25 protein-coding genes are annotated in these 48,655 nt (G+C 37.4%); 16 read left to right on the top strand and 9 right to left on the bottom strand.

Features of this window, described 5'->3' with window-relative positions:
• Positions 1 to 831: 831 nt before the first annotated feature.
• The 9 genes from ABYT26_RS09600 to ABYT26_RS09560 all read right to left on the bottom strand — a co-directional run bounded on the left by ABYT26_RS09600 (position 832) and on the right by ABYT26_RS09560 (position 15,791).
• The gene (locus tag ABYT26_RS09600) at positions 832 to 2,298 is read right to left on the bottom strand and encodes an arylsulfatase (protein ID WP_372753265.1); all 1,467 of its coding nucleotides are present in this window, start codon (positions 2,296 to 2,298) and stop codon (positions 832 to 834) included.
• Between the two features lie 203 nt (positions 2,299 to 2,501).
• A complete protein-coding gene (locus ABYT26_RS09595; protein WP_372753263.1) occupies positions 2,502 to 4,040 on the bottom strand; it encodes an arylsulfatase in 1,539 nt (512 codons plus the stop codon).
• 112 nt (positions 4,041 to 4,152) lie between these two features.
• Positions 4,153 to 5,655, bottom strand: coding sequence for a sialate O-acetylesterase (locus tag ABYT26_RS09590; protein WP_372753261.1), 1,503 nt, complete (start codon positions 5,653 to 5,655; stop codon positions 4,153 to 4,155).
• A 34-nt stretch (positions 5,656 to 5,689) separates the two neighbouring features.
• Entirely contained in the window at positions 5,690 to 6,811 is a 1,122-nt protein-coding gene (locus ABYT26_RS09585) for an alpha-L-fucosidase (protein ID WP_372753259.1), read from the bottom strand.
• A 23-nt stretch (positions 6,812 to 6,834) separates the two neighbouring features.
• Positions 6,835 to 7,815, bottom strand: coding sequence for a glycoside hydrolase family protein (locus tag ABYT26_RS09580; RefSeq protein ID WP_372753257.1), 981 nt, complete (start codon positions 7,813 to 7,815; stop codon positions 6,835 to 6,837).
• 100 nt (positions 7,816 to 7,915) lie between these two features.
• Positions 7,916 to 9,484, bottom strand: a complete 1,569-nt coding sequence (locus tag ABYT26_RS09575; protein WP_372753255.1) for a sulfatase-like hydrolase/transferase — start codon at positions 9,482 to 9,484, stop codon at positions 7,916 to 7,918.
• 22 nt (positions 9,485 to 9,506) lie between these two features.
• Positions 9,507 to 10,931, bottom strand: a complete 1,425-nt coding sequence (locus tag ABYT26_RS09570) for a sulfatase-like hydrolase/transferase (protein WP_372753253.1) — start codon at positions 10,929 to 10,931, stop codon at positions 9,507 to 9,509.
• Between the two features lie 129 nt (positions 10,932 to 11,060).
• Positions 11,061 to 12,653, bottom strand: a complete 1,593-nt coding sequence (locus ABYT26_RS09565; protein WP_372753251.1) for a sulfatase — start codon at positions 12,651 to 12,653, stop codon at positions 11,061 to 11,063.
• Positions 12,654 to 12,686: 33 nt separating this feature from the next.
• Positions 12,687 to 15,791, bottom strand: coding sequence for a glycoside hydrolase family 2 TIM barrel-domain containing protein (locus tag ABYT26_RS09560; protein WP_372753249.1), 3,105 nt, complete (start codon positions 15,789 to 15,791; stop codon positions 12,687 to 12,689).
• Between the two features lie 265 nt (positions 15,792 to 16,056).
• Between ABYT26_RS09560 and ABYT26_RS09555 the strand changes: the two genes are divergently transcribed.
• The 16 genes from ABYT26_RS09555 to ABYT26_RS09480 all read left to right on the top strand — a co-directional run bounded on the left by ABYT26_RS09555 (position 16,057) and on the right by ABYT26_RS09480 (position 48,322).
• Positions 16,057 to 20,142 (top strand): two-component regulator propeller domain-containing protein, encoded by a 4,086-nt coding sequence (locus ABYT26_RS09555; RefSeq protein WP_372753247.1) that lies wholly within the window; start codon positions 16,057 to 16,059, stop codon positions 20,140 to 20,142.
• 746 nt (positions 20,143 to 20,888) lie between these two features.
• Positions 20,889 to 24,044 (top strand): SusC/RagA family TonB-linked outer membrane protein, encoded by a 3,156-nt coding sequence (locus ABYT26_RS09550; protein WP_372753245.1) that lies wholly within the window; start codon positions 20,889 to 20,891, stop codon positions 24,042 to 24,044.
• Positions 24,045 to 24,054: 10 nt separating this feature from the next.
• Positions 24,055 to 25,887, top strand: a complete 1,833-nt coding sequence (locus tag ABYT26_RS09545; RefSeq protein ID WP_372753243.1) for a RagB/SusD family nutrient uptake outer membrane protein — start codon at positions 24,055 to 24,057, stop codon at positions 25,885 to 25,887.
• 21 nt (positions 25,888 to 25,908) lie between these two features.
• Positions 25,909 to 28,965: a SusC/RagA family TonB-linked outer membrane protein gene (locus ABYT26_RS09540; RefSeq protein ID WP_372753241.1), complete on the top strand. Its 3,057-nt coding sequence runs from the start codon at positions 25,909 to 25,911 to the stop codon at positions 28,963 to 28,965.
• Positions 28,966 to 28,994: 29 nt separating this feature from the next.
• Positions 28,995 to 30,794, top strand: coding sequence for a RagB/SusD family nutrient uptake outer membrane protein (locus tag ABYT26_RS09535; protein WP_372753239.1), 1,800 nt, complete (start codon positions 28,995 to 28,997; stop codon positions 30,792 to 30,794).
• An 11-nt stretch (positions 30,795 to 30,805) separates the two neighbouring features.
• Positions 30,806 to 31,693: a BT_3987 domain-containing protein gene (locus tag ABYT26_RS09530; RefSeq protein WP_372753237.1), complete on the top strand. Its 888-nt coding sequence runs from the start codon at positions 30,806 to 30,808 to the stop codon at positions 31,691 to 31,693.
• 71 nt (positions 31,694 to 31,764) lie between these two features.
• Positions 31,765 to 33,237 carry an arylsulfatase gene (locus ABYT26_RS09525; RefSeq protein WP_372753235.1) on the top strand — a complete coding sequence of 491 codons (1,473 nt, stop codon included), beginning with the start codon at positions 31,765 to 31,767 and terminating at the stop codon, positions 33,235 to 33,237.
• A gap of 99 nt (positions 33,238 to 33,336) precedes the next feature.
• Positions 33,337 to 34,809: a sulfatase gene (locus tag ABYT26_RS09520; RefSeq protein WP_372753233.1), complete on the top strand. Its 1,473-nt coding sequence runs from the start codon at positions 33,337 to 33,339 to the stop codon at positions 34,807 to 34,809.
• 95 nt (positions 34,810 to 34,904) lie between these two features.
• A complete protein-coding gene (locus tag ABYT26_RS09515; RefSeq protein ID WP_372753231.1) occupies positions 34,905 to 36,869 on the top strand; it encodes a sulfatase-like hydrolase/transferase in 1,965 nt (654 codons plus the stop codon).
• 369 nt (positions 36,870 to 37,238) lie between these two features.
• Complete coding sequence (locus ABYT26_RS09510) at positions 37,239 to 38,252, top strand: GntR family transcriptional regulator (RefSeq protein WP_372753229.1); 1,014 nt, start codon at positions 37,239 to 37,241, stop codon at positions 38,250 to 38,252.
• A gap of 419 nt (positions 38,253 to 38,671) precedes the next feature.
• Positions 38,672 to 39,718, top strand: a complete 1,047-nt coding sequence (locus ABYT26_RS09505; protein ID WP_372753227.1) for a UDP-glucose--hexose-1-phosphate uridylyltransferase — start codon at positions 38,672 to 38,674, stop codon at positions 39,716 to 39,718.
• A gap of 2 nt (positions 39,719 to 39,720) precedes the next feature.
• Positions 39,721 to 40,755 carry a UDP-glucose 4-epimerase GalE gene (gene galE, locus ABYT26_RS09500; protein WP_372753225.1) on the top strand — a complete coding sequence of 345 codons (1,035 nt, stop codon included), beginning with the start codon at positions 39,721 to 39,723 and terminating at the stop codon, positions 40,753 to 40,755.
• Between the two features lie 29 nt (positions 40,756 to 40,784).
• Entirely contained in the window at positions 40,785 to 42,059 is a 1,275-nt protein-coding gene (locus ABYT26_RS09495; RefSeq protein WP_372753223.1) for a galactokinase, read from the top strand.
• Positions 42,060 to 42,118: 59 nt separating this feature from the next.
• Positions 42,119 to 43,321, top strand: coding sequence for an MFS transporter (locus ABYT26_RS09490; RefSeq protein ID WP_372753221.1), 1,203 nt, complete (start codon positions 42,119 to 42,121; stop codon positions 43,319 to 43,321).
• A gap of 38 nt (positions 43,322 to 43,359) precedes the next feature.
• Positions 43,360 to 44,367, top strand: coding sequence for an aldose epimerase family protein (locus tag ABYT26_RS09485; protein WP_372753220.1), 1,008 nt, complete (start codon positions 43,360 to 43,362; stop codon positions 44,365 to 44,367).
• A gap of 736 nt (positions 44,368 to 45,103) precedes the next feature.
• Positions 45,104 to 48,322, top strand: coding sequence for a glycoside hydrolase family 2 TIM barrel-domain containing protein (locus ABYT26_RS09480; protein ID WP_372753218.1), 3,219 nt, complete (start codon positions 45,104 to 45,106; stop codon positions 48,320 to 48,322).
• Positions 48,323 to 48,655: the final 333 nt, after the last annotated feature.

The raw sequence follows: 48,655 nt of genomic DNA, 5'->3' as shown, positions 1-48,655 counted from the left end.
TGAGAGTTGTATTCTTAATTCATCTTTTTTGAATCATTTATTTTCTGCGTAATCTGCGTCAAGCTCGTTTTTAATCTGTGAAAATTTGAGAAATCTGTGGTTCCCTTTTTCTTGCGGTATTGCGTCCAATTATTAATTCTTCATTCTTAATTCCTCATTAATGAATGTCATGCCCTCCAGAGATCTCTCCCGATTAATCGGGGACGTGGCAATCTGCTTCAATCTTGCAGAACTATTTTTTGACGCTTCGACTCTTAGACCTTAGACCTTTAGATTTCTATTTCTTCCTTTTGTCTTAAAGCCAGACGGGCTATTCTTTTGTCATGACCACAAAAGAATCAAAAAGTCTAGACGACGGCACTCGGTGACCCATCACGCTTCAAAGGCTAAAAAAAAGTAATGTTTAAAAAATGATTCATCCTATTCTCCTTTTTCAAATGCTGTTTGCTTTCCAGCTTACTACTTCTATCAAAAATAGAATCCATTTTTAAAACGGATTTTTTTCTTCACACACTTATTTCTGATGCGGGTCCGGCTCATCGATCAGCATCCTGTGGACTTTTTAACCTTTACACTTTAACCTTTCTCTTTCTGCGTAATCTGAGTCTAGCTCGTTTTTAATCTGTGAAAATTTGTGGACTTTTTTTCCCTGCGTTATTGCGTCCAATTATTAATTTCTAATTGTTAATTATTTAAGGATTTGTGTCTATTGTTTTTTTTAATTTGTGACATTTGTGGTTCTTTTTTTTCCCTTTCACCTTTCACCTTGTGTTCCTTTTTTCTGAGTGTTATGTCAAATAGAATCATGAATTAAAATGTGTGTTTGTAGAGCTAGTAAACCCATCTATTATCTCCGGTGTAATGTGAATTGTAATTTTTGGGAGCAAAAAATGGTTTTTTGGGTAGAATCCAGATATCACTTGAATCTCGCATTTCTACCATTTTAGCATTTAGTTTTTCCACCAATTCTGGATGTTTATCAGCAATATTAATTTGTTCGGTTGTGTCTGTTTTGATGTTAAAAAGCTGGGTGTCACCATATTTTCCATATTTTATGGCTTTCATGTTATTTTTAATGTCAAGAACTCCATATCGACAAGCTTCATTTTCTTTGCCTGCCCAACAAACCATGTATTCCCAATAGAAATAATCATGTTCTTTTTGGTTTTCAACATCCCCGTATATTGTTGGTAGTATTGAGTATCCATCGGTGTTTTCGGGTGCATCAACTCCAACAAGTTCGCATAAAGTAGGCATCACATCAAAAAAGCAGGTTGTATGATCTGTTTCTTTAGGTTCTATTTTTCCTTTCCAGTAGGCCCAAAATGGAACATGAACACCACCTTCAAGAATATCTCGTTTAATACCACGGTACTTTCCGTTGCTATTGAAAAACTGAGTCATATCATTTTCGCCTTTACCATAGCTTGATTGTGGTCCATTATCGCTGGTAAAGATTACAAGGGTATTTTCCGCTATTCCCAGTTCATCTAGTTTTTGCAAGATCCTGTTCACATCGTAATCCATTTTGCTTACCATACCCGCATAGCGTTTGTATTTCATAGGCCAATCCTTATCCTTGTAGGGTTCTAAATAAGATTTGGGAGGATTGTAAGGAGAATGGGGAATGGTTATGGCTAAGTACAAGAAAAAGGGATCGTTTTGATTCTCTTCGATAAAATTCAAGGACTCGTGAATGAAAATATCATGAGAATACACTTTTCCATCTTCCATGAATTGAGGATAATCACGCTTTGGGTATATCAAGGTATCGTTGGATCGTAAGGTGTCGGAGTAGTAATTATGAGCCCATTTATGAGTGTCGTAACCAATAAATTTATCAAATCCTTTTTTTGTTGGATATCCTTCGGATGATTGTGGACCGCCCCATTTTCCAAAACAGGCAGTTGTATAACCCGCTTGTTTCATTTTCTGAGATAGAATCACATCATCTTTACCGTAGCTAACCTCTTCACTTCCTGAAGGAGGATTGTTCCTTACTGGAGAATGTCCTTGATGCAATCCTGTCATCAGCGATGCTCTTGAGGGTGAACAAACAGGACCTCCGGCATAGGCATTGGAAAAAACCAAACTCTTCGACGCCATATGATCTAAATTGGGCGTTTTTATTTTTTTCTGCCCATAGTAACCGAGGTCACCAAAGCCCAAATCATCGGTAAGAATAAATATGATGTTTGGTTTAGAGGTTTCCTCCTTTTTTTCTTTTTCTGCATTTTGACAGGAGAAAGTCGTTATGATTAAAAATGCTCCTAAAAGCAGTTGTACAAAAGTTTTCATCTTAATTGTAATTTGATAATTGTGTTTTTTAAAGCTGGGCTAGTGTAAACTATCACCAGATTTAATATAAAAATAATGCGGTCTTATTCCAATACGTGTATATAAAGAATTCCTGTTGGCTTAGAGAATGTCTCAGGCTAGGTTGTATTAAAATTATTTTATTGGCATAATTACTATGCCAAGCTTATTTTTTGATGTGAATTTTATTCATTCATCCATTTTAGCTGATTCCAAAATTCCGGACCATCGTTCTGCTGTATTTTACCTGGGGTACTTCTACCTTCGCGCACATATTTACTTAGTAGCTGACGGTATTCTTCTACGATTTCGGAATTGTCGCTCTGAATATTATGAGTTTCTCTGGCATCTTTTTTAAGATTGTAAACTTGAACCTTTGGTAGGAGTTGTATGCCTTTAGAGTTGGGTTTTGGCGCACTCCATCCTCCGGAACCCGGACAAAAGATAACTTTATAATCACCTTTGTGAATGGCAAATGAGCCGTTGATGGAATGATTTACAATGTCTTCTCTTACTGGTGCTTTTGATTTTATTCCTAGGGCAGGCAAAAAACTGTAGCTATCTTCTGCTCTATTATCTGGTGTTTTTATTTTTAATAAATCGGCTAAGGTGGCATACAAATCAGTGGTACAAAGCAATTGATTCGAACTTGAAGATTTTATTTTGGCTGGCCAATTTACAATGTAAGGAATACGGTGACCTCCCTCATAAATATCGGCTTTTCCTCCTCGCCAGTTCCCATTAGGACTGTGCCCCTTGGTGGCTAACTGCTCGAAATTTGCTTTGGGTGAGCATCCATTATCACTGGTGAAAATGAGTAAGGTATTTTCATCAATCCCCTGTTCTTTTAACGATTTTGTGATTTCACTGACCACCCAATCTACCATCATCACGAAATCGCCGTAAGGATTATCTAAGCCACTTTTTCCTCTAAATTCTTCAGTGGGCAAAATGGGAGTGTGAGGCGCGGGTAGAGGAAGATAGAGGAAAAATGGTTTTTCATTGTTTGCGTGCTGCTCAATATAGCCTACTGCTTTTTCGGTGAGGTGTGGTAGTACTTCTTCGTGCACAAAGTCGTCGGAGGTAAGTCCTTTTCGCCAAATGGATTGTTTCCCCGGATTTGAAGTTATTTTGGTAGGAACCATTGTGGGTTGGTCGTTTTCTACCCAAACATAGGGTCCCATATCCAAGGAGCCGTTGAATCCGTAAAAATAGTCGAAACCGACTGTGCTAGGACCATTTTTAATTTTCTTTGAGTAGTCAACCTGATCTTTACCAGCATCAACATTATTCCATTCCCAGCCCAAATGCCACTTACCAATTCCAGCTGTTTGGTAGCCATTTTCTTTCATTAGAGTGGCAACAGTTGCTCTGCTTTCTGGAATTAGAGCCTTACTGAATCCATTTAATACTCCTTTTTTTAACTCTGAACGCCAGTTATATCTTCCTGTTAATATTCCATATCGTGTTGGAGTGCAAACCGATGAACTGGTATGTGCATCTGTGAATTTTACCCCTGTAGAAGCCAGTTGGTCGATGTTTGGCGTTTGTATCTTTGATTGTTCGTTGTAACAACTTACATCACCATATCCTAGGTCATCGGCCAGAATAAAAATGACATTGGGTTTTTTAGTGTTTTGTCCATGAGTAATTTGAATCATGGAACACATACAAAGTATAAAAATGGCTTTTGTAATATGCTTTTTTGTTTTTAGGCGTATCATTTGTGTTCTTTATTTTTAGTAAAAATGAAGTATTTAGACTGTGTAAATTGCTATTTTAGTGTTGTCTGCTTTAAGCTTTTATCTTTGGCTGATTTTGGGTAATCTGCTTTTCTTACTGATCCTCAATAGCTAGGGGTGGAGAAAAAGTATCGCTTCTAAATGGGCGAGTTGGCAGGTCGACTCTATTCACTAGGTTCACCTTTGGCATTGCTGCAAAAGCGTATCGAACATACAAGGGGCTGCTGATTTCAGCACATTGCAAAATTACAGTCTTCCCTTTAATTTTAGCTTCTGCCTGAACCCAGTTTTGTGACTCATCGGCTAAGAAAAAAGCTTTGGGAGCTTCTCCATCTTTTGTTTTTAAGCCTTGTGCATTGTTAAAATGTACAATGATTCTATTTTTCTTGATAGAGATTTTTTTGAGTGTAGGACCTTCAGCATCAATAGATATTCCTAGTGTATTTTTTTCAGCCAATAGGGCAAGCCTTTGACCAACGGGTAATTTGTCTTTAGGATGGATGTTGTTTTTTTCGCCTAAATCGATGGTAGTTATCATGCTGGTATTGGATAGCTCCAAAGCTTTTAATTGCGATTCACGGATCCAAGCCCAAGAGGGAGCATTCGGATTTTCAAGTATGCGATCTGATTTTGCTTTTTTATGCAATTTATTCCCAAAGGCAGGAAGAGTAACCCCGATAAAGTTAAGCTTTTCATTGTGCCATTCTTTCCTCAGTCTTTTTATCCATAGGGGTAGGCTAGTGCCATACTGAAGCATGCTTTCCATTGTCCGACTATTGGCTTCGCCCTGATACCAAACTATTCCGCGACAAGCGTAGGGAGCCAGAGGTTTCATCATCGCATTATAGAGAATGTTAGGTTGAGTACGCAGAAAAATATCGTCCTTTCTTTTTCTAGTTCCAGATATGGACAAAATGCTATCGATGTGTGCTTTTTTTTCTGTGTCAGCGTCAAATTCTTTCATGATGCTTTTAAAATGGGGTAGTTTTTCTGTCAAGTCTCTGGGCATCCAGCCCTCTATAGAGGAGCTACCCCAGCAGGTAAGGATGATTCCCACAGGAACATCAATTGCTTTGTGAAGATGATAGGCAAAAGAAAAGGCTACAGCACTTGGCGGATTTTTGAGCTGCCAGCTGCCATCCAGATATTTTTGTTCGCTGAAAGCAACGGTATTTTTCACCCTAAACGAACGAATGTTTTGAGCTAGTGAATCCAATGCTTTGAGTTCAGGTATCTGCTGATAGCCCATAAACATATTTGATTGACCAGAACAAATCCAAACTTCCCCAATCATCACATCGTTGAATACATGTGATTCAGAAGCCGAACGTACTGAAAATGTAAAAGGGCCACCTGCTTTTTGTGCCGGTAATGTAGCTTTCCACATTCCTTCGGCATTGCTTGTTACTCGTGTACTATCTGAAGCCAATTGAATAAAAACGGATGCATTGGGTTTGGCTTCTCCCCAAATACTTAACGGCATATCTCGCTGAAGAACCATGTGTTCCTGAAACAATGAGGCAAGATGTAGCTTTCCTGCATATGTATTCGTAAACAGAATTATACAGGTAAACAGAGTAGTAAATAAAGTCTTCATAGGTGACCCTTCGTATGTTATAATTTAATTCTTGTTATGATTTCAATAAACCTTCCCAGCCTTTCGTACGAATGATCTCACCCACTTCGCGAAGTACTTTTACATCTTCGGGATGCATTTCTCCAGATGGAAGAGGACCTGTATTTAGCAATAGGTTAGCTGGATAGCTGTTCGCTTTTTTCAGCATCGCAATAACGGCTTCTTTGTCTTTGTGATTTCCGTCTTCGCTTTTGGTATAGCCCCATCCTTTTTTCTGTAGATGATCGCATATCTCAAGAGGCTTGGTAATGCCATCTTCTGCTTTGTATTTATGCTCTGGAGCAAGGAAATCCTCCGTGCCAAGTAGTCCTTGCTTATAGGAAACCAACATGTGAGGTTGTTTGGCGTGAATCATATCGTATAGTTCCTGACATTTAAAAGCAGAAAAATCACGCGATTTGGGAACCCCAATACCATCGAGCCAAATGCCTCCAATATTTGGAAACATATCGATTAACTCGCTGATTTGGTTCGACATAAATTCAACGTATTTGTTGAGGTCATGTTCAGCTCCATATTTGTAATAGGGTTCAGGAGTTTCAAATTTTGGTCGTGCAGCACCTCCCCAATTATCATTATTTGGTGCATGTGGATGACGCCAATCGCGACCATGAGAATAGTATAAATAGAAGCCTAATCCTTTTTTATTACACTGCTCATATAGTTCGGCTACTAAATCTCTTTTCGCCGGAGAATTGGTGCTCTTAAAATCGGAATATTGGGTATCCCACAAGCAGAAACTATCGTGATGACGTGTGGTGATGTTAATGTATTTCATGCCAGCCTCAAGTGCCAAATCAGTAATAAAGTCGGCATCAAATTTCTCAGCGGTAAACTGATCTTTTAGCTTGGCATATTCGGCAACGTGTATTTTCTCATTAATTTGCACCCATTCGTGTCTTCCTAGTAAGGAATACAGACCATAATGGATAAACATTCCGTACCGTGCATTTCTAAACCATTCTACGGCTGCAGCTCTGGGATCTTTACGATAGAGATCTTTGTATTCGTTTAAAAAAGGAGGAATTTCATTTTTAATCTCCCCGAAACAACTCGGTAAAAACATGACAGCAGCACTTCCAAGTGCTGATAATTCAAGAAATTTTCTTCTATCCATTATAATTATTTTAAAATTTCTAATTAATAATTGTTCTTAATGCAAAATACATGTGAGCAACTCCCAAAGCCTTCATTAGCATTTATTCCTGTTGCCAGATAGATATAGGCAGGTTTGCCATCTACAAAAAGGATTTGAGGGCGTTCCAGGTTTCCATGTATTTTTCCTCTATATAGCTTCGCATTGCTTAGTGTTTCTTTTCCAAGATAGTGTGCCAGATCCTCATAGGAGCGTTGGGTTTCTTTTTCATTAAAAAAGAAACCATCATCTGATTTCCAAAGTAATCCGCCACCATTGGAACCTAAGGAAGCATGGAAATCGCGGGTTACTAAATACACGGAATCATTCATGCTAAAAGCATAGGCATCTTCGAGTTGCATCCTGGGTGCTGTTACGCGCTCCGGATGGTGAATGTATGGACCCTCTAAACGATCCGATACCGAAACACCATACACATAAGCGTAGCCTTTGGGTTCCTTCTTTACGACCGACTTATCGTAGAGTAGATATTTTCCCTTGTGCTTAATTAGTGTGGGATTTGAGACTCCTAGTTTTGCGGTATAGTTCCAATAGGAAGGGTCTGTTGATTTCCGTAGGATGGTTCCATCGGCTTCGGCTCCTGAAGCGGGTCTCCAATTGTCATCCAAATTATCGGCTACATACATCACAATGCGTTGCGTTTTCAGATCATTGTTTTCGTTCACAATAAAACAGAGCACGTAACGTCCATCGATATATTTAATGGTGGGATTGTGTGGTGAATTAAATTTACCATCCTGATCGGCCACAGCAATGCGTACAAATTTGAATGGTCCTTCGGGGGAATTGCCTACATAATGGGCAATCTCACAATCTTTATACCAGCCACTAAAATCGCTTTGTGTTTTCATTGACCACTGTGCTACAAAGAGATGTATCTTCCCATCAGGGCCACAAATAGGAGATGAGCCCCATATGTGCATGCTATCCTGTTGAACTGCTATTCCCACATATTCAAAATCCATTTTGTGGGATTGAGCGTTGCTAAAGAGGGAAAACGCAAATAAGCCAAGAGTCAGAAGAAAAATATTTCGCTTTGTGTTTTTATAAGTTTTGCGCATAATTCTATCTTTTCTTTACGTTTGTGTTTTTTTTGTATTTATCTCTATCTAAATTCATTTGAGTGGCATGTTTGGCTGTTTTCTTCCGTAATGATGTTAGAATTTCAGCACCTTCGTATTCTTCAATTAAATTGTTCATCTCCTCGGGATCAGTCTTCAAATTAAACAGTTGCTCAAAATCAGGTTTACGAGCAGAGAAATCGATGTCTTCTTCCGTATACTTTTTTTTATTAATTTGGTACATGCGAATGTATTTCCAATCACCCATTCTCATGCCTTCACAAATCGGATTTCCCCGTCCGGTGTACATACTTTCTAAAAACAATTCATCTCTCCATTGAACATCTTCTCCTGTCATTAGGGGAACTAAACTTGTTCCTTGCATATTTTGGGGAGGAGTAATGCCGGCATAATCTAAAATAGTGGATGTGATATCGGTACTTGATACCAATTTGTCGTTGTTGATTCCTCTTTTATCTTTTGGCAATCGAGGATCGTAAATGAAACATGGTACTTTTGTTGTTAAATCATATAAAAGCGCTTTGCCACCCATTCCATATTCACCCATGAGGAGTCCGTGGTCGCTGGCAAAAATTATAATTGTGTTTTCGCTTAAGCCTTTTTCATCCAGTGATTTTACCATATCGCCAATAACCTTATCCATGGCTGAAATCATTTGGTAGTAGCGAATATGGTGTTCGTAACAGGAAATGGTATCATAATCGTAACTATAAATCTTGTCGGCTCTTCCCTTATATTGATCCAATACATCAAATGGAATATTTACATAGGGATCGGTAGCTGTTTCCCTAGGAATTTGTATGCCTGCCTTGCGATAAAGAGTATCGTAAAATGGATGTCCTTTTAACTTTTCATATTCATTAGCAGGAATCATGCAGTCGGCAGCAGCTTTATTATTTGGATACATAGATTTGATCTGACTACCATGTGGTACAGAGAAACTTACTGATAAACAAAAAGGCTTCTCACTGGGAACAGTACTTAAAAAATCGTCGATACTTTCGCCCATTACCGGAGTAATAATATCTTCACCAGAATCGAAATAGGCAGAACAGTTCTTCGCTGTTTTCGGCCAGAATTTGGCCCAGCCATCATGAGCTTTCCAGTAATCAAATTTGCTTGCCGCTTTTCCTTTGAAAGTGTAATATTCTATGCCAAATTTCCCAATCATTCCCGTATAGTATCCATTATTTCTCAATAATTCAGGATAGGATTGGCTCCATTGTTCTTCGGTTATTTTATAGGAGGAGGTAAAACCTACACCGCTCATGCGCTCATTCATTCCCGTAAACATAGCGACCCTGCTTGGGGCACAAATAGGTTCGGCTATATAAGTATTTGAGAAGCGAACTCCTTCTCCAATAAGTTGATCTACATTGGGCGATTTTATGTAGGGATGCCCCATAGCTCCAAAAGTATTGTCTTTCTGATCGTCGGAGAGAAGAAAGATAATGTTAGGTTTCTTTTCTTGCTTAGCACAGCTGCTTGCACCAATAAGCAAGAAGATTATCAATAATTGTTGTAGAGAAATGCCAAACTGTTTCTTTAACATGATTTTCAAATTAGTCTAGTTTCTATTGATTTAAAGATCGATTCGTATTTAGAAAGGCTTTTAATTGTTCTGGGTTTTTCACCTTGGGCTCAAGATTCTGGTATAAATCTTTATGAATAAGCCAGGTTATGGTGTCCCATTCCTGTCCTTCAGTCCATAGAGGAGTGCTCATTTCCGACTCCCATTGTTTCAATTCCTTTTTTAGTTGTTTAAACTTTTCAGTCTCAGTTTCTTTCAGATCCTTAGTTTCTCCCAAATCATCCTCAAGTTGATACAATCGATAACCTAAGCGATCTACCTTAATCAGCTTATGGTCGCCTATTCTGCCTGCGGCCATTTTGTCTTTCCGCCAAAATAGCTCAGCGTGGGGTTCTCCCACGCTATCACCTTTGAGAAAGGGGATTAGGTTTACTCCATCGGTATAATTTTCTTTGTTGTATTGAGGGATGCCGGCAACATTTATACAGCTTGCAAAAATATCCAAAGAGGAAGTTAAGCCTTCGAACTTATGAGCTTTAATCTCTGCTGGCCACGACACAACAAAAGGAACACGAATGCCACCTTCAAATTTGTTGCCCTTAAATCCTTTTAAAGGATAATTGCTTGATTGGTTATTATGTGCGCCGCCGTTATCGCTTAAGAAAAAGACTAAGGTGTTGTCTAAAAGATTTTCTTTTTTAAGTTTACTGATTATTTTTCCTACGGCTCTGTCCAGCGCCCAGGTCATGGCTGCTAATTTCTGACGGGGATGACCTTCGAATAGTGCCATATCCTCTGCAGTATATTCCATTGGTGTATGAACCGCATTAGGTGCCCAATAAATAAAGAAGGGTTCATTCTTATGAGTTTCGATAAAGTCAGCCGCTTTTTCGCCCAATTGGTTTGTTAAATATCCATCTAAAGGAGTGAATTGGTCGTTCTCACGAATGCAGTGAGTGTTTTCGGGTGTATCCGTCGATTTATTTGCGAAATAACTTCTTCCACCCGATAAGAATCCCCAAAAATAATCGAAACCTCTATCGTTGGGCTTATATCCCTTTTTGCTTCCTAAATGCCATTTGCCAAAGGCAGCAGTTGCATATCCTGCTGATTTCATGGCATCTGCCAGTGTTTTCTGATTAAGGTCAAGTCCATCAGTATCATCAGGATTACATTCAAAACCAAATCTTTGCTGATATCTTCCAGTTAGAATTCCAGCTCTGGAAGGACCACAAACAGAAGCAGAAACATGTGCATCCGTAAATACGACTCCATTAGAAGCTATATTATCGATATTTGGTGTCTTCAGATCCTTACTACCCGCGAAACCAAAATCGGCATAACCAGCATCATCACAAAGTAAAATAATTACATTTGGACGAGTGTTTTTTTTGATTTTAGTCTGGCTACATGATATCAATATTATGATACATGAAAGCAAGAATGCAAATTTTGTTATATGATTCATATTTAAATTATAATCGCTTTTTTTAATAAATTTTGTAGGTTTAAACCTACTGTTTTTCGGGTTGTGGTCGAATGGACCAGCTTATTCCAAAATTTTACATCTTGCTTTTTTAGCGGGAGTAGTTTGTAATTAATCAGTAGTTAGCATGCTTCCCCACCAATCAGCATTCGGTTGCCAATCTTGTTTCAGAATTTGTAAACGTTTTGTTTCCTGTTCAGGCCATAATTTAAGGGTGATCTTTTCCTGACGTTGTTTTTCCAGCTTAGCATTGTATTCATCATCTACTTGTGGCATGATAGCACCCGTTTCTTTAAGCCATTCTTGTAAGAGAGTGCTTAACTTTTGAGTTGTTTCCGCATTTTGTGTTGATACATCTATGGATTCAGATAAATCATTTTTAATATTATACAGTTCATTATGTCCATCTTCGTGGTAATAAATAAGTTTCCAGTCCCCCAAACGAATAATTGATGAAGGATCGCCACCCTGGTTGCTGTAATGAGGATAATGCCAGAATAAGGGTCTTTCTGCTATCTTATGCTTATTTAATAGGGGAACTAGGCTTACTCCGTCAATCGTATTGTTCGGTTTGAGTGAAACACCTGCTAAATCAAGTAGAGTAGGGTAAAAGTCAATGCCTGATACAGGAACCTGACATGTTTCACCAGCATTTTTTATCCAGGGAACATTAATAAAGTAGGGTTCTCTAATTCCGCCTTCCCATTGGTATCCTTTTCCTCCTCGTAGAGGTAGGTTAGAGGTCGAGAAGTTATCGCCAGAAGCTACACCACCATTGTCTGAAGTGAAAACAACTATGGTATTCTTATCTAAGCCTAGTTTTTTTAAGTTGTTAATTACATACCCAACGGCATCGTCCATATTTTCTATCAGTCCAGCATATACAGGATTGTCTTGTACTTGTCGAATAGGCATTCTGCGTTCCATTTTATAGCCAAACTCTTCGATTCCTTTGGCAGTCGCTTTTTGTTGATATTTACTCCATTTATCCTGCGAGGTCTGAATGCCAGCATGAACGGCATAAAAAGACAAGTAGGCGAAGAATGGCTTTTCCTGGTTGCTGGTCATAAATTGAACGGTTTCTTTTGCCAATCGCATAGACAGATTTTCTCCTTTGGGTCCGTCGGTCATTTTTGGATTTTTATAGGGTGAGAAATATCCACCCTTAGGTCCGCCAGCATGATAGCCACCAATATTTACATCGAAACCGTGATCTTCAGGATAAGAACCTTCACCCCCCAAATGCCATTTTCCTGCAAAGAAAGTTTGGTAACCTGTTTCCTTAAGAGCTTCGGGAAGAGTAACAAACTCTTTTTTTAGCTGATGTGAATAATCTGCCGAAAGAAGTTGGGTATATCGTTTTGCTTTTCTCCAGTCCGCTCCAGATTTTTGTCCAATCCATTCTGTTACACCATGCTTTGTGGTATACATTCCTGTCATGATGCTTGCTCTGGATGGACTGCATACCTGACAGGCAGCATAACCCTGAGAAAAAACCATTCCTTTGGCTGCAATCCCATCTATATTGGGTGTTTCATAAAACGAACTGCCCGTACAACTTAAGTCAGTCCATCCCAAATCATCCGCCAAAATAAAGAGAATGTTGGGCTGTTTTTTCGGCTTATTAGCCTGTGTGTAAAATGCAAATCCGAATGTAAGTAGAGCAAGCAATATGCTCCTGCTTGTACAGTTTATTAGTTTCATGAACTTGTTGATATGAAGTTTATTGTGTTAGATTTAAAAAACGGAAAGGGTATAGCTCCACTGGTATTCCCGACGAAGAAGCTGATAAATTTGGTGAGGAGTTTGTCCCCAGCTTGTATCACCACCAACACCCATTTGACCATAGTCAATGTTTAGTACAATATAATCTCTCTTTTGCATGTCGTATTGGTGTCTTGCTTCTCTTTTGGGCGCATTACCATAATCCTCGTGCTCATAAAATTGTGCTTGCATACAAAATTGTGTTTTTGCATCAATTTTCACTCCATGTTTACCATCGCTGAGCTCCAAAGAATTTACGTCTGTTCTATATCCATTTTCTTGTGGACGAATGTAAGGGTAATACAATTCATCAATTGTAGCCTTGTATTTACCAACGAAGGCTGAGGTGTACCTGTCAGCATAATTTTCCTGAGGACCACGACCAAGCCAACTAACGACCTCAAAATCTTTATTTATTCGTAATTGAGAACCGACTCTGGGAATACTCACACATTTACGATTTGGGTCGAAATTGATATAATTATCAATTTGAATAAGCCCCTCTCCATTGAATGTATAGGTCGAGATAAAGTCACCAAATACCTTTTCTAATCTTTTTGTGACGGTGAAAATAAGTAAGCCATTTTCCTCTTTCAGATTGATGTTGGAAACTTGAGCATCTTTGCCCTGATCTTTCCAAACGCCAAGTTTCTTAACCATGTTATATCCATAGTCATTATCAATTGGAACTCTCCAGAAGTCGGGTTGAGGACCTTCCTGTATAAACTCTTTACCTTTCACTTTTAGCTGGGTAAAGGTTCCTTTTGATTTATCAAAGAATAGGCTTGTATTGGCAGTTTTTATATCCCATCCAGCCTTTGTTTCGGTAAAACTGATTTCCCCTGAAGCTTTTATCGCCGAGGAAGGAGTTTTTTCTTTAAGAAGAATTTGCTCTTTCGCGACTTCATGTCCTTTTTTAAGCAATCCATCATCTTCTTTTAATAGGAAAGAAAGATTGGCATAATATTGCGAGCCATCATTCATTTCAGGAAGTTCCAATGTGATCTCTTTCGATGATTGAGCTTCAATATTTAGGTCTGATCGAATTTGTTTGGAAATAATTTCTCCATCTTTAAGGATGCTTATTCTTAAGTCAAATTTAGTAAGATTTGAAAAGAAAAATTTATTCTTGACAATGAATTGATTCTTTGTCTCTGATTTGCGTACCGAAATATTTTGGTAGACTTTTTTCACTTCATATAGGTGTGGATTTGGTTTCCGGTCGGGTGTTATCAATCCATTAATACAGAAATTGTTGTCGTTTCTGGTTCCCGGAGCTTCTAAATCGCCACCATAAGCGAAATAGTCATTTCCATTTTTATCTTTGCTGAGAATGCCCTGATCAACCCAGTCCCAAATGCATCCGCCTTGAAGCGAGGGATATTTTTCAATAAGGGTCCAGTAATCCTGTAAGTTGCCGACACTATTTCCCATGGCATGTGCATATTCGCATTGAATAAGAGGACGGTAGATGTCTTTTTGAAGAGCATAATTTTCCATTTCTTCAGCTGTTGCATACATCGGACATACGATATCGGTATGAGCTTTATTATCTGCTTGTTCAAACTGAACGGGTCTACTATCGTGATTTTTTAACCATTGGTAAGCAGAAACAAAATTACAACCATCTCCAGCCTCATTTCCCATCGACCAAATAATTACAGAAGGGTGATTTTTATCCCGAGCATACATGAGCTCAATACGCTCTAAATGGGCAAGTTCCCATGCTGGATCATTGGCGATATGATAATCGTATGGAGCTTGAAGAGCAGCTCCTAAACCATGAGATTCAATGTTGGCTTCGTTAATCACATAAAGACCATATTCATCACACAAATCATACCAGTAAGGATCGTTGGGATAGTGGCAGGTTCGTACAGTATTGATGTTGTTTTCTTTCATCAAACGGATATCCTGTTCCATTAACTCCTTTGAGAGATAGTGTCCAGTGCTTGGATCATGTTCATGGCGATTAACACCCTTCACTAAAACAGCTTGTCCATTAACTTGCAATTGCTTGTTTTTGATTTCTACGGTTCTGAATCCAATGTTTTCACCAAAGGTCTCAATTAGATCCCCATTTTCACTCTTTAGGCTGACAACCAGACGGTAAAGAGAAGGTGTTTCGGCAGACCATTTTTTTACATTTGAAATTACCTCCTGAAAATTAATGTTCGCTTTACTATTTTTTACTTGGATTGGTTTTGATTTGGATTTAATTCGTGTGGAGCCATCAAAAATTGAAAAATTGGCCAGAATAGTTTTGTTTTTCACATCTGAGCGAACGAGGAGATTCAAGTCGAATAATCCATTCGTATAGCTCTCGTCAAGTTTGCTAATCACTTTAAAATCCTTTATTCTGGTTTTTGGAGTAGAATAAACAAATACATCTCTTTCGATACCACTGATACGCCAAAAATCCTGACATTCTAGAAATGATCCATCGCTCCAGCGATAGACTTCTACAGCTAATGTATTTTCATTTTCTTTTAGGTAAGGAGTAATGTTGAATTCTGCTGGTGTTTTAGATCCTTGACTGTATCCTACTTTTTTGCCATTCACCCAAACATACATGGCAGATTTTACAGCACCAAAATGGAGAAATACATCTTTCGATTTCCATGTCTTAGGAATGGTAAAGCTTCTGCGGTAGGAGCCAACGGGATTGCTATGGCTTGGAATGAAATCGATAACGGGCGGTGTCGGTCTTTTATTTGGAGAGAAATCGAAAGGATGATTCAAATACATGGGCATGCCATATCCCTGAAGCTCCCAGTTTCCTGGGACATTTATTTTTGCCCAACTTGACACGTCATATTCAGGTTCATAAAAAGATTTTGGTCTATCATCAGGACTTTCTGAAAAATTGAAATTCCATTGCCCATTCAAGGATTTGTAGTAGGGCGATTGGTCAATGTTTTTTGTTTTGGCTTCCATTTCTGTGCCAAAAGGAATGATGAGTGAGGAAGCGGGTTTTTTATTAATTTGAAGTACTGAATTGTCTTTCCAGTCTTGAGCATTTGTGATTCCTGAAATAAGAACTGCAAATGTGAGTAGCAGATAAAACGATTTTTTCATTATTTGATTATATTAGTAGGTCTAAAATTGTTTATAGCACATCTTCGATTTGATTTTATCAAATTACCGAAAATCTAATTAAAATGGTTCTGCATAAAAACTCAAATAGTATTGAATATGACCATTGACGGTTATTTTGTAGTATTTGAATTATAATTAAGACCCAAATAATGGGTTTTAAAGCAGAATCTTCTCAAATTTGTAACTGTAGTTAATTATTGAAAAACCACTTTTAACACCCATCTAACCTTTTTAAGTTGTCTGTATGATTAAATTCAGAATTCTTATTATTTGTTTTCTATTCTGCACTCCCGCTATCGGGCAAACCTATAATAATTTAAGTTTTGAGCAAATTAATCATGTTCAAGGTTTACTTTCTGATGTTGTATATTCTACACATCAGGATAAGAATGGTTTCATTTGGTTTTCAACCTCTGAAGGTATCGTTCGCTATGATGGTTATGAATTTCGTAGTTTTAAGAATCATCCATATTTAGGACAGTTTTATGGAATGAGTATCTCCAAAATGAAATCAGACAGCGAGGGGAATATTTACATCTGTTCGAATGTTGGTTTTTATGCTTTTTCGGATGAATTAGAGCCCATTTTGAATTTTGCGACCGAGACGATTAATGGATTTCAGGTAAATGATTTTTTAATTGCTTCGAATGGCTTGATTTATATTTCTACAGATGAAGGTTTTTTTACGGTAAATCCCAAAGAGAAAAGCATAAAAAATATTTCAATGGTAGTCGGAGAGGAGTTTAAGATCACGACTACTCGACAAATTGTTGAAGATTTTAAGGGGCGTATTTGGGTTGGCGACTGGGGACATGGAGTTTTGAAATTGAATCCAGATGAAAACTCATTCACTTCCTATAGGCTATTTGAAAGTAATGATGAGAAGACATTAGATAATGTAGTGAATTCTTTATTTATTGATAGTCACGGGTTTTTATGGGTTGGAACCTGGGAGAGTGGCCTTTTTGTTTTAAATATTTCTTCAGAAGACAAAGTTAACATACTCAAAAAATTTGTCCACGAACCGAAGCATAAGCAATCCATACCTGGAAATATAATTTTTGATTTAGAAGAAGACAAGTACAACGGAATTTGGCTTGCAACCCCTTATGGCGCGGCTGTAATTCAATATCCATTAAGCAAAAACTCTAAAATTGTTAGATGTCAGGTTTCCGATGAACCTCAAGATATTTCTTGCAATGTGGTTACTAATATTTTTCGAGACAGTTCAGACATGTTGTGGTTAGCAACCAAAGGAGGTGGTGTTGAAAAACTTTATCTTAAGCAAAATGAATTTGAGTATTTGAAAATTCCTGAACTCGATCCTCAAAAGCGAACTCAATCGGTTCATGCTTTTGAGAAGGATCATAAAGGTCGATTGCTGGTAGGGGTTTTAAGTCTTGGATTTGTGGTTTATGATTTTGAAAAAGAACAATTCTTTCACTACAAAGATTTACCCGAATATAAATCGATTTTAGAAAAATTTGAATTGAATACGGTGAATGCATTTCTTTGGGACAAAGATTCTGTATTGTGGATGGGTACTCGATATCATGGAATTGTAACTTTCGATGCACTTACAGGAAAAATAGCCTACATCAATAATTTAAAATACAGAAATAAGTTTCGGGGACGGAATGTTAATGTATTATACCTGGATACGGATGCTTCGGTTTGGGTTGGGACAAACTTAGGCTTAAATCATATTAGTAATGGAGAAAATAATCAAAAAATCATTCAAAATATTCCTTTATTGAAGGATGCGGAGGGCAAATCAGTACATCTGAATGTAACGGGTATTGTAAAGGATGAAAGTGGGCTTTTTTATGTGGCTACCCAATCGCATGGTATTTTTAATCTGGATTTTAAGAAAGGAAAGGCAAAAATTACTCCCTGGGGAAATGAGAAAGTGCCCTTTAAAATTATATCGATGTTTAAGGATGTCAGTAACAGGATCTCGATTGGAACAAAAGGCCAAGGATTCCAATTCTTGGATCAAGATAGTGGTGGTTATCTTTCACCACTTCCAGAAGGTAATCGTTTGGGGGATGTAGTTTATGGAATTAATCAAGATGATTATGGAAGTATTTGGTTGACAACGAATGACGGAATTTCAAAAATCTGGTTTCAAGGTCAAAAGGCAAAATCTGAAAAATTCCTGTTTAGAAATGGTCTGCAGGGAAATATTTTTATTCCCCGAGCTTTTTTTAAGGATAAAACGGGTCACTTTTTTATTGGCGGACACAATGGGGTTAATATGTTTAATCCTTTGAAAATTACTGGGAACTATTGCAAGGCGAATGTTGTGATCACCGATGTTTTTATTGGAGGTAAGCCAGTGCCGTATTTTCAAGGAAAAACAAGTAAGATAGTTGTGGATCATCTAAGTAATGATTTCTCGGTTGTCTTTTCTTCCCTGAGCTATTTTTTCCCAGAAGCGAACCAATATGCCTATATGTTGGAAGGAGTTGATGAAAATTGGCAATATGTAAGCTCAAAAATGCGTAGTGCATCCTACCATAATTTGTCGGCAGGAACTTATGTTTTTAAAGTGAAGAGTTCAAATAGTCAGGGAGTTTGGAATCAGGAACCTGTTGAGTTATCTATTGAAATTACACCTTCCCCTTTTAAAACAAATCTGGCAATTGCTCTTTATTTAATTCTATCAGGAATAATAATAGGCGCCATTGTAAGACAAAGGGTTAGAACGAATAATATCAAGCAAAAACTGAATCTGGAATCAATAGAAAGAACAAAATCTGAGAAATTACATCAATATAAACTCCAATTTTTCACCAACATCTCTCACGAACTCCTTACTCCATTGTCGATTTTGTCTTCGGCAATTGAAAATAGCGTTACAAAAAAGAATCTTTCCGAAGACAACCTCTTTTTAATGCAGCGAAATGTGAATAGCTTGATTCGCCTAATACGACAGCTGCTTAGCTTTCGAAAGTTAGAGAATGGAAAAATGACCTTGAATTTAGTCCATAGCGATATCGCTAGTTTTGTTATGAATAGCGTGAATGATTTTAATTCTTTGGCAGAAAAAAGATCAATGGACTATACCATTCATGTTGAAGATGATGTTGCAGGGATTATTGATAAGGAAAAATTAGAGATGATTCTTCGGAATTTGTTGTCGAATGCATTTAAATATACAAAGGATGGAGGTTATATTCGTTTTAGCTTGAAGTGGAAGGATAAACCGTCAGTCATTCAAATTAGAATAAAAGATTCTGGATGTGGGATTGAGAGCGATGCATTACCCTTGCTTTTTGATCGGTACTACCGAAACGATACTGTGTCGGAAAAATCGGGTGTTGGCATTGGTTTAAATCTGACCAAAAGTTTAGTCGATTTGCTGAGAGGTACTATTCGGGTAAAAAGTGAAGTGGAAAAGGGTTCTGTTTTCATTGTAGAACTTCCAGTTTCTGAGGATGCATTTGAATTGGAAGAATCTATTTTGGAGGAAGAAAATTTTGGCTTAATTCCTAAGAATCAGGGAACAGATGAATTTTCGGAGAAAAATGAAAATTCCTCGGAAATAGCTGGAAATGTACTGTGTAAAATTCTGATTATTGAAGACAATGAGGATTTTAGGAGTGTTTTAGCTGATTCTTTACGAGGGCAGTATACTCTTTATGAAGCTTCTAATGGTGCTGAAGCTTTGGATATTGCAAAATCCAATGATCTTGACCTTATTGTATCGGATGTGATGATGCCCGGAATGTCGGGTATGGAGCTTTGTCGAAGCTTGAAATCGAATGTTAACACCAGTCATATTCCCATTATATTACTAACGGCCAAAGTAGGGGATGATAATAAGGTTGCTGGTTACGAAGCTGGAGCCGATTCCTATATTGAAAAGCCGTTTAATCATACGCTTTTGCAGGTAAGAATAAATGCTTTACTTAAACAGAGAGATCAATTTAAAAGTCGTATGAAATCGTGTTTGAGTTTAGAACCTGAAAATTTATCCATAACTTCTTTTGATGAGAATTTTATTCTTCAGGCTAAAATGATTGTCGAAGAAAACATCTCGGATTCTGAATTTTCGGTAAAATCCTTAGCAAAGGAATTAAATGCTAGTAATTCAATGCTGTATCGGAAAATGACAAGTTTGGTTGGATTGGCTCCTAATGAGTTTATACGAAATATTCGTTTGAAGCGAGCCGCTCAGATGTTGGGAAATAAGGCGCACACCATTTCTGAAGTAGCTTTTCACTGTGGTTTTAACGATTTGAGTTATTTTGGAGTTTGTTTCAAAAAAATGTATGGAACAACACCAACAGCTTATCAAATTGATGAAAAAAATTCTGAGATCTAGAAGAAAAGTCTTTCTATTTCACTCGCTTAGCTCCATCATCTCCTGGTGAAAAGGAGAATGTTTATTTGGAGAGTGATTCATAGTTTTTCTACTTTGTTTTGATGAACTATTGAGAATACATTACAGGGAATCTGTGATGTATTTTTTTAAAAATAGCAAGGAGAGGTCGTCTCTGGAAGTTCTATTTTTATTTAAAGAGTAACATGTTTCTACTATCAGCGTGTCTAATTTTTGTTTTCAGAAAGATTGTAATGGGTAAAGCCAAGTGGAAAATTTAAAGAAGAAAGGCAAGTTGATTCAGATAGGTAGAAATTAATTTTTCCGATTGGAAATATTCCTTTTTATAAAACATGACTTTTGCAGCATACTAAATAGAGAATATAAATTTCCTAGTGGGTGTTGACTAAGGCTTATTCGAAATGAAATCATTGGAGATAAGTGTTAAAAATATAAAAGAGAATATTGAAAAGAATGAATACTTTTGGCCCCGAAATAGAAGACATCTTCATTTTATCCTAAAATTTCAATTTTATGGCAACTTTTTAGTGCTGAATTTCTATTCAGAAAGTATGAAAAATAATTCAGTGGTAAATGTTAAGCCTTGATAATCAGCAATCAGGATTAGCGGCTTAAAAATGGTAACGATTGCATAAATAGTTATAGCTGCCATAGTTTGACTTGTTTACATTTGTTAAAAATGTATAAAAAGTTGAAATAATTAGAAATTGAAAATTCAAAAAAAAACTATGCGAAAAATTCGACTGACAGTTTTAATGTGTCTAATTGCAACAATGGGTTGGGCACAAAAACTTTCCGTTCATGGTTCGGTTGTTGATGAGCAAGGTCCTCTACCAGGAGCTTCTGTTATTGTCAAAGGTTCTGCTGCTAATAAATTGGTTGGAACGATTACCGATATAAATGGAGAGTTTAGTTTAATGGTTAATACTGATGATGTGTTAATCGTCTCTTTTATGGGCTATACATCACAAGAAGTAGCAGTCATTGGAAGTACTTTTCTAGTCGTGGAATTAACCGGATCAGCTACCGAGTTAGAGCAAGTGCTGGTCGTTGGTTATGGAACTCAGAAAAAATCTTCTTCAGTAGCATCTATTTCACAAACGAAAGGTGATGATCTACAGAAAGCAGGTGGTGTAACATCTGTTACCGAAGCGCTTCAGGGAATGATGCCAGGGGTTACTTCTGTAGTCAGTAATGGTAAGCCTGGAGATTCTGATGCACTAGATATCATGATTCGTGGTGTTTCTTCCTGGAATGATGCTTCGCCTTTAGTATTGGTAGATGGTGTTGAGCGGGGAATGGATGATGTGGCTCCTAACGAAATTGAAAGTATTTCAGTTCTTAAGGATGCTTCTGCTACTGCAGTATTTGGAGTAAAAGGGGGTAATGGTGTTATTTTAATTACTACGAAACGTGGTGTTGTGTCTGACAAACCCAAAATTAGTTTCTCTGCTAATTATGGAATTAAAACGGCAATGACAGTTCCTAAGTTTACCGACTATGTAACTTCCATGAACATGTGGAATGAAGCTTTATCTAATGATGGACAATGGGAGGATTTAATTCCAGAGTCAACCATTAATGCGTGGAAAAATGCCTATGAGAATGGTTTGGTAGGAGCTAATAGTGATTATTTTCCTGAAGTAGATTGGTGGGATAAAATTGTTGGAGTGGGAACGCAACAGCAATATAATATTAATGTAAGAGGTGGTTCACAGTTCATGAAATACTTTGTTTCAATGTCTTATCTAAATGATGGAGATGTTTTTAAAACACAAAAAAATGACCTGTTTGATCCTAGCTTTTATTACAAACGTTATAATTGGCGTACTAATTTCGATTTAAATATTACCAAAAGCACTGTGGTAAGTGTGAATATGGCCGGAAAATATGCACATCGTAATCAGGCAGGTTATCGTATTGATGGTAACTCTGAAGATGGTTATGGTCAGAGTTCTTTTTTCAATGCTCTTTATACGGGTGATCAAAATAGTTTCCCGATTTATTGGAGTGATGGTACTTATGGTAGTGATGATACAGGTGGGGGAAATATTTATGCCAACCTAGACCTTGGACAACGTATTTATAAGTATTTCGAGGGAGCTTATGATATTAAGTTAAAACAAGATCTTAATTTCATTACGAAAGGATTAAGTGCCGAAGGGATGCTTTCCTATAGTTCAAGCTCTAATTATGAATCAACTATTCAACGATACGAAGGCGGTAATTTTGGAGTAGCAGATTATATAAGGTATTCAAGAAAATATGATTATTCTTCTCAAAATGCGGATGGATCCTATAATTACACATCAACACGTTGGCCGGATGATACGACTCAGGAAACACCTACTTATTCTACCTATGATGATATTTTAGATGAAGGTTATTCCCGACGTTTTTATTACCAATTGGCATTAAATTATTCACGTTCTTTTGGAGATCACAATGTGTCAGGTCTAGCATTATTTAGCCGTCGCCAAAAACATGTGTTCGAAGATGATAGTAATGATACTTTTGATTACGAATATCGTGAAGAAAACTGGGTAGGTCGATTTACCTATAATTTCAAAGAGCGTTATTTGGTCGAATTTAATGGGGCATATAATGGTTCTGAAAATTTTGCTCCGGGAAATCGTTTTGGATTTTTCCCCTCTATTTCTCTTGGGTATCGCCTTTCAGAAGAGCCTTTTATTAAAAATTTAGCAGGTGACTTCCTAAATAATTTGAAAATTCGTTATTCAAAGGGTTCTTCGGGTAAGGATGGAACCTCGAGTAGTAGTGATCGCTTTGCATACTTACAGGGATATACTACCAGTGGTAGTGTGAGTTTTGGAAGTACTTCATCAACCTCTTATGGCCCATTGTATCAGGAAGATGGTGTGGCCAATGTAAATGCAACCTGGGAAACCTCAGTGAAACAAAATTTAGGTCTTGAGTTTAAGCTTTTTGATAAACTTACGGGTAGTATCGATTTATTTAAAGAGAAAAGAACAGGGATTTTAATGGATGTTTGGTCTCCTCTTTGGTATAATATTGAAGATGCTACAGGTAATGTAGGAGAAACAAAAAACCATGGTTACGAGCTTGAGTTAGGATGGGGTCAAAACATTGGACAAAACTTTAGGTTTAATGTTAAAGGTTCATTTGCGATAAGCGAAAATAGAGTGGTAAAAAGAGGCGATGGTGTTTATGAGGAAGAGTATTTGAAATATGCAGGTAAGCCTATTGGATATACCCAAGCCTATGTTGTGCTAGGGACCTATAATAGTGTTGACGATATCTACAATTATACGACTCCTGAAAGTGCCTCTAACCAAAGTACTATGGTTATTGGTGATTATATCTATGCCGATTACAATGCCGATGGTGTTATTGATGATTTGGATAAGGTGGCCGTCGATTCTTATACAAAACCCTTAAAGAACTACACATTTAGTTTAGCCGCTCAATATAAGGGCTGGGCTTTAAATATGAGTTTTTATGGTGTATTTGATGTGTACAAAAAGGTTGGTTCAATGTTTAACTACGCCAATGTTAATGGTAGTTCAGGTGTTTATAAAAACACAACTGATATCGCTGAGGCATGGTATAGTGGAACAAGTGCGTCTGCAATGCATTCCGTTTATGGTTCGTATAGTCAAAATACGAGTACTTATTCTTATCAGGATTGCTCTTACTTACGACTTAAAAATGTGGAATTGAGTTATAAGTTTGGTAAAGAAATTACTGATCTCATTAAGTTAGGTTCTCTTCAGTTGTATACCAATGGAAGTAATTTGTATACATGGACTAAGTTTAATGAGAACATTGATCCTGAACAATCAGGAACCTCTGTATATCCAATGGTTAAACGTATTAATTTTGGAGTTAGAGCCTCCTTCTAAACAATATACAATGAAGAAATTATTTTATTTTAATATAATATTCCTCTTTTTGTCTGTTTCATTAACTTCATGTGAGGACTACTTAAGTGTTTCTCCTGATCTTGATATTTCAGAAGAGGATGTTTACGACACCTATGATGCGGCACAGGGCTATTTGGATAATTGCTACAATGCCTTAGATGATTATTCACGCTGGAATGTACAAAATCAGCAACGAAACCATATTTCTTGTATTTCAGATGAATCAGCTGCAACTTATCCATGGGGTAGCCTTCATAGTACAGTGAATGGTGGCCAATGGCTCGATCAGCAAAGTGCCTCGGAAATAGGCTATTCAGAGTCTAATATAGGCACATATAAGGGAAGAGTTATTGCGAATGCTTTTTATTGTATTCGTATTGCCAATAAATTGCTACTAAATGTGCCCGATATGGACATTACCGATGATGAGAAAAATGAGCTATTGGGACAGGCTTACTTTATGCGTTCCTGGTATTATTTTGAAATCATTCGCCGTTGGGGAGGCATGTTTATTATGGATGTGGCTTATACTTCTGATGATGTATTAGATCTTGAACGATTAACCTATTCAGAGTCAAGTGAGTGGTTGATTGAGGGCTTAGATGCTGCAATCGAATTATTACCTGATAATTGGGATGATGCGAAGAAAGGCCGTGCTGATAAAGTGGCTGCCATGGCTGTTAAATCTATGGCTGCTCTGTATGCTGCAAGTCCTTTAATGCAAAATGGTATTTACACCATTACCGATCAGGATTATAGTGTAGATTGGAGTAAGTTGGCTGCTAAATATGCTGCTGAAGTACTCGATTATATTGATGTTACCATGCCCGAACGTGCTGTTACTGGTGAGGGAATGACTGCCGAAGAGCAAGCAGAAAACTATACCAATATTTTTTATCACTACCCAGAGTTCTACAGCGCTGAGTCCTTATGGTATAAGAATTCAACAGGCATGAACCGTTCTACAGATATGATTATTCACTGGCAAAATATCCGATTTTCTGGTAAAACAGGTAATTATGGATGGGCTGTAGCAGCTCCCTCTCAAAACTTAGTCGATAAATTTGAATTTGCTGATGGAACCGTGTTTGACTGGGATAACTCAGATCATGCAGCAAATCCTTATGCAAATAGAGATCCTCGTTTTTATAATAACATTCTATATCCTGGTGCTGCTCATGGAGTAGACGGAAGTGGTAATACCCTATATCTGGAAACATGGACAGGTGGAGGCGATTTAAACAGTACTTATACAAAAAGTATTCCTACCGGTTATATGTGTAAAAAATGGTGGTGGCCAGAAGCAAACAGATACAACTCAAATGCTTATAAATCCTATTATTATAATGGTGTGTTTATTCGTACGACTCAAGTTTGGTTAGATTTAGCGGAGGCCATGAATGAAGCATACGGTCCCGATGCGGATCCTGATGGATTAGGCTATACTGCTGTAACAGCCTTAAATAAAGTGAGAAATCGTGTAGGTATGCCTGATGTTTCGAGCGAATATACCGGTTCTACCGAAGCTTTACGTGAGCGTATCAGAAACGAAAGAGCCGTAGAGCTGATGTTTGAAAATCATCGTTGGTTTGATATCAGAAGATGGATGATTGCGGAAGATATATTTTCAGCTACTTATCCTATCCAGGGAGTTACTGCAGATATTGAAAGTGGTACAAGTGGTGCTGACTATACATTTAGCTATGACGTTAAGGATGTAACTACAGAAACAAGAGTGTTTGACACGAAGAATTACTGGTATCCAGTGGCTTATGATCATACGACTCAGTATTCTAATTTCAAGCAAAATTACGGCTGGTAAAATTTATCTAAACTAATGAAAATGAAAAACATGCTATATAAACAATACTTGTTGGTTTTCCTTGCTTTATTTTTATTGACGATTCCTACTACTGTTAATGGTCAAAAGAAAAAGAAAGTAAGTACCATCGAAGTAGCTTCTGTGGTGGTAGACGAAAATGGGGAACCCCTAATGAATGCGCTTATCACAGCAAATGAAGGGAGTATCAAAAGCTATTCTCAGGAAGACGGAAGTTTCAAAATTAAAACAAAACAAGGCGGTAAACTGCTGGTTGAGTTAACTAATTATGAGCCTTACCTTTGGGATTTAAAAATAAAAAGTAGTTTAAAACAAATAAGCTTGACAAAAAGCCTGACTTATGCAGGTTATAATGATCAACGCAACCTTCCTATGCTTATTCATGAATCGACTCGCAATATGGTAGGTGCTGCCACCCGTATTCAAGGCGAAGATTTAGTGAGCTATTCAGGAATTAAATTATCTAAAGCACTACAGGGACAGGCTATGGGACTGATGGTTGAAAATTCAACAGGAGGTTTGCTGAATGGTGCTTCTCTCTACGTAAGAGGAAAATCAAGTAATAATTACAATTCCGCTTTAGTTATTGTGGATGGTATTGAAAGAAGTCTCGATGATATTATCGCTGAAGAAATTGAGTCTATTGAAGTAATCAAAGATGTTACGGCTAAAATTCTTTACGGTTCAAGAGCTGCTTCTGGAGTTGTTTTAGTTACAACTAAAAGAGGAAAAGCTCATACTAAAGTTATGAAAGTAAGTGCAGATTTTGGCGTAGGTTTACCTACTCGTTTGCCTGATTTTATGAACTCCTACGATTATGCTACTTTGTATAACGAAGCACGCGAAAATGATGGATTGTCAACGATTTATTCTGCAGGTGATTTAGCAGACTATAAAAGTAGTGCAGGACCGAATGATATTCTTCATCCAGATGTTGATTACTATGACTACTTTCTAAAAAATAGTACTACCTATTCGAAATATGCTGCTGAATTTTCAGGAGGGAATGAGAGTGTTACCTATTCGGTTGTTGGGGGCTATGTTCAGAACTTAGGTCTTCAGTCGGTAGGGGTGGAACCTGTTTATAGCCGATTTAATCTTCGAAGTAATATTGATGTAAATGTTACTAAAAGTATTTCGGCCAATATGGGAATGTCTTTTGTTCAGAATAAGTACAAAAGAAGTTCACTTTGGGATTCTGAAACATTTTCAGCTCTTAGTAATCATCGTCCTAATGAATATCCTATGATTATTGATGAGGAATACATTGCGGCTACTTCTGATGGTGTTCCTGCTTTAGGAGCAAGTTCCCTATATGCTTCCAATCTTTTAGGTTCGCTTGCCTATAGTGGCGATGTTGAAGATAACACCATTACTGGCGAAATAAGTATGGGACTTAATTTTGACTTAAGTAAAATTACCAAAGGTTTATCTGCAAAAGGTTTTGTCACCTTCGATAACTTTTTTTACGGACAGGAAACACTAGACATTACCCCAGCTACATATGATCCTTACGCGACAGTAAACACTGATGGAACCGATACTATCGCTTTTGTCTTAAGACAGGAAGCTGCTACAAGTGATACTTACGAACTAACTTCAGATTATACAACTCGTGCGTATGGTTATACAGCACAGGTTGATTATGATAGAGAAATTGGATCTGTAGATTTTAGCTCAACCCTAGGGTACTTTAGTTATTACGATGTGGTGAATGGTTCTTCTCAGGATATTGAAACCGATAATACCTTTTTGCGGACCAATTATACAATAGATAATAAATACATCTTCGAAGCCAATGCAGCCTTAATGGGAAGCAATAAGTTTCAGGAAGGAAACCGACATTTTATGTCTTATGCTTTTGGCGCCGCCTGGATACTTTCCGAGGAGGAATTCATGAGTGATAATTCACTTATCGATTTTCTGAAGCTTAAAGCCAGTTGGGGTATTATTGGTTATGATACTGCAACCTCATCCTATTTATATGAAGATTGCTGGTACGATAATGGGACTACAAAATTTGGAGATTCAAATAAAACATCAACAGATGTGACCTCTATTGATTATATGGGGAATGAAAATCTTGATTGGGAAAAATCTCGCGAATTAAATATTGGTATCGAAGGAGTCGCTTTTAACAATCATCTTTCTTTTGCCGCTAATTATTTCAATGAGTACCGATACGATATTATTGACTTGGTAGATTCTGAATGGTCAAGTATTTATGGTGGACTGTATTACTACGAAAATGCGGGAGAAATAGCAAACAAAGGTTTCGAAGCTGAAGTTAAGTGGAGCAAGCGTTCTGGTAATTTTAGTTATCAACTAGGCGCCAATATAACTTATGCGCGCAACGAGTATGTGAAAAAAGATGAAGTGGATTATGAAGAGGAATATAGAAGAACAGAAGGAAAATCCACGGATGTGATGATGGGCTATAAGAGCTTAGGTCTTTTTGGTAAAGATGTTGATTTGGAGGGAGCTCCAACACAATCTTTTGGTTCTTATGGTGAAGGAGATATTGCTTATGCCGATTTAAATAATGATGGTGTAATTGACGATCTGGATAAAACAGAAATAGGAATTAGTTTTCCTTCTACTATGCTTGGAGTGAATGTAACTCTTAGCTACAAGGGATGGGGACTCTATGTCTTGGGAACTGCCCGTTTTGGTGTGCAATCGTACTTAAACAACGATTACTATACCAATTACGGAACTGGCAAATATTCTGATGTAGCTTTTGATCGTTATCATGCTACGAATAACCCGAATGGTAATCAACCTCGCCTTACAACTACAGAAGGAGACAATAATAATGTGAATTCTGATTTCTGGATTGAAAACACTAGTTTTTTCCGTCTAAAAAATGTAGAGCTTAGCTATACATTCGATAACAGAAACGAATCAGCCATTGCAAGTAAGATAAAAGTCTACGCGCGAGGTTCAAATTTGTGGGTTCTTTCAAAAGTTGATGATTTAGATCCAGAAACACCCAATTCAGGTGTGTCTAATTACCCTGTATTAACAACCTTAACGGCTGGGGTTTCACTATCTTTTTAGGTACAAACATGAAAGAAAAATTTAAGCGTATGAAATTAATTAGATATATTTTAATCTGTGCTTTCTCGGTTTTCGCATTGTCAGCATGCGAAGACACATTAGAACCAGAAATAGATAATTCTTATGGTGCTGAATATACCTGGGTAAATCCAGATAAGGCCGAAGGTGTTTTGTTAAATGCCTATAGCAATATAGATGGTCAATTTGATCACTATGGAAATAACTTTTTAGATGCAGCTACGGATAATGCGGTAACTAATAATTACTCATCATCGGCTTACCAATTGGCTAGCGGATCACTATCTTCCTCATCTAATCCTATTGGTATTTGGGATAATTGTTATACCCAAATAGGATATGTAAACATGTTTCTGGAATATGGTTTAAGTGATGATATCACTTACTACTTGCCAGATGCAGAAATTGATTCTTTATATAGAGTTAGACTAAAAGGGGAAGCTTACTTTTTAAGAGCTTTTTGGTCCATGAAACTACTTCAAATATATGGCGGTGTTACCGATGATGGAGAAGCTTTAGGATATCCTATATCTATTGAATATGTAGATTCTAGTGAGGGTAATGTTACCGAAGATGTAGCCAGAGATAGCTACGAAGATTGTGTGCAGCAAATAATGGCTGATTGTGATACGGCCATTTATTACTTACCTGCCGAATATGGATCTTCCTATGCTGTAGTTTATGGTACCGATGCATTTGAGGGTAGGGCAACATCAAAAGCTGCTCACGCACTTAAATCTCGCGTGACTATTTATGGAGCCAGTCCTGCTTATCAACCAGAGGGAGCCTATTCTATCTCCAGTGATTCAATTACCAGCAAATGGGAAAGAGCTGCTCTAGTGGCATACGAAGCAATTAATACTGGTGAGCTAGGTAGTTTTACTGCCTTAACAGAAAGTATGTTGGCAGGTTCTAGCTTGTCAACCACTCCTGATGATTTTCTATTTAGAGAATATCATAATAACAACTCCTTGGAATCACGTAATTTACCTCCTGATTTTAATGGAAATGGATATACGAGTCCATCTCAAAATTTGGTGAATGCTTTTCCTGATAGCGATGGTTATCCAATTACAGACTCACGTTCTTCTTACGATCCTCAAAATCCTTATGACAATAGAGATCCTCGTATGGATCTAGTGCTTTACCACAATGGTGATGCTGTAGAAGATGCGGGAAGAGCCTTAGAGATTTATGAGGATATTGATACAGGTGAATTGGGGACGGATGCTCCTGGTGCGGAATATAGAAATACCAGAACTGGTTATTACCTGCGCAAATGGTTGTCGCAAACAGCAGATATGTTAGCTGTAGGCGAAAAACAAAATGCCATGCATATGCATGCCATATTGCGTAGAGCTGAAGTTTATTATAACTGGGCTGAAGCATCCAATGAAGCGGTTGGTCCTACAGGAATTGTTACAGGTACGACCACATCGGCTTTAGAGATTATGCGTACGATACGGAATGAATCCATTGGTATTTCTAATGATGTGTATCTTGATGAAGTAGCAGGTATGGGAACTGATGACTTAAGAGACTTGATTCAAAACGACCGTAGAATAGAGTTCGCCTTTGAAAACTTACGATACTTCGATATGCGTCGTTGGTTATTGCCTCTTAACGAAACAGTAACCGGTTGTACGATCGAAATGAGTGGCGATGAGCTAACATTTTATGGTACCGATCCCGAAGGAACAAGTATTGCAGTTGAAGAAAGAAATTTTGATGCTGATAAATACTATTACGGTCCCATACCTACTGATGAGTTGGTGAAGAGTCCGAATATGAAAAATAATAAAGGATGGTAATTATGAAGAATATGAAACAAATAACAGTTTTTTTAAGTGGGATTTTGTTATTAGCAACACTATTCTCATGCGAGGAATATGAAGATTATACCTACGATTATGATTATACTACCGTATATTTTGGTTCGCAAACGCCAATACGTACGGTTGTTGCTCGCGATACAATGGAATTGGAGTTGGGCGTGACCATTGGGGGTGTGCTCGAAAATAACTCTGATGAATGGGCTACCTATTCTGTAGATGAGGATTTGTTGGCGATTTACGATACTGAAGGTCTGTTTACCGTACTGCCTGAGGAGTATTACTCATTAAGTAACGACTCTATATTTGTGATCGAAAAAGGCGAATATGCAGGAACGGTTACTTGTACTTTCGATAGGGATCTGTTTACTGCTGATGCATTCGCAATGGATGAAACCTATGCAATTCCTCTTTTGTTAAATAATACTTCCGTTGATAGTATTTTATCAACAAAGGATTACTCTATCATTGTAGTAAAGTATGTAAGTCCTTATCACGGATACTACTATTCTAAAGGTGTACAATACACTTTGGGTGAGGATGGTTTTCCTACTGATACGACCACTTTTTATGATGCTGACTTAAGTCAAAATGATGTGAAGGAGTTTTCTACTTTAGGTCTTAACACCATAAGTGCTACTTATTTTGGATCTTCAATTACTGGAGATATGGAACTGACAGTAAATGATGATAATACAGTTGATGTTACTTCTGATGATGTAACGATTACCAACGATGATAACTGTATTTATGATGAAGATGAGAAGACCTTTTACTTAAATGTAGAACTTACAAAGTCAAGTATTTCATATAGCGTGTCAGATACATTGATCCTTCGTCAGGATCCGGAAGATGATATTAGGTACGAAGAGTGGTAGTCCTCTTAAATGAAATGGTAAAAGGGAGGATTTATTCCTCCCTATGAAAAGGATCTTTTAAAATTTTTTGTATGAATTTAAAAAATAAATTATATATCTGTTGTGGGCTCATGGGGATTTTTTCTCTTTGTGGATGTAATGCTTCAAAAGAAAAAAACGGTGCCGAAGAAGATACTTCTAAGCCTAATATCGTCTATATTTTAGCTGATGATTTAGGATATGGCGATTTGAGTTGCTATGGACAAGAAAAATTTCAGACTCCAAACATCGATCGTTTGGCGGCTAATGGAATGAAATTTACTCAGCACTATAGTGGTTCTAGCGTTTGCGCACCTTCACGGTCTACTTTGCTGACAGGTGAGGACACTGGACATACGCCTATTCGTGGGAATATGGAGGTGATGCCAGAAGGACAAAACCCAATACCAGCAGAGGCTGTTACTCTTGCTGAAGTTTTAAAGACTGCCGGATATACGACTGGTGCTTTTGGAAAATGGGGACTTGGCTATCCGGGTTCCGAAGGAGATCCTAACAATCAGGGTTTTGATGAATTTTATGGATACAATTGTCAGCGGATGGCACACCGTTATTATCCACCCTATTTGTGGCACAATCAGGAGAAAATTCACATGGCAGGTAACGATTGGCAGAATACGGTTACCTATGCTCATGATGAAATCCAGAAAGCAGTTTTTCAGTTTCTTGAGAACAATAAGGATACATCCTTTTTTGCATTTGTTCCTTTTGCTCTTCCTCATGCCGAATTGATTTCTCCAGATGATTCTATTTTAGCTACCTGCAAAGGACGCTTTGAAGAAAAACCTTATACAGCTTCAGAAGGTGGAGATTATGGACCCGATTTAGAAATTTGGAAGTATTGTTCTCAACCTACGCCAAGAGCGATGTACATGGCTATGGTTACTAGAATGGATGCTTATGTGGGACAAATTGTAAGCAAACTTGAAGAGTTAGGCATTGCGGATAATACCATCATCATGTTCGCTAGTGATAATGGACCTCATGATGAGGGAGGTGGAGATCCTGAGTTTTTTAAGAGCAGTGGAAAATTTCGTGGTATTAAACGTGATTTATACGAAGGAGGTATCAGATGTCCTTTTATTACCGTATGGCCAGGAAAAATTAAACAAGGAACTGTAAGCGATCATATTTCCGCATTTTGGGATGTGTTACCAACATTAGCAGAAATTACTGGAGCTAAACTATCTTCTCCAATCGATGGAATTTCTATGTTGCCTACCTTATTGCAGAAGGATGAGCAAAAAGAGCATGATTATCTTTATTGGGAATTTCACGAAAAAGGGGGTCGCTTAGCGGTTCGTATGGGAGATTGGAAAGGAGTAATCTACAATGTTTCTAAGCATGGTAAATTTGAATTGTACAATCTTTCCGAGGACCCCTCAGAAAGAAACGATATTGCTGAGGATCATCCTGATATTGTGGCAAAAATTAAAGAAATAATGAAGAATGCCAGAACGGAATCGGATATCTTCAAATTCCAAATGTCTACCCTTGTAGGTAATTAATTGTTAGGGTTTTAGTACTAGAGGTTGCCTGTAACAAGCAACCTCTTTTTATATAATATCAGATTATAAATTGGAACGTATTGATATAAATTCTTACTAATGATGAAAAAAAATTATCCTATCGGATTTATTTTATTGCTCCTATTAAGCGTAAGTTGTTTGTCTGTATCAGGTAGTAAGGTTAAGAAGACAGCGAAACCCAATATCGTATTTATTTTGGTAGATGATTTGGGCTGGAAAGATGTAGGCTTTATGGGGAGTTCCTATTATGAAACCCCCAATATAGATGTGCTGGCATCGGAAAGTATGGTTTTTACATCGGCTTATGCTGGAGCGGCAAATTGTGCACCCAGTCGAGCTTGTTTAATTTCTGGAACAAATGCAACACGTACAGGCGTCTATACCGTATCTCCTTCAGATAGAGGCAAAACCCAAACGAGAAAGATTATTCCCATAAAAAACACTGAATTTTTGGCGGATAGTGTCTATACCTTGGCTGAAATGATGAAGGATGCAGGCTATGTAACGGGTCATTTTGGGAAATGGCACGTGGGTGAAGATCCCCTCACCCAAGGTTTTGATGTGAATGTAGGAGGAGGTAGACAGGGACATCCTAAAAATTATTTTGCTCCTTATGTAATTCCGAATATAGAAGCTCCTGAAGGTGAATGTTTAACCGATCGACTCACAAATGAGGCTCTTTCTTTTATCGAAACGAACCAAAAAAAACCTTTTTTTCTTTATCTGCCATACTATGCAGTTCATACTCCTCTTCAGGGAAAAGAGGCTCTTATTGAAAAATATAAACGTAAAGAAGGGACTGTCGGACAAAATAATCCTGCTTATGCTGCCATGATTGAAGGGGTAGACTCTAATGTTGGTTTGATTCTTGATAAATTAAAGCAACTCAATTTGGATAAGAATACCTTAGTGGTTTTTACTTCGGATAATGGAGGTGTATACGGTGTCTCTAGGCAAAATCCATTAAGAGCAGGAAAAGGATCTTATTACGAAGGTGGTATTAGAGTCCCTTTAGCGATAAAATGGCCAGATCATATAAAATCTGGAAAAACAGATACTCCTGTTACTAATTTAGATTTTTACCCAACTTTCATGGAATTGGTCGGGGAGAATCAATGCAATCCTGAATCTCTCGATGGAGAAAGTCTTGTTGGACTGTTACTACGAAACGAAAGTATACAGGAACGTGCTATTTACTATCACTTCCCTGTTTACATTCAAGGGAATAAAAAAAGTGCTAGAGAAACTCGCGATCCACTGTTCCGAACTCGTCCGGGAACACTTGTTCGAAAAGGCAATTGGAAACTTCATTTTTACTACGAGGATCAAAGTATGGAACTCTACAATTTAGCTGAGGATCTGGGTGAGAAAAATAATCTTGCTGATAAAAATCCGCAAAAGCGTGATGAATTAAAAGGTCTTATGGATGCCTGGTTGATAGAAACCAACGCTCCCATTCCTGAAGAAATCAACTTGGATTATGATCCTGAATTTGAAAGGGAAAAAATGAGGGAATATGTTCCTGCTAATAAAGCAAAAGCGTTAAAATAAAATCGAAAATATGAAACGTCCATGTATCAATCTTTCTACACAGGGAGATGATTATATGGTAAGTATATATGGCAAAAATATCAAATTATAATCATATGAAAGTCTTACTTATACTGTTTCTATCGATCGTTTCCATAAGTCCTATTTATTCCCAATCGGCAAAGGAGGCTGATCGACCCAACATTCTTTTCCTGGTGATTGAGGATACCTCTCCCTATCTATTGCCTGCTTATGGAAATAAATCAATTCAAACGCCAAATATTGATTACCTGGCAGATAATGGTCTTGTTTTTACCAATGCTTTTGCCAATGGACCACAATGTTCTCCAGCGCGTTCCTCTTTAATTAGTGGATCGCATGCAACAACTTATGGCTGTGATTGGCACAGGAATGGAAATATTGTTCCTCAGCAGTATTTTTTTCCTCAATACCTTCGTGAAGGGGGATATTTCTGTGTAAATGCGGGTAAAACGGACTACAATATTACCAAACAAGTACAAAAAGATTTTTATAGTATTGCTTGGGATAAAATGAGTGGTTATGCCAAAGAGGATGGTAAAAATGCAAGTTATAACGATTCATTAAGAGGCGATAAACCATTTTTTGCTCAGTTTAACAATCCTACGACGCACATGAGTCGCATGACTACGGTATCGGTTGAGAACAGGGAAGCTACTATTGTAGATCCTAACTCTGTGGAATTACCTCCTCACGTTCCAGATCTTCCTGCTGTGCGTTCCGATTTTGCATTGCACATGGATGGAGTTGTTTCGGCAGATAAATGGGTGGGATTATTTTTAGCTGATTTAAAAGAAAGAAAACTTCTTGAAAATACCATTATTTTCTTCTTTTCGGATCATGGAGGTTGTCTGCCCAGAGGGAAAGCATTTCCGTATGAAACGGCTTTTCGTTCGGCTTTAGTGATTTATGCTCCAGAGAAATGGAAGCACTTGCTGCCTGCAAAAACAGGAGAACGAAGCGATCGTTTAGTTCAATTTACCGATTTTGGACCCACACTACTTAGTATTGCTGGAGTTAAACCTCCCGAACACATGCAGGGGAAAGCTTTTATGGGGGATTTTAAAGAAGCAGCTCGCGATTGTGCTTACTGTTTTAGAACGAATACTGGACCCCATTTTGATCCTTCCCGTTCGGTTTTAGATGGTGATTTTCAGTACATCAAAAATTATACACCCTATAAAGTTCATGCTTTAAAGCAATCATTTCAATGGGGAATGCCGGCACAAACTGCTTGGGATAGCTTGTATTATGCAGGAGAATGTAAGCCTCAGCATCAGTCCTATTATCAAGCCAGACCTACGGAACAATTATACGATTCCAAGAAAGATCCTTATGGTTTACATAATTTAGCGACGAATCCAGACTATCAGGAGATTCTATTGAAATTGCGTACTAAGGTTAAGAATCAGATAGAAGCGACTTCGGATGTGGGATTTTTTCCGAAGGAAGTAAGAGATGATTTGGTGGAGAAGAACATTGCTTTGTATGACTGGGTAAGACAAAATGATTATCCGTTAACAGACTTGCATCATTTAGTTGAAAAAGCATCTTTAAGCCAGGTTAGCAATAAAGAGTATTTTATTGAATTATTGTCGAACGAGAAGGTGGAATTTAGATTTTGGGCTGCTTCGGGCTTAGCAAATTTAGCTTTTGCAGGTAAACTGAATGAAGTGCCAGCAGAATTATTTTTGGCCAGCAAAGATGAAGCGCATTGTGTGCAGGCAACAGCAGCCGAAGCTTTGGTATATGCAGGAAAAGAAAAGCAAGGGATTGAAAGCTTAATTCAACAAGCTAAATCTGGTAACGGACTCTCATTATCTTCATTAGAGGAGTTAGGGGATAGGATTAAGCCGTATTTGTTGGATATCGAAGAAATTGCAAAAACGGCTAAAAATAGCGAATTGCGATTTATGGCAAGGGGAATTTTAGTCAATTTTGGAAAACTATCCAATAAAGATTTGTTTGAAGAAAAGGCGGTTAACAACTTCCTTAAGAATCATAAGAAACGGGTGAAAGAATGGGCTCCAACAAGACCCTAAGTTATTTTTACTAGGAAGAAGGGGTAGACTCTAGTTGAGTCTACCCCTTTCTTTTTTTTATAAATAGATGGATCAAGATTTTCTTTTTTTTGAAAAAAAAAGGGAATTTGTAAATTAGCGATGATCATTTTTCGGATCATAGTGTTTTTTAATTGAGCTTGTGCGAGTCATTCCATTAAGTATTCATGAAGTAAATAAGGCTTTTGTGTTTATACTTGCGTGTGTGATGGAATAGCAAATTCATTTACAATGGTTTTATTCATAGGGCTAAAACAGTGAAAGATATTCATCAATTAACCATACCGGTAGGTATCAGTAGTAAAATTTGTATATTTGCATCTATTCCATTTACATTCAAATACAAATAATATGCCGTCCGGAATTTTTCAAGTATCTAAAGAATCAGGAACACCAAAATACAAGCAGTTAATAAATTCTCTTTTTCAATCTATAGATAAAGGAGAAATTTTAATTGGCGACAGATTACCTTCTATAAACTCCATTTGTAAGGAGTTTGGCTTGTCGAGAGATACTGTCTTAGTAGCTTTTAATGAGTTAAAGGCAAAAGGAATTGTATCCTCAGTTCCAGGAAAAGGATACTATCTGGAAAGTACAGCCACAAAATTTAAACAAAAAATATTCTTACTCTTCGAAGAATTTAATGTGTTTAAAGAGATTTTATACAATGCATTTATCGAACATTTGGGAGAAGATGTTTCTGTTGATATCTATTTTCACCATTTTAATCGATCCGTATTTAAAGAGCTAATAGAGAATAATAATGGCAAGTACACCTCCTATATCATTATGCCGGCAAAGTTTAAGGATGCATACAATGTGCTAAAAAACTTGCCACAAGATAAAGTTTACATTCTCGATCAAACGACTGTAAGCTTAAAGAAATATTATCCGGCTGTCTATCAGAATTTCGAAAAAGATGTTTTTAATGCTTTGAAATCGGGACTCGATTTATTGGAAAAATACGATACAATCTGTTTTGTATATCCAGGAGGAAAAGAACCGCTGGGTCAGTTGAAAGGATTCAAGAAATTTATTAGTAGTTATCAGGATCAATGGAAATTCGAGGTTATCAATACCCTACAAGATCATCATATTAATGCTGGCGAAGTATATATTGTTCCCAACGATATCGATTTGGTTACGCTTGTGAAAGAAGCAAAAAAACAAAATTTAAGCATTGGTGAAAATTTGGGAATTATTTCTTACAACGATACTCCACTAAAAGAAATTGTTGTTGATGGAATCACAACAATAAGTACCGATTTTAAAGAGATGGGACGAATACTTGCCGATATGGTACTAAACTCAAAAAAAGAACTTATTGAGAATCAAGCCTGTTTAATACGAAGAAGCTCTTTGTAAAACCTAGATAAGCAATTCTGTTAAAAGCTCTGATTCTTGTGAATCAGAGCTTTATTTTTTTAAGATCTTTTGGATTTTAATAAAAAAAGCATAAATTTACCCACCAGTACCAACCAGTAAGGTTGAGTGATCCATTTTACAATTGTTAAAATTTAAAATAGAAATGCGTAAAGAAACCAAGCAATGCAATTCTTATTTTAATACAAAAGAAATACAATGAACGAGTTGAAGATTGCCGGGCTGCTGTTGACACTATTGCCCCCCTCAAAGTTAATTGCATAATTGAGCTAATTGAACCTGGCAAAATTCAATTCTTTGTTCTACAAAATAGAAACGAAATGGTTCTAAAGGGTCCGTTATCATTTTAAAGAAATTACTAGCGGATAAAAAAAGAATCGAAAATATAAAAAAAGGTAGCTATGAGTAAGTTTGATTATATCGAGAATCCTCACCGAAGGTACAATCCTTTAACTGGAGAATGGGTGCTTGTTTCACCACACAGATCGAAACGACCCTGGCAAGGTCAGGTTGAGAAGCTTGTGGAAGATGTTCGTCCATCGCACGATCCAGAATGTTATCTATGTCCGCGTAATGAGCGTATTGGTGGTGAGAATAATCCTGATTACAAGGATGTTTATTCTTTTCAGAATGATTTCAGTGCTCTATTGCAGGATACTCCAAAAGGAAAATTCGAAGATGGTGAGCTTTTCAGAGCAGAGAGTGAATCAGGAGTTTGTAAAGTAATTTGCTTTAGTCCAAATCATAGTCTTACGGTTCCCGAAATGGAAGTGGAAAATATCCGTAAAGTGGTAGATCTTTGGTGTAAAGAATACAAAGAGCTAGGTGATCGCGAAGACATTGGTTACGTTCAGATATTTGAAAATAAAGGGGCTATCATGGGATGTTCTAATCCGCATCCACATGGACAAATTTGGGCATCAGGATTGGTTCCTTTGGAGACATCGAAGGAATCTGACACTCAGAAAGCATACTTCGAAAAGCAGGGAAGAACTATGTTGTTCGATTATTTGAATAGCGAACTGGAAAAGAAGGAAAGAATTTTAGCTGAAAATGACTCATTTGTTGCTTTAGTTCCTTTCTGGGCAGTTTGGCCATTCGAAAGCATGATTATTAGCAAAAGAGCAGTTTCGAACCTATTGGAATTAACCGATGAGGAAAGAACTGATTTAGCCGATATTTATAAGAAACTGACAATAATGTATGATAATTTATTTGAGGTTTCTTTTGCCTATTCTGCAGGATTGCATCAAGCTCCAACCGATGGAGAAGAGCATTCCGAATGGCACCTACACATGCATTTCTATCCACCATTGTTACGCTCGGCTAGCGTTAAAAAATTTATGGTTGGATACGAAATGTTGGGGACACCACAAAGAGATATCACAGCAGAAGGAGCTGCCAAAAGATTAAGAGAATTACCTAAGATACATTACAAGCATAAATAAGCATGAAGGGAAAGATATTAGTAACCGGAGGAACCGGATATATTGGTTCGCACACTACAGTCGAGTTGATAAGTAAGGGGTACGAAGTTGTAATTATTGATAATCTATCGAATTCTGAACTTAGAGTTGTTGATAGTATCGAAAAGATTACGGGAGTTCGCCCGAAATTCTACGAAATGGATTTGTTGGATCAAGCTAAATTGGATGCGTTTTTTGCTGAAAATAATGATTTGCAGGGAATTATTCATTTTGCCGCAGCAAAAGCGGTAGGTGAATCTGTAAGTATTCCATTGCATTATTACCGCAACAATTTAGTGACCATGCTAAATTTATTGGAGGGAATGAAGAAGTATGAAATTGAAAATTTTGTATTCTCATCTTCTTGCACGGTTTATGGTCAGCCCGATGAGTTGCCTGTAACAGAGAATGCTCCTGTTAAACCTGCAGAATCACCTTACGGATATACCAAGCAGGTAAATGAAAGTATTTTGAGAGATACCATTGCTTCAGGGGCAAAAATTAAAGGAATTGCCTTGCGCTATTTTAATCCTATCGGAGCTCATGATTCTGGACAGATAGGTGAATTGCCAATTGGGGTTCCTGCCAACCTAATGCCTTTTGTAACCCAAACGGCTTACGGCTTGCGCGATCAATTAAGTGTGTTTGGCGACGATTACGATACTCCTGATGGATCTTGTATTCGCGATTACATTCATGTTGTTGATTTAGCGAAGGCTCATATTATCGCCATAGAGCGTATGATTGACGGTAGAAATGCTAGCTCGTATGAGATGTTTAATATCGGTACGGGGAACGGTTTTTCTGTATTCGAGCTTATTAAATCATTCGAAAAAACATCAGGCAAAAAATTGAATTATGTTGTTGCTCCGCGAAGAGCGGGCGATATTGTTAAAATTTGGGCGGATACAACGATTGGAAATACTGTTTTGGGTTGGAAAGCTGAAAAAACACTCGATGAAATGACCAAGTCTGCATGGGATTGGGAGAATAATTACAGAGCATCGATTAAAAACTAAGAACTACAATTTATTAAAATAGATAACAGATGAAAATAAATGCAATAATTGAGAAACTTAATGGAGGCAATAATAAAGCCTTCACAGCTTTATACGGAAACGATGAAGCTACCTTAAAATTACAAGCAGATCGTTATTCAAAACAATTGGCAGATTTTCAGACTGCTTTTGGTAGCGATGAGGCAACATTGTTTAGTTCTCCAGGTCGTACTGAGGTAGGTGGTAATCATACCGATCATCAGCTAGGTAGAGTGTTGGCGGGAGCTGTAAATTTGGATAATATTGCTGTTGCTGCTGCCAATGGAACGAATGTAGTTCGTATCAACTCGGTGGGTTTCCCTCCATTCGAAGTAGATTTGTCGAATCTTGAGGTGACTGAATTTCAGGTTACACCAACAAATTTAGTTCGTTCAATTGCTGCAGGAATTAAAGAATTAGGTCTTACAGTATCTGGTTTCGATGCGGTTATTGATGGAGCTGTTCCTGAAGGTTCTGGTTTAAGCTCATCTGCTTCTTTCGAAGTATTGATCGGTGCAATTTTCAGTCACCTATTTAACGATGGAAAATTAGATCCTGTTGACAATGCAAAAATTGGTCAGAAAGCAGAGCATGCCTGTAAAAAATTCTGTGGATTAATGGATCAGACAGCGTGTGCTGTGGGTGGTTTCATTACTATCGATTTTGAAAATCCAGCTAACCCTATTGTAAAAGCTTTGGATTTCGATTTCGCAAAAACAGGATACTCATTGGTAATCACCAATACAGGTGGTAGTCATGGTGGCTTAGATGCTGAATACAATTCTCTTCCAGGAGAAATGAAAGCAGTAGCTAAAGAGTTAGGTCAGGAAGTTCTTCGTCCTCTTTCTATGGAAGATGTAGTAAAAGGGATTCCAGCGATTCGCGAAAAAGTGGGCGATCGTGCTATTCTTCGTTCTATGCACTTTCAGGGAGACAACGCTCGTGTAGTGGATCAGGTTGCTGCTTTAGAAGCGAATGAATTCCAAAAATTCTTAGGTCTTGTGATTGAATCAGGATTTAGCTCGTACATGTACAATCAAAATATTTTTGTTGGCGGTCAGCCAAAATATCAAAGTGTAGCTCTTGCTTTGGCTTTGAGTGAGCAAGTGTTGAAAGGTAAAGGTGCATGGCGTGTTCATGGTGGTGGATTTGCCGGAACAATTCAAGCTTTTGTTCCTAATGATCTATTGGAAGAGTACATTTCAACTCTAGAATCGGTATTTGGCGAAGGTAACTGTCATAAACTATTCATTAGAGCTCAGGGATCAGTTAAAGTAGAATTATAGGTTGAAGCAGTTTGCTTGAATTATTATTTAAGAATTTAAATAAGATAAAAAATAAAATAATGGGAAATTCAAAAACGAATTATACGGTACCCTTTATCATCATGTCTTTTTTACTTTTCCTTTTGGGATTTGTAACATGGATGAATGGAGTATTAGTTCCTTTTTTACAGAAACTATACGATCTTGAGCCTGCGGTTGCTCAGTTAGTAAATGCAGCTTTTTTTAGTGCATATATCTTCTCAATTCCTGTGGGAGGATTTGTTAAGAAAATAGGTTATAAAAAAAGTGTAATCATTGGATCATTAATAACAGGTATAGGTAGTTTACTATTTATTCCTGCAGTTACAGCAGGTTTTGGAATGTTTTTGTTCGCACTATTTGTGAGTGCAGTAGGAATTGTTCTTTTACAGGTAGCAGCAAATCCTTACGTAATTGCAATGGGAAGTCCTGAAACATCTTCAGCAAGGTTAACCTTGGCAATGGCTGTGAATTCGGCGGCAGCGGTATTAGCTCCAGTTGTAGGAACAGGCTTAATTCTAAGTCAGGTGACTGGAGATCCTGCTGCAGATGCTATGTTAGCAAAACCTGTCTATTATGTACTCGGAGGAGTTGCAGTTATTACTGGAGTTCTATTGTATTTCATGAAACTTCCTGCAATTGCAGATAGTAGTGAAGATACCAACAGTGGTTCACACAGATCTGCCTGGTCTTATCCTCATTTAATAATGGGATTTATTGCCATCGGAATGTATATGGGACTGGAAGTTGGTGTCAATTCTTTTCTTTTCAGATACATGGAAACAAAAATTGGTTTAGATGCTGATTCGATTAAGTTTTTCATGGGTGTATATCCTTTTGGATTTGTAGTGGGTCGACTTGCAGGTGCTGGAATTCTTAATAAATTTTCACCAAATAAAGTCTTAGCTATTTCTTCCTTATTAGGAGCATTAATGATTTTGGTAACTGTTTCAACAACAGGAATGGTTTCTTTGGGTGCGATTTTAGCAACCGGATTGTTTCATTCAATCATGTGGTCGGTAATTTTCGATCTTTCTCTTAAAGATGTTGCTCCAGGTGCTGCTAAGCTGGGTTCGGGTATTCTATGTACTGGTGTTGTATTTGTTGGACTTTGGACTTACGTAATGGGAAGTATTGAAGCGATATCTAATATCTCAACAGCCTATATGGTACTTTGGGTATTTTATGCTTTCATTATTTTCTTTGCTTTAAAAGGTGCGAAAATCAGAAGACAAGTAGCTTAGTTTTTCTATCGAATATTAATTCAAAAAAAGATTATCAAATGCGTGCTTACACACTTAAAAATAAGAATATAGAAATCACCTTTATCGAAAGAGGAGGACAGATCATATCCGTAAAAGTACCAGATGCAAAAGGAAACATTGATGATGTTGTAGTGGGTTACGACAGCATGGATGCAACCATTGCAGGTGACGGCTATTTCGGTGCATTATGCGGTCGTTATGCCAATAGAATTGTTGGGGGAAAATTTGAAATTGAGGGAGAAAAATTTCAATTGGACTGTAACAATGAAACCAATCACCTACATGGTGGTGTTGATGGATTCAACGCAAGAATTTGGGCTGTTGCTCCAATTACTTCTGATAAATTTGTACAGGCTTATCAATTGAGCTTAACAAGTGAGGATGGCGATCAAAAATACCCTGGGAAACTTGATGTTTCGGTTATTTATGGTCTAACTGAAGACAATCAGTTTGTGATTGAGTACGAAGCAGAAACTACGAAGGCTACTTTGATTAATTTAACCAGTCATGCTTACTTTAACTTGGGTGGTGCGGGGAAAGCTTCAGCCGAAAATCATAAATTGCAGTTGAACGCTTCTAATTATACTCCTATTTCAGCAGATCTTGGAACGGTATCTGGAGAAATTGTTTCTGTAAAGGATACTCCGTTTGATTTTACAAGTGCAAAGGAAGTAAAAGTAGCTTGTGATACGGATCACGAACAGATCAATATGATTGGTGGAATTGATCACAATTTTGTGATTGACGATTGTGATGGATCAGTGAAATTAGTTGGTGTTCTTGCAGATCCTAAATCGGGTCGTAAAATGGAAGTTTATACCAATCAGCCAGGTATTCAGATCTATACTGGGGCTCATTTTGATGGTTCTGAAATCGGAAAAAATGGCGCTCCAATCGAAGCTTGTGCGGGTATTGCTATGGAAACTCAAATTTTTCCAGATTCTCCAAATCACGATCATTTTCCCAATGCTATTTTAAAACCAGGGGAGAAATACAAGCACGTTTGTATCTATAAATTCTGCTAAAAAAATCTTGATGAAGCCTTGTCTTTGAGATAAAAGAGGCAAGGCACATTGGGCAATAAGTTATAAAAACACAATGTTAGGTTCCTTTTGAGGAGGAAATTTAAAAACATCAAATAGACTTGGTTTACATTCACTAAACCCTATTTGGTGTTTTTTTTATGAAGTGAATTGATTTTTTTTACTGATTTTAAATTTAAAAAGGATGGTGTTTGATGAAAGTGCTAAAGCTTAGAGCGAAAAGGACAGAGAGGAAGTTCGTTTGGGAAAATAGTCACATCGCAATTTTAAACAGGGGCAAATGTTAAGAGAGATGACTGTTGTTGATGATGATGGCAAAGCTTATCACATACATGCATCCGAAAATAGTTAAACTCTTCCTATTTTTGAACTTACCAATGATTATCCAGATAGCATGGAAACGATCTGAGGAAAGGCGAAGCTGGCTAGGAAATTTTTGCTGGAAGAAGCCTACTTATTTGTTAAGATATGGGAAATAGAAGGATAGTAAACCCGTTGAGGATGTTAATGCGAATGCTGGCATCAAGGTTCATAAAGGGCTTGATTCAGGCTTTTCTGAAGTTCCTCAATTTTACGATTTAAACAGGATTGTAAAAGAAGAAATAAATGTAGCCAATAAGAATAAAAAAATTCTTACGAAGATGGAAAACGAGCTTCAGAGAATTTTTACTAAAGAAGTAACAAGATAGACTATTGATAACTGATATAAACTAAAACTATGAATTGTCGAACAATTTTAAATTACTTGTTGTGTATACTAGCTATTGTAAGCGTGTCGTGTACATCTACAAACAAGTACCAGAATGTTCCATTCGAGGAGAAGTCTCCTGCCGATTGGGAAAATCAACAGGTATTTCAAATGAATAAAGAAGAAGCAAGGGCTTCGTTTATTCCTTACGCAAGTGTGGATCAAGCATTGGCTGATAAGCAATGGGAATCAACTTTTTTTCAATCATTAAATGGAAAATGGAAGTTTAACCTTTCGCATAATCCATCAGAAAGACCTTTCTATTTCTTTAAAGATGATTATGATACGAGTGATTGGACTGAGATTAAAGTTCCTTCCAATTGGGAGATAGAAGGATTTGATGTCCCAATTTATACCAATAAGAAATATCCTCACGAAAAAACACCTCCAACCATTCAAGATGATTACAATCCTGTTGGTTCCTACAAGAGAACTTTTACGATTCCTTCAGATTGGAAAGACAAGGAAACATACATTCATTTTGGTGCAGTAAGTTCTGCATTTTATGTATGGGTAAACGAGCAAAAGGTAGGCTATAGCGAAGACAGTAAAACGCCTGCAGAATTCAATATTACAGATTATTTGAAAGAGGGAGAAAATACAGTAGCTGTTGAGGTATATCGCTGGAGTGATGCAAGCTACTTGGAAGATCAGGATTTTTGGCGTTTAAGCGGAATGACTCGCGACGTATATCTGCTGGCAAGAAATAAAACGCACGTTCGTGATTTTAGAGTCATTGCCGATTTGAATGAAACCTACACGGATGGATTACTTCATTTGTCGGTGGAAGTAGCTAACAAAACGGCAGAGAATGGAAGCAAGACCCTTACTGCTGAAGTTTTAGATCAGGCTAAAAAGATTGTTGATCTCACTCTTGTGGATGAGGTGAAAGCAAATTCTTCGACAACATTTTCTTTTGGGACCAAGATTGATCAGGTTAGAAAATGGACCGCTGAAACACCTAATCTTTATCAATTGGTGATTACTCTTAAGGGTGAAAATGAGGAAATCTTGGAGGTGATTAAGCAAGATATAGGTTTCCGTAAGGTGGAAATTAAGAACAGTCAGTTAATGGTAAACGGCAAGCCGATTTATATTAAAGGGGTAAATCTTCACGAACATCACGACGAAACAGGTCATGTAGTAGATCGTGAAACGATGCTTTTGGATATTAAAACCATGAAGGAACATAATATCAATGCTGTTCGTACCTCGCACTACCCACAAGCTGAGGAGTGGTATAAATTATGTAATCAATATGGTTTGTATTTGGTTGATGAAGCGAATATTGAATCTCATGGTATGGGATATGGTAAAGAATCATTGGCTAAAGACTCCACTTGGATGGCTGCCCATATTTATCGTACCAACAACATGTATCAACGCGATAAAAACCAAGCTTCAATCCTAATTTGGTCTTTGGGTAATGAAGCCGGTAATGGCGTAAACTTCATGGCAACCTATAAAATGTTGAAAGAATATGATTCAACACGTCCGGTGCAATACGAACAAGCACATGGTGGAGCCAATACAGATATCAATTGTCCCATGTACATGAGAATGAATAAAATGGAGAAATATGCGAAGGGGAAAGCAGATAAGCCATTGATTCAGTGTGAGTATGCACATGCTATGGGCAATAGTCTTGGTAATTTTCAGGATTATTGGGATTTAATTGAAAGTTATGACTGTTTGCAAGGTGGTTTTATTTGGGACTGGGTTGACCAGGGATTATTAAGCCAGAATGAGCAAAGTGAAGATTATTGGGCGTATGGAGGTGATTTTGGACCTAAAGATGTGCCTTCAGATGGGAATTTTTGTTTGAATGGTTTGGTGGATCCTGATCGGGGTGTTAAACCTCATTTATTGGAAGTAAAGAAGGTATATCAATATATTGGATTCAAGGCAATTGATTTGCAAAAAGGAAGCCTATCCATTCAAAACAAATATGCATTTATTAATCTTGATAAATTCAATTTTGTTTGGAAAGTATCTGGAGAGGGTAAACTTATTGCTAAGGGTTCATTTACATCCAATTTAGAAGCAGGAAAATCAGAAAAAATTGATTTGGATTATGAATTTGTTCCTGAAGCTGGAGTGGAGTATTTCTTGCAAATCAATGCCGTTTTAAAAGACAATTGGACTCTTGTAGAATCGGGTACCATTTTAGCAAGTGAACAATTTGAATTGCCGGTTTATATTCCCCTTCAAAAAGTGGATGTTGCCAAATTACCTGGATTAAGTCTGGTCGATTCTGAAACAGCGGTAAGTGTTTCCGGCGATAAATTTTCTTTGATTTTTGATAAGGAAAAAGGGGTCTTGCAAAGTTTCAAAACAGGAGAAACTGAGTTGCTAAAATTGGGTCCTGTCCCTAATTTCTGGAGAGCTCCTACCGATAATGATTTTGGAAATAGATTGAATAAAAGAGCTGTGGTATGGAGGAAAGCCGGTCAGAATAGAAAAGTAGAGAAGGTCGCAGTGAAGCAACTGGCGAATAATAAAGTTTCAATAATCGCTGACTTTTTATTAGTAGATGAAAAGAATGAGGAAATCGCTACCTATAAATCTGAGTATACCGTTTTTGGTTCTGGAGATCTTATCGTGAATAATCAGTTTAAAATGACCAAAGATAGTTTGCCTGAGATCATCAGAATGGGTATGAATCTAGAAATGCCTCGTTCTTTCCATCAGATGTCGTGGTTCGGTCGTGGACCACAAGAATCGTATGCTGATAGAAAAACAGGCGCTTATGTTGGGGTATATTCTGGAAGTGTAGCCGACCAGTATTGGGCATATGTTCGTCCGCAGGAAAATGGAAATAAAACAGATGTTCGTTGGATGACAATTACAGATCGGAATGGACTTGGTTTATTTGTAAGTGGAAGCCAATTATTAGAGGTGAGTGCACATCACAATATCATGGAAGATTTCGAATCTCCTGAGCGCTCCGATGGTCGTCAGGTGGATGGTGTTCCTGTTGTTAATCGTCATACTACTGACGTAAAACCAAGGGATTTAACCTCCGTGAATATCGATTACCGACAAATAGGTGTTGGTGGCGATAATAGCTGGGGGGCTTTAACTCATGAAGAGTACAGGTTAATGGCCAAAGAATATTGTTATTCATTCAGAATGAGAGCGATTACAACAAATGATAAAGCTTCTGATTTGTCAAAGTTGAAGTTTTAATAGAACAAAAAAGCCATGATATAGCTTTGACTTTAGTATAAAAGAGACAAGGCAGTATTGGATAGTAAGTTATTAAAATACAATGTTAGTTTCCTTCTGACGAGGAAATTACAAACATCAAATAGACTTAGTTTAATTCACTATAGCCTATTTGATGTTTTTTTTATGAGACACTGTCCCGCAAAGTGTGTGAGTGATATTTCCAGGGTTAGACTTTAGTTAAGTCTGACCCTTTCTTCAAATATAGCTAAAAACTGATTGAGTATCACTCCCCAGTTTTGGATCGGCATCGTCCATTTTATGGTCGCTTCCCTTGTGGCCAAATAGGCTGAT

Source organism: Labilibaculum sp. (genome assembly GCF_041595635.1).
Classification (GTDB): Bacteria; Bacteroidota; Bacteroidia; order Bacteroidales; family Marinifilaceae; genus Labilibaculum.
This window is presented reverse-complemented; position numbering and strand designations above follow the sequence as displayed.

What these genes read in the sequence shown, in the direction of transcription:
- ABYT26_RS09480 (WP_372753218.1), top strand. Translation starts at nt 45,104, where the DNA reads ATGAATTGTCGAACAATTTTAAATTACTTGTTGTGTATACTAGCTATT.
- ABYT26_RS09580 (WP_372753257.1), bottom strand. Translation starts at nt 7,815, where the DNA reads ATGGATTTTGAATATGTGGGAATAGCAGTTCAACAGGATAGCATGCAC.
- ABYT26_RS09495 (WP_372753223.1), top strand. Translation starts at nt 40,785, where the DNA reads ATGAAAATAAATGCAATAATTGAGAAACTTAATGGAGGCAATAATAAA.
- ABYT26_RS09535 (WP_372753239.1), top strand. Translation starts at nt 28,995, where the DNA reads ATGAAATTAATTAGATATATTTTAATCTGTGCTTTCTCGGTTTTCGCA.
- ABYT26_RS09575 (WP_372753255.1), bottom strand. Translation starts at nt 9,484, where the DNA reads ATGTTAAAGAAACAGTTTGGCATTTCTCTACAACAATTATTGATAATC.
- ABYT26_RS09510 (WP_372753229.1), top strand. Translation starts at nt 37,239, where the DNA reads ATGCCGTCCGGAATTTTTCAAGTATCTAAAGAATCAGGAACACCAAAA.
- ABYT26_RS09505 (WP_372753227.1), top strand. Translation starts at nt 38,672, where the DNA reads ATGAGTAAGTTTGATTATATCGAGAATCCTCACCGAAGGTACAATCCT.
- ABYT26_RS09570 (WP_372753253.1), bottom strand. Translation starts at nt 10,931, where the DNA reads ATGAATCATATAACAAAATTTGCATTCTTGCTTTCATGTATCATAATA.
- ABYT26_RS09550 (WP_372753245.1), top strand. Translation starts at nt 20,889, where the DNA reads ATGCGAAAAATTCGACTGACAGTTTTAATGTGTCTAATTGCAACAATG.
- ABYT26_RS09590 (WP_372753261.1), bottom strand. Translation starts at nt 5,655, where the DNA reads ATGAAGACTTTATTTACTACTCTGTTTACCTGTATAATTCTGTTTACG.
- ABYT26_RS09585 (WP_372753259.1), bottom strand. Translation starts at nt 6,811, where the DNA reads ATGGATAGAAGAAAATTTCTTGAATTATCAGCACTTGGAAGTGCTGCT.
- ABYT26_RS09485 (WP_372753220.1), top strand. Translation starts at nt 43,360, where the DNA reads ATGCGTGCTTACACACTTAAAAATAAGAATATAGAAATCACCTTTATC.
- ABYT26_RS09560 (WP_372753249.1), bottom strand. Translation starts at nt 15,791, where the DNA reads ATGAAAAAATCGTTTTATCTGCTACTCACATTTGCAGTTCTTATTTCA.
- ABYT26_RS09600 (WP_372753265.1), bottom strand. Translation starts at nt 2,298, where the DNA reads ATGAAAACTTTTGTACAACTGCTTTTAGGAGCATTTTTAATCATAACG.
- ABYT26_RS09525 (WP_372753235.1), top strand. Translation starts at nt 31,765, where the DNA reads ATGAATTTAAAAAATAAATTATATATCTGTTGTGGGCTCATGGGGATT.
- ABYT26_RS09530 (WP_372753237.1), top strand. Translation starts at nt 30,806, where the DNA reads ATGAAACAAATAACAGTTTTTTTAAGTGGGATTTTGTTATTAGCAACA.
- ABYT26_RS09520 (WP_372753233.1), top strand. Translation starts at nt 33,337, where the DNA reads ATGATGAAAAAAAATTATCCTATCGGATTTATTTTATTGCTCCTATTA.
- galE (WP_372753225.1), top strand. Translation starts at nt 39,721, where the DNA reads ATGAAGGGAAAGATATTAGTAACCGGAGGAACCGGATATATTGGTTCG.
- ABYT26_RS09565 (WP_372753251.1), bottom strand. Translation starts at nt 12,653, where the DNA reads ATGAAACTAATAAACTGTACAAGCAGGAGCATATTGCTTGCTCTACTT.
- ABYT26_RS09490 (WP_372753221.1), top strand. Translation starts at nt 42,119, where the DNA reads ATGGGAAATTCAAAAACGAATTATACGGTACCCTTTATCATCATGTCT.
- ABYT26_RS09540 (WP_372753241.1), top strand. Translation starts at nt 25,909, where the DNA reads ATGAAAAACATGCTATATAAACAATACTTGTTGGTTTTCCTTGCTTTA.
- ABYT26_RS09545 (WP_372753243.1), top strand. Translation starts at nt 24,055, where the DNA reads ATGAAGAAATTATTTTATTTTAATATAATATTCCTCTTTTTGTCTGTT.
- ABYT26_RS09555 (WP_372753247.1), top strand. Translation starts at nt 16,057, where the DNA reads ATGATTAAATTCAGAATTCTTATTATTTGTTTTCTATTCTGCACTCCC.
- ABYT26_RS09515 (WP_372753231.1), top strand. Translation starts at nt 34,905, where the DNA reads ATGAAAGTCTTACTTATACTGTTTCTATCGATCGTTTCCATAAGTCCT.
- ABYT26_RS09595 (WP_372753263.1), bottom strand. Translation starts at nt 4,040, where the DNA reads ATGATACGCCTAAAAACAAAAAAGCATATTACAAAAGCCATTTTTATA.